Consider the following 47454-nt stretch of genomic DNA (forward strand, 5'->3'; position numbering starts at 1 on the left):
TTTAAGTCACGGATTCAGGAATAAGTTGAAAACTGGCATATAAATTGAGTAAGTAATTAGGCGATATTGCAGATATTACGGATTATCTCGTATTGTTAAATGCCGCTAAATCCCTAAGTTTATTTGGGCTTACAAACCCTACATAAACTATTGAGGTATTACTCGGTTTTAAATAGTGACTTAACCTAACCATTTCCCAGGGGGAATATTATGAAAACTACTGTAGCGCTGATTGCCAGCGCCTTATTAATTGCCAGCAGCAGCGTATTTGCCGAAGAACATGCTGCCGAATCGTTAAAACATGCCGAGCATGCGGTCACACACGGTAAAGCCGGTCATGCACCACAACTGGTGGAGCACGCGGAAAAAGCCTTGGCTCACGTCGATAAAGCGGAAAGCGCAGCTAGCGGTGATGCTAAAGCGCACATTAGCGCAGGCAAAAAATCGCTGGAAGAAACCATAGCGCATGGCAAACAAAACCACGCTGAAGTAGCGACCAAACATGCCGAAGAAGCCGTGGGCCACTTCAAGGCAGGTAATATTTAAAAAAACCCTAACGCAATACAAAACAGACAGAACGCATTTAATCGGCCATTCTGGTATTTATCCGGACCGGCCGATTATAGATATTGAATATGTCAAAAATATTAATTACATTTTTTTGAAGAAAAGGGATTATTTAAAATGGCAAAAATTACCAATTTGCGGGTTGGCGAATCTTTAGTCGGCGAAGGCAATGAAATTGCCCATATCGATTTAATCATTGGTCCGCGCGGCTCCGCGGCGGAAACTGCTTTTGCAAACGCGCTAACCAATAACAAAGACGGCTTTTCGACCTTATTGGCTGTGGTCGCACCCAATTTACTGGTTAAACCCGCCACGATCTTGTTCAACAAAGTCACCATCAAAGGTTCGAAACAAGCCGTGCAAATTTTTGGACCGGCACAACGCGCGGTAGCCATTGCGGTAGCCGAATCGGTTGAAGAAGGCATTATTCCCGCCGACGAAGCCGACGATTTGTTTATTTCTGTGGGTGTATTCATTCACTGGCTGGCCGAAGACGACGCCAAAATCGAAGAATACAACTACAAAGCCACTAAGGAAGCAATTGCCCGCGCTGTCGCCGGTTTTCCAAGTGCTCAAGAAGTGATTGCCGCGAAGAAGGACGCCAAACATCCTTTCGCAACCAATAACGTGTAAGGCTTGTAGCGATTCCAATCAGAGCCGTTTTGTGCGCGCAACACCAACCAATTTCCGCTTGAAACCAGCCTTGGCGGGTTTCTTCGATATGGCGCGACCCGCTAACTACGCGGCAAAACACTGATAACAAGGATCAGGCTATGCATAGCCAAGCCGCCACCGAACTGTAAAATGCATGACTGCCGCTAATTCAGCAAATATGGGGTGCATGTGCTTAATGTCTATCGCCTAATCCTTGGCATCACCCTAGTTTTGGGGATGTCATACACACAAGCTAGCCCCGGTCCGGAAGCTGCCACGGATCAAGTAAGAGCCAGCCTGATCAGCTCTCATTCTGCCGTGCATCCTGGCGATGAGATATTGATCGGCGTGCACCAGCAGATTATTCCGCATTGGCACACTTACTGGAAAAATCCTGGCGACTCGGGCCTACCAACCAAGATTCAATACCAACTGCCACCGGGCTGGTCGGTGGGCGAGATCCAATGGCCTACGCCTAGCAAAATTATACTGGGGCCGGTAGTCAATTATGGCTATCACGATGCGGTCACCCTACTCTCGTCGCTGCGGGTAGCCGAGGATGCAGAAGTTGGCAGAGATTGGCCAATATCAGCAAAGGCGAAATGGTTGGTTTGCGAGGAGGCCTGCATTCCCCAGGAGGTGGAATTAGCAATACAGTTGCCGGTAGTCGCCAAGGGAGTAGCGGTCGGCCCTGCCCATCCTTTGATCACAGCCGCCCAAAATTCCTGGCCTGTTGTATTACCCTGGCAAGCCAGCTTGCTTGAGGGTCCGGCCGGCACGCTCCGGTTACACCTAAGTGGCGAGCAGCTGCCTGCACCGGACCAGCAAGCGCTAGCGTTCTATCCCGACCAATGGGGACCGATTTCCCATGCTGGCGAGCAAATAACAACCTTAGTCGACCATGGCCTCGACATCAGTTTGCAAGTAGGTGACCAGCCATTAACCCCAGGACAAACGCTGAACGGCGTGCTGACGGTAGGGAGCGGCGACGCTTTACGCGCTTATCAGATCAGCGCGGTGTGGCCTGGCTCTGCAAATGCCATCCAGGCAGAGCCCGATCCGGCTTTGGCCGGTCAAAGTTTGCCGACCGCGCTATTACTCGCTTTGGCTGGCGGTCTGATATTGAATCTGATGCCCTGCGTATTTCCCGTGTTGTCGTTAAAAGCCCTGGCATTGATAGAACAAGCTGCCCACGACCCCAGCAAAACTCGCAGACACGGCTGGGCCTACCTGGCTGGTATCCTGGTCAGTTTCACCGCATTGGCAGCTGTATTGGTCGCGCTCAAAACCGGGGGAGCCAGCATCGGCTGGGGATTTCAATTTCAGTCGCCATCGTTCGTATTGATACTGGCCTATTTGATATTTGCGGTCGGGTTAAGCTTGTCGGGCGTGTTCGATATCGGCGCCGGCATCACCGGCTTTGGCAACCAATTGGCAACTCGATCCGGCTATTCCGGGAGCTTTTTCACCGGTGTATTGGCTGCGATCGTGGCAACCCCCTGCACCGCACCCTTCATGGGCGCAGCGCTCGGCTTTGCGATAACCCAACCACCGGCGACGATGATCGCCGTGTTCCTGAGTTTAGGCACGGGACTGGCCCTACCCTACTGGCTGCTTTGCCAGTGGCCGATTTTACAACGCTGGTTGCCTAAACCCGGTGCATGGATGGACACCTTGAAACAAGGACTAGCCTTTCCAATGTATGCCACCGCTGCTTGGCTGATTTGGGTACTGGCGCGTCAAACTGGCCCGGCGGCCGTTGCGGGTGCCTTGGGTGGCTGTGTTTTGATTGCCCTCGCCGTCTGGTTGTTTCGGATTAGCCGCAACGCCACCCAAATTAAACGCCTTATTCTCAATACCGGCGCCAGCCTCATTTTGCTACTGGCTTTTGTCGCGGGCGAACTAGGCATCGAGGCCCCGATAAACACGGCCTATCCAACTGATGCCAAAAATCAAAACTGGCAAGCTTACAGTGCTGAAAAATTGGCCCAATTACGTAGTGAAGGCAAACCGGTATTCGTCAATTTCACCGCCGACTGGTGCATCACCTGCTTGGTCAACGAACGTGTTGCATTGAGTAGCGAAGCGGTTCGCGGCGCGTTTCGCGATACCGAGGTTACCTACCTAAAAGGCGACTGGACCAACCGCGATGCGGATATCGCCAAGGTATTGAGCCAATTTGGTCGCAGCGGCGTGCCCTTGTACTTGTATTTCGGACCGGGAGCGCAGGAGGCGACGGTATTACCGCAAATCCTGACCCCCGATCTCGTTATCGGCGCCATTCAAGGCGCTCGTCTTTAACCATCAGCAATGGAGTATTTATGATTTCTCAGCGTTTGTTCGGATTGATGACCCTTAGTTTCATGCTATTACTGCCGGCCCCTGCAAAAGCAGAACCGGTGGTAGGCCAGCAGGCACCGACGTTTTCTGCGGCGGCGGCCGAGGGCGGCACCTTGAATTTGGCGGCTCTGCGCGGCAAAACCGTGATTCTGGAATGGACCAATGCCGACTGCCCTTTTGTGCAAAAACATTACCAATCCGGCAATATTCCCAATTTGCAAAAACAGGCCCAGAGCCAAAACATCGTCTGGTTGCAAGTCATTTCTTCCGCTCCCGGCAAACAGGGCTTTGTCGACGCGGCAACCGCAAAAAAGCTCAATCAAGAGCGTAACGCCACACCAGCCAACACCCTGTTCGATCCGGATGGATCCGTAGGCAAATTGTACGGTGCCACTAACACGCCGCAATTGTTCATCATCGATTCCAAAGGGGTTTTGCTTTACAAGGGTGGTATAGACAGCATTGCCTCTGCAGACCAGGCCGACATCGCGACGGCTGAAAATTATATTGCTTCAGCACTAAAAGAACTGGCGGCGGGTAAAGCCATCAGCAAAGCGGTGACCAAGCCTTACGGGTGTACCGTTAAATATGCCGGGTGATACCTGTATTGGATGAAATTACCTTTCATGCGATGGGCAGAGACGCAAATCTTGTCTGTCTGCCCTGGTCACCACCGTATGAGCCGATTACTGCTCGCTACGCTAATTCTGCTATCGGCTTGCGCTCCCAAAGAGTATTTCCGTACCGATATCGGTGCAACACCTTGTCTATCCAATGCCGGAACGGATTGTAGCGCGGCAAATTTAGTCTTCAACCAGCAAGATGACTACACCTTGGGCTTCGTGGAATTTGACGACGATGGCCGCTTCTACGATCAACGCCAGGCCGACGCATTGCTGAATAGCTTACAAGGCAGCCAGCAGCCGCAATATGTGGTGCTTTATACCCACGGCTGGCACCATAATGCTAAGGACAGCGATAATAACGTCCGCCGTTTCAAGGAAAGTTTACGCGACATCAAACTGCGCAACCCGGACTACCGAGTCGTGGGCGTATATCTGGGCTGGCGCGGAGAAACCGTGGAAACGCCCTGGCTGCGAGCCTTGACCTTTTGGGGCCGGCGCTCGGTCAGCGAACGCCTGGGCCAAAAGCAATTTCTTGATTTCTTATTGAATGTCGAGGCTGTCGTCAAACACGATGCCGATCCGAATAACCGCTTGCTGACCATAGGCCATAGTTTGGGAGCATCCGTGATGTTAAACGCACTGCAACCGGTCTGGCTGCAACGTTTGCAGCAGGGACGTGGCGATCAAGCCCGTTTTGGCGATCTGGTGTTGCTGGTTAATCCGGCGGTTGAAGCCCGACGCTTTGCCGATCTGCGCGCAGCGGTTCGTCGAGTCGCTGCAACGAATCAGCTTGAGCATACCAAGCCGATAGTGGTGGTTGCCGGTTCGGAAGCCGACAACATCACCAAAAACATGTTTACCTACAGCAGGGCCGTGCCGGCCTGGTTCGAGTCGGTCTTTAACCCGGCAGAGCAGGTGGACATGCAGGGCGCAACGCAGTGGGATTTGGCCGCGACCGCCGTCGGACATTTTCGCAGTTTTATCACTCATCGTTTGGAAGCGACAGCTGCTACATCGACAAATCAGGCGTGTACAGTCGATACCGCTAGCGGCGTGCATGCGTCGCTCAATACATTAATGCTGACTGGACCGGAAGGGATTATGGCCAGCGCCGCGGTTTGGCGCGTAGCTGACGGCTTGCAATTGCGTCCAGTCGCCGAGGTGCCGATGGACGATCCATTATGGGTGGTGCAGACCGATAAATACGTGCTGCCCAATCACGGTTTCATGGCGCAAAAGCCGTTCTGGTGTTTTATCGACCGGGCATTGGGTTTGACGGGTTCAGAACAAACGTATGCACGGCAGTGAACCTTTAAGTTAGTGTAATAACCGGTTTATTTAGGCCTGACATCGCCCGGATACCAAAACTGGCTGTGACATTGCTCGCAAGCTTGTTCGACTTCGCCGCCGGCTTTTTCCAGTTCCTCGACGTTTTTCGCGGCTATCGCCACCAGTAAACCTTGCGCAGCGCTTTGCAGGCTTTGCGTGCGTTGTACAAATTCCTGACGATGCTCGGTAATCAAGGTTTTGATCGCAGCTGCCGACAGTTCCGCGCCGCCGCTGGAGGTGACAGCATTAGCGGCCGCGATAGGCCGGTCTTCGATCAGCAATAGATTCGCGGCTTCGGCCACGGCCAGGGCGTGTTGCCGCAGCAGTCGCCAGTCTTCGTCGGTGTGCGGCTGACGTTCCTCGGTGCCGCTAGCCGTGCTGACCGAGGATACCGAGTTCCAGACGAAATCTATGTTCGGGTCAATGATCGAGGTCATGATCTCTTGCAGCGTCGCGACCGGTTTGAAAGGAACTGGTGGGGCAGCAGGTTCGGTAGTAGCCGGATTGCAAGCCATCAACAGACTGGCGGACGCCAAGCTGCCGGCGAGAAGTTTTAAACGTAAATCAGATGGTTTGAACATAGGCAATCCCGTTGCGAATTGACGAAGACGCAGGTTTTATAGTGGGACGTCTTCAAACGAAAATGGATGAATCGGCGTTAAGCAAAAAAGCCGATAAAACGCCCGGCAAAGGCCACGCCCAGCCATAGGCTCAATGCCAGGCCGCCGGTGGCTTTTGCCAGCCAGATTTTGTTGGAGTCGCGGGCCGCAACCCAGCGGTAGAGGGTGAAATACACCAGCAAAGCCAAACCCAACAGGATAAATTTGGCCCAAAAGAAATCGTTGGAGTAGTAACTGGTGGCTGCCGGGATGAAGATCAGCAAGCCCGATACCGCTAACAGGATCAGGCCGGTCCAGAATAATTTGCGAGTGCTGCGTTGAATTTCCGTGAGCGGCACGGAACGTAAACCCAGGCCGAGTAAATTCAGACTGGTCAACAGCACCGATGCCAGCAGCAAGATCATGCCGGCGATATGGCCCAGTTCCAATACCGCGCAGAACAAATGGTCCAGGCTACCTATGAAGCGGCCAAACGCGCTGGATTGCAAAGCTTTGAAGAGTTCGAAGACAGACATAAGGCTTATTGGTAACTCAAGTAAGGGATCAAACGCCCGGCGATGACCACCAGGCTCCACAAAGTCAACGAAGTGACGCCGGCAAAGCGCACTGCTGACGGTAGCGTGGCTGCATTGCCCCAATGCCCGACGTCGCGGCCCCATTTCAATTCAAACCACAAGGCATTGATGCCGGCCAAGGCGATAAAGCCCAGCTTGTAGAAAAACACCGGCAACGTGATAATTTTTGCGGCGGTGGCTACGAACAGCAAAATTCCGGTCACGAAGATGATTAAAAACCCGACCAGCAACCATGGTCTGAGCGGATGCAAGACTTGCCCAACCGGCACCTGTGGCAGAAATAGCCCGAGCAGGCGCAGATCAACAAAAAACAGCAAACCCAAGGCAACTGCCAGACCGATCAAATGCAGGCCTTCGATCAGCGGAAACATGTACACCGACTCGCGCAGCCCTGTGCCGAACTCGGAGTCGTTAAGAAGTTGGGCAAATTCGACTAATGACATGATGACCCTATTTTTTCGGTTCTTCAGCGGCGACGAGTCCGAAGCCGCCATTGTTCTCGGCGCAGATGCGTTCGTATTGATCCAGGATAGGCTCTTTAAGCATCACCTTGCCGGTGTAATTGGCCGGTTCGACCTCGAAGTGCCAGCCGTTGGGCTGATCCTTTGCGGTCCATTTGCGGGCCGGCACCGTCACGGTAAACGGCCGGGTATAGACGGTCGGGTCGGTCAATACCGCTTCGTAGGTATAGCGGTCGCCATCGTTACTAAAAATGTACCGTTCCTGGATATGGCCGTTTTCGCTGATAAACTCGCCGGAGCGCCCGAACAATGCTTTGCCGTTTTGATTGGTAACGTCCACCACCAGCGTATTGCCTTCCCAATGGCCGCGCGAATCGCCGTTCCACAGTTTAATGTTGCCCGGCAAATGCGGCTTGCCGTCCAGGTGAATGATGCGGGTGCCGGAGTTGAATTGAAACAACACATACCCCGGATATTGGCTGATTTCGTAACCATGCCAAAACAAGGATTTCGGAATGCCGCCCGGTGCGCAGCGCGCCAGGGGTTCGATGTATTCCGGTTTGATTGGGTCGTGGAAATGCGCCTGAAAATCCTTGACCTTTTCCAGCGCCCAAGGTTGAAAGGGCACCTGACCGTCGGCCGGGTCGCTGACCCGGCTGGGCGCGCGCTCCTCGCGCGGACCTTTTGCCACCCGATTGGGATTGGGGTCGTTAAGGATGCCGCCTTGCGGATCGGTAAAATTATTATGGTTGGCGATGGTGTTGGACCAATGGCCTTGCACGTCCGGTTGGCCGTCGGCGGTTTTCGGGCCGGTCCATTTGCCGGAGACGATTTTCGGGAAACTTCTTTCCTGTTCGATGCCGGGGCCGCCCAGTTTTAGCGGTTTGGTAGCCGGTTGAGCCGGTTTTGCAGCTGGTGCTTCCGGTTTTTTTGTCTCGTCCGCAGCGAATATGCTAGGCGCGGCGATAAGCATTACGCTGATGGCCAGCCCGGAAACTAGCGCCGAGCGACTTGCATTAATTTGTGTCATAACGTCCTCGTCTGGTATCCGGCTTTAAGGTTTATTCGGTTTGGGCGGATAGGCGTCGTCGTAGTCCAGCGTGAAGCGGTAGTCCTCGATCAACTGAAAATCCTTCTCCCGGTGCCGGTGCAAAATCACCGATAGATTCCAGGGCTTGCTGAATACCTTGGGGTCTTCCACGGTGGCTTTATATTCGACGGTGTTGGGGTCGATAAACGCCCATTTTTCGACGACACGCAGCGCGTCGCTGTGATAATTGCCGGCCCGGTCGAACCAGGTTTTGTCGTTGAAATGCTTGACGTCGACCACCAGCGTATCGCCTTCCCAATGGCCGCGTGAATCGCCCAGCCACCAGTCGTACGGGTCTTTCGGATGATCGGTTTCGTTGGTGTGTATGGTCCGTACCGAATGACCGAATTGGTGGACCAAGGTCAGGTCTTGTTTGCGCTGGAAGATTTGAAAGGGTTCCGGGTAATAAATGCCGCGCGGCACACCCAGCGTGTAGCCTTTAAGTGCAGGGTCCAGCGTGTCGCGCGCCGCGAAGTTTTTCTTTTTTTGCTCCAGTGCGGCAGGCAAATAAGGCAGGTAATGGCCTTCGACGATGCCGGCGCCGGGCGGGGCGTCCTTGCGGTTGCTGTGCGGCTCCAGGTCGTAATCGGCGGCACTGGTGGTTTGCCAAATGCCGGAAAAGTCGGGTTTGCCGTTGGCAAGCCGGGGAATTTTAGGGTTGGCCGCACCGGCGTCGCCGGTTGCCAAAAACAGCAAAATCAAGCCACTGGCCAGCATCAGTACGATTTGCAGCGATGACGGACCGCTATTGGGTGAACTCATTGAGGACATACTCCGTTATATTTCGTTAATTCCGATTTGTTTATTGCGCTTGGCCGTTACCTTGCGCTTGCGCGTCCGGTGCATCCTGAGCGCCGCCGGTTTTAACGCTACGGCCGTCGGACAGCACGGTGGTGACTGCATAGCCGAAATCCTTGCCGTTCTTGGCGCGATAACCCTGGATGGTGACTTCGCTACCGACCGGCAGGCTGGCTTTGGTGATGCCTTTTTGTTTCAGACTGAAGGGCGCGCCGAATTCGAATCCCCAATTCTCGGCGCTGCCGTCGGTTTGCTTGACGTCCAGATACAGCCAGCTATGCGGATTGACCAGTTCCAGCTTGGTGACCACGCCTTTTAACTCTATGGGTTGTTCGGCGTCGAACTCGGCGGAAAAGGCGTGGTGGGCGTGGACTGGCGGCGCTGTCAGGGAGAGTAGGCCGCCAACAAATATCACGCTTACCAGTTTGCCTTTCGTGTTCATTCGATATGTCCTCCGCTAATTCGCTAAAAAATCAAGCGTGGAAAATGGTTTGCTTAACTTTCCACGTCGCCTCCGCCTAAACAGCAAAAATCAGGCCCACAATCCATAACAACACGCGAATCAGGAATATTTGTTTGGCTAAATCACTGTTTTTGTTTTAATTGTTTTACGAGTGACGATCAGGTTACGATCAAAAACAGGAGGATGTTTTGTCGGTGAGGGCAACTGCTTTGCTGTTGACGCAGCAGCGGAACAACATCCTTTGAACAATTGTCCATCGGTATTCCCAAGCCGCGCATACGCACCGAAAATATATCTGGCGGCACCGCCGAAAGCTTTGGCTTCGCCCCGCCGGGCTACAGGGACATCCACAAATTGCTCGGCCGTACGCCGCAATCGCCGGTGCGCACCGCTGCATGCCTCGTCGGCACCTCCGCGGGAATTGGATGTACCGGCGCACCACTCGGCGGCAACCACGAGGGTGTTTTGCGTGCCGCCCTGACACTCGGCAACCGGCCCGATCCTGTTTTAATCACCCACCAGTTTGACTGGTCGTTGCCGCCAACGCCGGCCGGCATGAATTCGACGGGAAACTAGCGGATAAGCGACGTAGGTTAGTACTTGTATAATTGAGTACCGATGATCTGATCGGTTTGCGTATTACCGAAATAAAGGCGCATATTCCAATCAACAATTTATTCTCTGGCTGACCACCCATGCGGAAAACCCGAACCGTATTTCTATCAATCTGTTTTTTGACACTTGTTTTATGCGGGCTGATCTACTCGGCGCTGCGTGCGTCATTACCGACGGAAAGCGGCGAACTGAAATTACCCGGCCTGGCTACGACTGCTACCGTGCAGAGCGATACCCTGGGTGTTCCTTCCATTGTCGCCAGTAACCGGGAGGATGCTTTTCGGACCCTGGGTTATTTACATGCCCGCGACCGCTTATTTCAAATGGAATTGATGCGTCGCAAGAGCGCTGGCCGTTTGGCGGAATTGTTTGGTGCCTCAGCGCTTAAGCTGGATCGTAAGCAACGTACTTATCAACTTTCCAGAACCGCCAGTACCATAGTCCAGGATCTGCCCGCTGCTCAACGCCTGACCTTGCAAGCCTATGTCGAAGGCGTCAATGCGTATATCCAACAAGCGCGGATATTACCGCCGGAGTTTCTGGTGTTGCGGCATAGCCCGGAACCCTGGCGAGCCGAAGACAGCATCTTGGTGGCTTTGGGGATGTTTCAAACCTTGAACGGCCAGGAACAGGACGAGCGCATGGTCAGCGTGATGGAACAAGCACTGCCAGCGGATTTGCTAAGATTCTTAACGCCCGACACCGATAGTTACGCCACTGTGTTGGTCGGAGGCCCGAGTTCCCGGCGTTTCAGCCAGAGCATTCCTGTGCAGGCCATCGCGGCTTTGCCGGATGTAGACGCGCATCTGGCCCAGAATCACGTCGATGCCGACAATGTCGTTGCCGGCTCTAACAACTGGGTGGTCGCCGGCAGCAAAACAGCGGACGGTCGCGCCATCGTGGCGAACGATATGCATCTGGGTTTGGGTGTACCCAATATTTGGTATCGCGCAGACTTGAAGTATGGAGATAAACATATTTACGGCGTGACGCTGCCCGGCCTGCCGGCTGTCGTGGTCGGCGGCAATAACGACGTGGCCTGGGGATTTACCAACGTCACCGCCGATCTAGTGGATTTGGTGCGCCTGGAGCTGGATGCCGCCAATCCGATGCGTTACCGGACGCCGCAAGGTTGGCGCGAATTTGCTCAACACATCGAGACGATAAAGGTTAAGGATGCCGCCGCTGAGGACATTACTTTACAAGACACCGTTTGGGGACCGGTTTCCGATCAGCTCTTGCTGGGCCAGCCGGTGGCGGTCAAGTGGGTGGCGCTGGAACGGCATGCGGTAGACCTGGGTTTGCTGGAGATGGATAACGCCCAAAGCACCCCTCAAGCGATGACCATCATGAACAATGCCGGCGGACCGGCGCAGAATGTGGTGTTTGCCGATACGCAAGGCCATATCGGCTGGACGTACATGGGGCGTTTTCCAAAGCGATTGGGTTTTGACGGTTTAGCCAGCCGCTCCTGGGCCGATGGTAATTTGGCATGGCAGGGTTATATTCCGCCGGACGAGTTACCGCGCTTGATGGACCCTGCCCAGGGTTTTATCGCCACGGCCAACAACAGAACCTTGGGCAACGACTACCCGCATGTGATTGCCCACAATTGGGCACTGGGCTACCGGGCATTTCGCATCGCGGAATTATTGCACGACCGCCAGGGCTTAACCGAGCAGGATTTACTCACTATTCAACTGGATAGCCGCGGCGGCGCCTTGGATTATTTCCAGCAGCTGGCATTGGCGGAACTCCGCGACTTGCATAACAAAGAGTCTGACTTACAAGAGGTGGAACGGGCGTTGCAGGCCTGGGATGGCCATATGCGGGTAAGCAGCATCGGCGCCGCGTTTTTGCAAGAATTTAGAAAACGCTTGGCGGAAGAAGTGTTTGCCAAGGTAGTGGCCGCATGCCGCGTGCATGATCCTGATTTCCGGTACGCCTGGCGAGAAATGGAAACGCCCTTGCGGCAGCTGCTGACCGAGCGGCCGACAGGCTTGCTGAGCAGTCGTTATCATGACGACTGGCGGCTGATGATTGTCGATATTCTCCGCCAAACCCATGAGGCATTGCACCGGCAATATCCGGAAACCGAGTTGGCGAAGCTCACCTGGGGGCAAACGCATGGCGTGAACTTGCAGCATCCTTTCAGCCGCGTCGCACCTTTATTGGGCAATGTGCTAGATATGCCGGCTTTCGCGAGCGATGGTTGCGCCAGCGTCTGCGTCAGAGTAATGGATAATGGCCACGGTGCCAGCGAGAGACTGGTGCTATCGCCGGCCCACCCAGAGGATGCTATTTTCCATATGCCCGGCGGCCAGTCCGGACATGTGTTGTCGCCGCATTATCGGGACCAACAACAATCCTGGCAGGATGGACTAGCCACGCCCTTGCAAGCAAATGCCAAACCCGAGATCCTGTCTTTTGTGCCCTAACGAGAGCCTCTAAAAATTCTCCCTACTGCTGGTGATTTAGGGAAAGAACTGATTTTTATTGATTCCAGGGGTAAAGCCTTACGCATAATAAGAAGTCAGCCCCAGCAGGCTCAAACCAAAAAATTTCGACCTCAGCGCAACAAAGCCGAGACTTTGAGCAAAACCAACAACCAGGATTTATCGGGAAAACGCCGCGATAAATCGCTCCCGTAATTTATCCATGCCAAGCACAGGCGCATCGCTGGCCGGTAGCATGCCGTCCGTCCATTGCCAATCCTTTATGGTGTCCATCACCTTGGTGTCACGACTGATCAGATGTACCAATACATCGTGGCTATCCGATTCGCCGGTCACGAACGGCGCCGGTTGGTGATCGCCCAACATCAGAATCACCAGGTTATCGTCGCCAAAAGTAATAGCGTAGGAGACGATATTAGCCAACGCGTATTCGATGGATTTTCGATATTGCTCGCGGATGCGCTCGGTGTTTTGCCAGACGACTTCCGGGGTGTCCCCGACTCGGGCTTGATTGAAAATGCTGCCATCGCCCACCTGATCCCAATCCACCTGCGCCGGCAAAGGAGTCCACGGCGCGTGCGACGAGATCAAGGCCAACTCGGCCATCAACGGTTGCCGAGCACCGGGCTTGCGCTCCAAGACTTGCAGGGCCGATAGTGTGTATTGGTCCGGCATGGTGATCCAGTTGAAGGTTTGGCCTTTGTAGCCCAAATCCTTGGCGGCATAGATGCGGTCGTAGCCGAAGTATTCGCCTTGCGGCCAGGCCATCGTATGTGCCGGCTGTACCGCTACCGTGCGCCAGCCGGCCCGGTGGAACAGTCGATTTAGGGAGGGGCGTTGACTCATCACCAAACGGTCGTAGCGGGTCTGGCTATTGATCCATAGACCGGACATCAACGTGCCATGCGCCAGCCAGCTGATGCCGCCGTAAGTCGGTGAAGTTAAGTAAGCGCTGCGCGCCGACAACCCGTTTGCGGCGAGATCGGCGCTGCTTTGTTGCAGCAACGGGCGGATGTGGGCAGCGTAATCGGCTTTGTCGAGCACGGTCCGGCCATACGATTCGATGAACACCACCAGCACATCCTTGCCTTTCAATTTTTCGAACAATGCGCTGTCCGGCACTGCGGCATAAGGATCGCTATCCACTACATTGTTGAAACTATCCAAATCGGCCACGCTGCTACGGATGCCGGCAACGTGCTGGGTCATTAGGTCGTAAAACGGTTTGCCGGCCTGTGGCCAGCCCGCGCAGGCGAAAATGCCCCAGCCCAAAAGTCCGGCGACTAAACCCGTGCAACTAATTTTCGACCAACGTTGCAACAGCGTTTGTACCCGGCGCAGCAAGGTGTTGGTCAACAAAAAAATACTCAGTAACAAGGCGATGAGCAAACCAGCGACGACGATGGCGCCAATGTGGCCAATGGCGCCTTGCAGCAGATTCAGGCCGTCCGCCGGAAAGCGGGAATCAAGTACCGGATTGAACGGTCGGTCGAAAACCTGGTACGCCGCGACGTCGGCCAATTTAGTGATGATCCCGGTTCCGAGCAGGCCGACGGCAACCCAGCGAATCAATACGGCTCCCCTGCCCCGGACCAATAAAGCCAGACCGAGCAATAGCGCTTCCAACGGTAAGGAAGCAAAAGCCGCCACTGTTATCAAGCTTAGGCGATTGGGAATAAGCAAAGCCGCCAATACATAAATCACCGCGAAACCATTCAAGCCCCTTTTGAAGTGAGCAGTCCGGTGAGTATTGAAAATCCTGTTATCGCCTAGCATCTACACTCCCGTAGCGAGGCGGTTAAATCCGGGTGGCAAACGCTTTGCCGATAAAGAGCATATATGTTTATTGGGAAGCGCATGTAGGTGAGAAATCGCGATTATTGTTTTAGATGGAAAATACTTGAAAGCAAAAACAACGCCAAACTGGCATGGCTTCTGCTGGAGCTTGTTGATTGATCTGACTCAGTAATTGAAAAACATGCAAGCAACCGAAAACGTCGTCTTAAATTTACTGCAACACGAAGTGCGCGTCATTGCCGCATTGGGTGTGGGCGTGCTGCTGATCGGCTTTGGTTTTTTCTGCCTAGCCGAGAGCTGGATACTCGCCGGCCAATGGATGATTCTGGCGAGTCTGATTTGGGCTTATGTCTGCCGCTGCGTGTGGCGGCGCTTACCCTTGAATCGCGCCAGCGCCAAAGCACCTCTCTACTGTAGCCTCGGCTGGGGTAACCGTTTAACCATCGTGCGCGGCGGCTGCATAGCCCTGACCGGCGGCTTTTTGTTTATGCAGCAAACGCTTGCATCTTATATGTGGTTGCCGGCGCTGTGTTATACGCTGGCGGCTATCCTCGACCGCTTGGACGGTTTCGCGGCTCGCCGCAGCGGACAGGTAAGCCTGTTGGGCAATGAATTGGACATTCGCTTCGATGCGCTGGGACTGGTAATCGCGCCGCTATTGGCGATTGGTTTGGGAAAATTGCATATCTCTTATCTGCTGTTGAGCATGGCTTACTATGTATACCGATGGGGCTTACACCGCCGCAGTTTGCGGGGTTTGCCGCTACACGCCTTGCCGGAAAACCCGCTACGTCGCACCTTGGCGGGCTTTCAAATGGCTTTCGTCGCGGTAGCGCTTTGGCCGCTGCTTGATCCTGAATTGACTGTTATCGCCGGCATTGCCTTCATGTTGCCGGTGTTGTTCGGATTTGCAGCAGACTGGTGGGTGGTCTGCGGTGCGTTAACGCCGCAGGCTTATGAGCGTTTGGCGGATTGGAGCGATCAGTTTTTTCAGCCAGGCTTGCGGGTCTTGTTTGCCTTGCTGCTGTTTTTGCTCATGCAGGATGCAATCGATGTGGCGGACAATATAGTGACATTTGGCTTGCCGCTGGTCGCGGGTCTTGTATTGCTTGGCCTGGCCGGACGTTTGGGGGCGCTGATCGTACTAGCATGGTTGGGCTTGCATTATCCGACCGCTAGCCATCCAGTGGTGTCTTACCTATTAATCTTTACAGCCAGCTGGATTGTGCTGCTGGGCACCGGCTGCTATAGCCTGTGGCCATGGGGCGACGAATGGATTCAACGCTATGACGGGGCCTGATGACCTGGCTTAAAGCGCTTCCGTTTTTGTTGTGGCTGCCGGCATTGCTGCTAGTTGGAGCGGTGTTTAGTCAATTGCCGCTCGCCACTATCACCCTGACCATTGGCACACTTTCTTTCAACCAATGGCTGGCCTGGATAGGGCTGAATCTCGTCATTATTTTGCTCGCTGCCAAGCGTTGGTGGGTGTTGAGTAACTTGCTGAAATTACCGGTCGGCGTTGGTCAGTTATTGATGATTCGTCAAGCCGGCCAAGCAGTCAATTTCATCACGCCCGGCCCGCAGTTCGGTGGCGAGCCTTTGCAAATTTTCTGGTTGTACAAGCGTTGCCATTTGCCGCTGCACGGGGCGCTGTTGGCATTGGGTCTGAATAGGTTTTACGAGCTATGGATCAACTTCACCATCCTGGTCCTGGCTGTGCTGCTGTTGCTGTTGCTGGCTTCGCCGGCCGGCGCTGTCGCCAACTGGCAGGAAATCCTGCTGAGTCTGACTACTATCTTGCTGACCTTGTCCCTATTTGGCTGGTTTATTTTAAAGCGGCCGGAACGGGTATTGGCTTGGCTCAAACGCCTGGCGCGGCGCTGGCAGCATCATCCGCGCTTGCAACACATCGAAACGCATTGGCAGCGCTTGGGTAGCGACTTAAAGGATGCGGTAACGGCAGGTAAGCCCGCTTTATTCAAAACCTTTATATTCTCTCTGTGCGGCTGGGCCGGTTTGCTATTGGAGTTATGGCTGCTGCTCGGCGTGTTCGATTTTGCCCTAGATATGTCCGCGTTTCTGGTTGTTTTGGTGGCGATGCGCCTGTCTTTTTTGTTACCGCTGCCGGGCGGCGTCGGATCGTTGGAAGCAGCGCTGTTTTGGGCGTTTCAATATTTGAGTTGGCCTGCCGAGGCGGCTGTTGGTTTGATTGCTTTGATGCGTCTGCGCGATGCGATTATGCTCATCGGCGGCTTGGGTTGTTTGCGCGTGTTACAGGCAAGTCGGTAGCGTAAGTGCCTCCCTAAAGGCAGGGTATCAGCAAACACTGCCTGTATTGCAACAGCCGGCGGGCATTATTTCTGTTCAGAAACGGAATTTCTTCGTGATTTAAAACTACCCATCCAATTTAATTTGACCGTCATTCCCGCGAAAGCGGGAATCCATAGCCCACCTAGACTCCCGCCTGCGCGGGAGCGACGACATCTAAAAGCCAAGTTAGTAAATACGGCACGATTAGTGCTGTTTTCGGAGCGGGAACCTTGCTCAAGGAATCCGTTTTGATAACCCATAACCAGAGAGAAAATGCATGAAAAAAACTAGCTTTGTTGCCGGCCTGCTCGTTCTGAGCGCCAACACTGCCTTCGCTCAACAAGCCCCCAGCGACGCTCCCAAACCGCCGCTAGGCTTCTTTGTTACCAGTGTCGGCTCCGGTAAAGGCGCGGATCTTGGCGGGCTGGCGGGTGCCGATGCCCATTGCCAAAAACTGGCGACTGAAGCCGGTGCCGGCAACCGCACCTGGCGCGCGTATTTGAGCACCCAAGCAACGGCTGATCAACCCGCCGTCAACGCCCGCGACCGAATCGGCAACGGCCCCTGGGCCAATGCCAACGGCGCCATAGTCGCGAATGACGTTGCCCATCTGCACGGTGATACCGTGGAGCTAGGCCAGTTGGGTAACAACGTGCATCGCACCACCAACCTGACCGAAAAAGGCGCGCAGATCAACGGCGTCGGCGCCACCCCTAACCAGCACGACCTGATCACCGGCTCCAAGCCTGACGGCCGTGCTTACACCGATGCCGCAGACCACACCTGTAAAAACTATACCAGCAGCGGCGAAGGCAGCGTTCGCGTCGGCCATTCCGACCGCACCAACCGTGGCGCCACCGGCGGCAACGTCTCCTGGAACTCCACCCACGACAGCAAGGGCTGCAGCCAGGAAAACCTGGTCAGCACCGGCGGTGCGGGTTATTTTTATTGCTTTGCGGCGGATTAAGTTGGTTTGAGAGGGTGGGCACTCATAGCATGTATCCATCCGCCATATAAGTTGCCATTAAAAAATGTAGGATGGGCTGACGAAAGGAAGCCCATCGTTCGCGATTGATGCGCTTCACCACGTTCAGCAAATCCTATGGCGTTGGTGGCCCCTTATTTTCCGCCGTGAGGGAAAGTTATTTCAAATGTAATGGGCGTTTGGTTAAATTCAGGCGATGTCGATAACACTTCGACACTCAGTTTATAACGACCTATCTCAAGAGGAAAAACTAAAAGTTGTTTTTCAAGATGATTAGCACCAAAAGAACTCAAACCAATTTCGTGAGTGCTGATTTCTTTCTGTATCAATGGTTTTATTGAATTGTTATCGATTCGAGAAATATTAAGTTTGATTGCAAGCGGGGCGGGTTGTAGTTTTTTATCAGGAAGCCATTTTCCAGCATAAAGCCGCATTGCATTCCCAACTGGAATGCTAGATTTTTCCGGAGAATCTTGCCAAATGCCTGAGCCTCCAGATAATCCCCAGGCACGTTTTCGAGTTATTTGATCATTTTCTTCAAATAAATAATTTAGATTTAAAGCTAGTAATCGGTGCGAATTGTCAATAATTTGAAATTCAGTTTCGATTTTATTTCCTACCTTTTGTACATCAAAAGGGAAATCTATCGGCGGTACAGGAGGCCAAATGTTTTTGTCTTTGCCCTTAGGGAACCTCTGATTAAAACACGACCAGCGATATAATTCAGCACCAACCCCGTTTCGAGATAACGCGCATGGATCAGTATCAACAACTCAGTTTTGCCGATGTCGAATATGCCAACAAAGGCAAAGTCACGCGGCGTGAAAAGTTTCTCGATCAACTCGAAGACTTATTGCCGTGGTCCGTCATGCTGGCGGTGATTGAACCGCATTATGCCTTGGGCCAAGGGCGCGGTCGCAGGCCGTTTCCCTTGAGTGCGATGCTGCATGTTCATGTGGCACAAATTGTCTACAACTACTCTGATCCGGGCATGGAAGACGCACTGTATGAAATTGAATCGCTGCGGCGTTTTTGCCGTATCCGCCTGGAAGCGGTACCGGATGAAAGCACGATTTTGCAGTTCCGGCATTTGCTGGAAGCCCACGGGCTAACCGAGCAGATTTTCAATGCCATCAACCAAACGCTGGCGGATCGCGGGCTGTTTCTAAAAGCCGGCACCATCGTCGATGCCAGTCTGATTGCCGCCCCGACTTCGACCAAAAACCAAAGCCAGTCACGCGACCCCGAAATGCATGCCAGCAAAAAGGGCAATCAATGGTTTTTTGGCAGTAAGTTTCATATCGGCGTTGACCACGAAACCGGCTTGGTGCATACGCTCAAGGTTACCTCAGGCAACGTGAGCGACGTCGCCGAAGCCGCCCACTTGCTGCACGGCGAGGAGCAGTTCGTACACGGCGATGCCGGTTATCAAGGCTTGGAAAAGCGCCCGGAGATGCCCGCCGACAATCCACCGACCTGCGTGATTGCGATGCGTCCTGGCAAACTGACCAAGCTGACGAAAGACGACAGCGAAGAGGCTCAGTTACTGCGCGCGGTAGCCAGAGAACTGGCCAGCCGCCGCGCGAAGGTCGAACATGTGTTTCGGGATATTAAGATCCGCTTTGGCTACGCCAAGAACCGCTATCGGGGCTTAGCCAAAAACACCGCCCGTTTAACCTTTCTGACCGCGATTGCCAATGTCATTCGCGGGGATGCGTATGAACGTCGCAGCCTCATTGCGTCTGAAATTTGAAAATAAGCCCTGAAAAAGGGCTATGGCGGCGCAAAACGGGCTGTTTTGATGAAAAAACGGTCGATGATTGAATTTTAAACCGGTCTTTGGAGCGACTGGCTTTTAAAACGGCTGTTTTTCAGAGGTTCCTTAGAACATGAAGCGTTTGCTACGAGGCCGACAATTAGAATAATCATAAACACAAAATTAATTCTTTGGTAAAGAGCAGGAGCTTTATAAATACATTTTGTAGTGTGTTTCATGTTGTTTTCTCCAGTATTGTTCACTGCCCTGCCGGCCAGACCTTAGGATGGGTAGAGCAACGCGAAACCCATCAAATAAACTCATAACCACCGTTATCCCAAGTTTAAATCATTTTCCAATCCCGCCACTCCGCCCCAATTAGCGGGAATAATCCCTCGCTTAACATATTGATGAAACGATGAATAAGGCCAATCCGCAGCGGTTGTGACATGCCCATGTTTTACCGGATTGAAATGAATGTAATCCACATGTCTGGCAAAGTCATTCTCGTCTTTTATTCGGTGCTCCCAAAATCGTCTTTGCCAGATTCCTCGCTCACTTTTTCGAATACGGCTGTTAGATATTTTCTCGGCGATTTCGATATGCCTGGAAAATTCGGATTTAATTTGTCGCCAACGCAAACTGAAATCATCGTCACCCTCAGGTAGGGTCCATATGGTATGGAGATGTTCTGGTAATATAACAATTGCTTCCATTGTAAATGGATGCTTTTGCTTAACCGTACGAAAGGATTCTCGCAAAATCTCAATATGATCCGTCAGTAGTGTTTGGCTTCTATCCGCCAGATTTACCGTAAAAAAGTAAGTGCCTCCTTGGAATCGATGGCGACGGTATTCGGTCATTTTTTTATTTTTAAGTTGGTGATGGGTTTCGCTTTGCTCTACCCATCCTACAAAGCCCATTGAGTTTAGCCCAAGCTTAGTCCTGTGAGTCATCCCGCTAAATTGTTTTCCATACACCCGAGCAACAGTTTCAGTATCTCCAGCAACAATTTTTTTCTAATCCGGCGCAATAAAGTCAGGCTTGGCAAGGCTTAAAAACATGGCATAAATAATGGTAGGAGTTTTCTTATATCAAGATTTTACAAAGAAAAGACTATGTTTCGTACCGAACGATTTTTGTCCGTGGTTAATCCTGGTACCGGGCTGTCCGCCTGGTATTTTTTGACACGGGAAGGCCGCAAAGGGCCGTTTTCCTCTAAAACCAATGCCCAGGTGGCACTGCACCATTATATCGATAGCTGTGCCCGACAGGGACTTGCCAGCCGACGCACGCGGTTGTTGGCCAACGGCTGATCGTTTATCGGCTTTGCCGGGTGTTGAATTGGCTGGATAAGAAAGCACGGATGTCGGCGCAAGTCTTATCCCATCTGGGCTGGGCGGCGTAGGCTTGCAAGGCGTTGGCGCCCAGTCGAGCCAGCAGCGGCCGATCATGATGCAGGGTCTGTAACAAATCGCCCAAGTCGGTATGCTGCTCGGGTTTAATCAAATAGCCGTTCTCCCCCTCACGAATAATCTCCCAGGCGGCACCGGCGGTGGTGCCGATTACCGGCAAGCCAAATTGCTGAGCTTCCACATACACAATCCCGTAACTTTCGTAAGCGGACGGCATTACCAATAGATGATGTTGCCGGTACAAATCTGCTAACGCTTCACCTTGCACGGAGCCGAGCAAGGACACGCTTTGCGTCAATCCGGCATCGCGAATCAGGGTTTTAATTTGCGCGACATAGCCGGGTTCCATATCCAGCCGTCCTGCTACGCTGAGCCGATAGTCTTGTGCCGGCAGTTGGCCAAGGGCGTGAAGCAACACATGCAAGCCCTTGCGGCGGATGACGTTGCCTACCAGCAATATTTTTAGCGGTCCCGGCTCCAGAGCGCCGTTTAAGATACCTGCGCGATCGATGTTTACCTCGGCAAAGTTGTCGCCGGCCGGCACCGCAATACAGTGCGGCGGTAATTCACCGGCCAGTAGCTGATTGATTTGGCTTAGTGTGGTCTGGCTGTTGGCGATGATGCCGTCCACCGTTTGCAAATATCGGCGTTCGATAAACCGATATAGCCAGGCGCTGTGCCAAGGCGCTTGGTCGATGCTGGCCAACAGATGCACCAGAGCAATTGACGGGATTTCGAGTTGTTTGCTGATACGCCGATTCAAATAAAACACCGCCGGATGAACCATGGCATCCTGAATCAAGATATCCAGCTTGGCAGCGGCGATGTTTTCCAATAAGTCACCGGTAATATTCTCGGCCAGCTGCCGCCAATAATTGCGAGGCGGCAGGCTGATGAAACTGACCTGGTCACCCTGGCTTCGCAGGTAGGACACCAGCTTGCGGTTATACAGATAGCCACCGCTGACGCTGTCCATGTCGCCAACGATCAGCAAGCCGATACGCATGGTGTTTACCGGTTAGAACGCCAAGCGATAAGCTGCCCAGCAGGTCGCGTTTTCCCAGAGTTTCACCCGCAACCTACCGGTTCCGGGTGGATTAATAGCGGCGGCGATTTTTTCGCAGATAATGCGGCTGAAGTGCTCGATGCTGGGGTTTAAGCCGGCAAACTCCGGTTTGTCGTTGAGCATTTGATCGCGGAAGTCGGCGATGACTGCATCCAACGCGGCTTCGATCGCGACAATGTCCACTAGGTAACCGTGCTGATCTAGTTGCTCGCCGTCGATACGCACTTCCGCGTTGTAATGGTGGGCGTGCGGCTGGTTTTCACTGCCCCAGTCGCCGCCGATCAAATAATGGTTGGCGATAAAGTCCCGGCTGACGGCTACGCTGTACATTTTGGGTTTCCTAATAGTGTTGGTTGCTAACCCCTCTTTGAAAAAGAGGGGTAGGGGGAGATTTTTTAATAAATAAAAATGGCTTGTAAGACTTGTTCCGGGGCTTGATCCAGCAGCTGATAAATGTCCGCGGCTTGATCAATCGGGATACGGTGGCTTATCAGTGCTTGCGGCTTCACTCGCCGAATCATCTGCCAAGCCTGCTGGAAACGTCGGGCTTTATCCCAGCGCCCGGATAATTCCGGCGCAATACTGCTGACCTGACTGCTGATGAATTTGATGCGATGGCGATGGGCCACACCGCCTAATTGCACTGGCGCGGACTTGCTGCCGTACCAACTGCCGATCACGATGCGGCCGGAATAGCTGCACAAGTCGATAGCGAGATTCAAAGCTTCCGGCGCACCGCTGACTTCGTAGATCAGATCCGCACCGGAGTTCGGCGTTGCCGATAGTTCCACGGGCAATTTTAAGGCGTCTTTCAAATCGGCTATTTGCCTGTCAGACTTGGAATCGAACGCTTGATGCACCCCCAACCTCTCGGCGTAATTGCGGCGTTTGCCGATTTCATCCAAAGCCAGCAACTGCGCCAAGGGAAAACGGGCCAGCACGCTGGATAGCAATAAACCCACAATGCCCTGCCCCAACACCGCGACTTTTTCCCCTAGAGCCGGTCTGCCATCCAGTACCAGATTAACGGCAGTTTCCATGTTCGCGAGAAATACCGCCGCTTCCGGTTCAATATCATCGGGCAAAGCAAGCAGTTGATCCGCTATAGCGATAAAGTGACTGGCATGCGGTTGAAATGAAAACACGCGCTTATTCAACCAAGCGGCATCGACACCAGCGCCGACTTGTTCGACGCTGCCGACACAGGCATAACCATATTGCAAGGGATAAGCGGCTTGCTGCTGCAATGTTGTCAATGAAGCGTCCAGCGTGATATCTGTCGGCAACTGCCCCCGATAAACCAGCATCTCGGTGCCGGCGCTGATCGCCGAGCAAAGACTCTTTACCAGCATTTTCCCGGGTTCCAGCGGCGGCAAGCGCTGCTCGCGGATTTCGACGTGACCAGGATGGGTAAACCAAAGCTGACGAGCTTTCACGCTAAGGCCGGCTCCCGATAATGCAGATTGCCCCACATGATCAAATCCTGTCCCAACATCTGCGAATGCAGCGGGCGAATTTGCGGGAGCTGGCTTTTGCAATCCAATTCCAAATTGCCGACGCCTTTGTATCCGCCCACTAAAGTGGGGGCAATAGTCAACACCAATACATCGGCCAGTTGCGCTTTTAAAAAGGCGGTGATGACCTGGCTGCCGCCTTCCACCATCAGCGTCCGGATGCCTTTTTCCCAAAGCCGTTGCAACGCTGCCGACAAATCGACTCGTCCGTCGTCGTCACCGTCTAAGGTGATGAACTCGGCATTGCCATCAAAGTCGCCATCGGGTTTTAAACGCGTTAACAACCAACATTCTTTGTCGGTGCGTTGGCAGAGGCGGGCCGTGGGCGGCATGCGTAACCAGCTATCCAAGACGATGGGTTGCGGGTTTTTGCCCGGGCATTCTCGCACCGTCAATTGCGGATCGTCGGTCAACACCGTGCCGATACCGACTAAAATGCCGTCGTGCAGGCTGCGTAGTTGATGAGTCAGGCGTCGCGATTCGTTACCACTCAAACCCAGAGTTTCGCCGGCGCGGGTGGTGATGCTGCCGTCCCAGCTTTGCGCGTAACTCAGCGTGACAAACGGCCGTCTGGCTGAGCCGAAGAACGCAGTTTGGGCGGTCAGCCAACGCTCAATCTGCTGGTTCACAATCATGCGCGGTTCTAACGCTTACCCTGGCAGCGGCAGGTTTGACTTTTAATAAGTGGTCCATGCGCCGGACTTTGGTCAGCAGATAGCCTTCGTTATCCGCATTAACCGTGGCTTCCAACGGAAAACGGGCGTTGACCCAGATACCTTCGCTTTCCAAAGCTTGAATCTTTAACGGGTTGTTGGTCATCAGCCGTATCGATTTGACGCCCAGCTCTTCCAGGATGCGGGCCGCCAAGGAATAATCCCTCTCATCGGCGCCGTGGCCCAACAATAAGTTGGCATCGACGGTGTCATAACCCTGGTCTTGCAGGTTGTAGGCGCGCATTTTTTGCAACAGGCCGATGCCGCGTCCTTCCTGACGTAGATAAACTAAAACGCCGGCACCTTGGCTGGCGATCAATTGCAGGGAACGGTCCAGTTGTTCACCGCAGTCGCAACGTCTGGAACCCAACACATCGCCGGTAAAACATTCGGAGTGGATACGCACCAATACATTTTCTGCGTCGCTGACGTTGCCCATCACAAAAGCCAGATGTTCTTTGTTATCCAGGGTATTGCTGTAGTAGCAGAGTTGAAAATCGCCATACGCCGTGGGAATGCGAGTGCTGACGAGTCGGGAAACGGTAGGTTTGGACATGGTGTTTACTAAGTGCTTAATCCCTTTCATGAATCAATTTATGTGCCAGCTCTCAAGTGGTTGTTTGGCATACGAATTAGCGAATTTCAAGCAACAATACTGCTGCCTGACGCGCAGCAACTGTTGACCTCGTGTTGATTTATCAGCTATCGGGAAGCACACGCCGCGCACTTCTAAGCATTGAAAGCCGAAATTCAGGAAAAACTAGCTGTTCAAGGCCGAAACTTGCTCAGGCGCTTAACCGCTTCATGCAACGTGGCGTCATCCTTCGCGAAGCAAAACCGAATCAAACCTTCACCGGCGGCGCTTTGATAGAACGAACTACCCGGAATGCTGGCAACACCGGTCTGCTCCAATATCGCCAATGCAGCGGCCTTGGCCGTGGGATAACCGAAGTGGGCGATGTCGGCCAATACATAGTAAGCACCTTGCGGTACCAGTGGCGTCAAACCGGCCTCGTGAAGGCCTGCACAAATGATGTCGCGCTTGCGTTGATACTGAACACGTAGCTGCTGAAAATATTCCGGCGGCGCCTGCAAACCTGCCGCTGCCCCGTATTGCAAGGGCGACGGCGCACACACGTAAAGTAAATCGTTAACCAGGTTTATCGCCTGCGCCAATGCCGGCTCGGCCACCGCATAGCCCAGGCGCCATCCGGTAATACTAAAGGTTTTGGAAAAACCCATGATACTGACGGTACGCTTAGCTAGGTTGCCGACGCTGGCCGGAGAGATATGCGGCACGTTGTCATAGGTAATGTATTCGTAGATTTCATCAGAAATGACCAGCAGATTATGCTGTTCGGCTACTCGTTCGATGATTGCCAACTCGGCGGCACTGAACAGCTTGCCACTGGGATTGCTAGGCGTGCAGACCACGATCGCCCGGGTACTGGGTTTTAAGGCGGCACGCAACTCGGCTTCGTCGAGATGGAAATTTGGTGGCGTCAGGGTTAAAAACTGCGGCTCCAGACCGTTGAGCAAAATCGTATTCAGATGATAGCCGTAGTAAGGCTCCATCAGTAAAATGCCATCGCCCGGATTTAATAATGCCGTCAATGTGGCTGCAAACGCGCCGGTAGTACCGCCGCTAATCACGATCTGACTATCCGCATCGACTTCCAAACCATTGTCGCGTTTCAGTTTGGCGGCAATCGCCTGCCGTAATGGCGGCACGCCCTCGGAAGGCGTATAGGTATTGAGGCCGTCTTGAATGGCCTTGATCGCACCGTAACGCACCAGAGCCGGAGCAGGCAAATCGCCCAGCCCTTGCCCCAGGTTAATCCCGCCAACGCGTTCGCATTCGCGGGTCATTAAACGGATGTCGGATGGCTGTAAGTTGGCAATCCGGTTAGCAGCGGGAAAAGTCATCGGCAAATTCTGCAAAAGTCAGTTAAAAAAGAAGCGCCTTATCGGCGCTTGAAGGGAGGAGCGCCCTGATTACTTTAAAACCGCCGCGACCAGCCGAATTGCAAGGAAAACTGGCTCATCGACAGATCGATTGATTGACCAGGGCTCAATGGACTCGGCCCGGTGATGGTTTTCTGCGGCGAATACATAAAGGCAAAACTGAGTTCGTCCTGTTTGCTAAGCGCGTGACTTAAGCCGCCGGTCAAGTGCCATTCCTGCACACCGGGCGCCAGAATATTGAACAGCACCTCGGAACCTTCAATGGGTTGCTGCCCGTAGCTCAAGCCCCCGCGCCAAATCCAATCCTGACTTTGCTGCCACTGCACACCGGCTTTATAAATCGTCATATCGTTCCAGCCAAAACCACGGCCATCGGCATGCCCCAGCAGATTGCCCTGAAAGGTATTGCCGACCGATTTGATCTCGCTATAGCGAATATGTTCGACATCAAAGTTGGCTGTCAGGGCTTTATTGACATCCCAAGACAAACCTACGTTGAAGCTGTCCGGAATATCGAAACCACCGCCCTGGGCAAACAAGCCCGAATAGCGTTCAAACTTGGACATATAAATGCGGCTTTTGTACGACGCACCCAGCCGCAGCCCTGGCACCAACTCAGCCAAACCGCCTACCCGAAAGCCGGCGCCGAAGGAATAATCGCGCCCTTGGTCCGATAAATGATCCGGCTCACTGGAGAAACCAAATTGACCGAAGGTACTCAGACCTCTGGCCTTGAACGTCTGCGCGGCGAAAATCGGCGAAATCCCCACCACATAGCGACCCCTGGCAAACGAATGCGCGTAGGTGCCGACGATAAAGGCCTGCGCCATGTCGATGCCGGTGCGGCCAGCGCCGAAAGTACCGTTAGCGCCCGTAAACAAACCATTGCCGTTGACCAGCGGTTTGTAATCGGTGTTCATACCGCCATTGCCGTACATCGCTAAGCCCAGAGTTTGCTCGGCGTCTAATTTATAGCTCCAACCTAAGGTCGGTACGGGAAAATACTCGCTGTCACTTTCCACCGATCCGGTGGCCAGCATGCCGCCGCCGTTGACGCGGTACTCGCGATGCGGGCTAAACAATTCAAACTCCAAATCCAGACGATCAACGACATAAGCCAGACCGGCGGGATTAATCGCCGAGACAATCGCATCCTGCGCAAAAGCGGTACTAGCCCCCGCCAACGCTTTACTTCTGGCACCATAGCTGTGGGCAAAATAGCCGTTGGTGGCATTCGCCGTGGGCACACAGACGGCAATCGCGGTAACTGAACCCAGCAACGCTAGTGATGTTTTTGAAAACGCCATACAAGGTTTCCCCTAGTGAAGAGCTTGAGGAAATTCTATCCAGAGCCAGACTCTCTTTAAAAACGATATATTTCGATGTCTATTTCAGATATTGGCATAAAGACATCAGGCACCACATATACTCCGGCGCACTCCAAATCTGTTTTTTTTGATCCGCCCCGTCCGGCTACGCCCCCTGATTCTGCATAAACACCTGAACAGCAAACGTTGCTAGCTGAGCAGCAAATCGCCCTTCGCATCAACTGCCCACTCTCCCGCATTTTGGGGCTTACAGATAAGCGGCACAGGTCTTGCTGAACACCCACCAATCGGAATAGAGCAAACCACTAATCACGGAAGCATTTGCCAACAGGCACACATAGGTGGAAGGCAACTATTTGAACCGTACCGAACCACGCTTCAGCACAACTTATTTCAAACAGACAGGAGTTAACATGCACAAATTGCTATACCCAACGGCTGGCTTAATCGCGCTTATTTTCACGGGTTGTAGTTCGCTGCATCAAGACAGCATCAAATTAGCGAGCGATACCGCCGGCGTCGCGAACCTCAAATCCATCGAATTTACCGGCGTAGGTCGCTGGTACCAATTTGGACAAGCGCCCAATCCCGACTTGCCTTGGCCGCCTTTCGCGGTGAAAAACTACACTGCGGACATCAATTACGAAACCGCCAGCGCTCGCGTGCAAATTAGCCGGTTACAAGAGATCGAGCCGGGAAGGAATCGACCACAACCCACCGAGCAAAAAGTTGACCAATACGTCAGCGGCGCGTTTGCCTGGAACGTTGCGCAAGCAGCCGCTGGTGCGACTAATCCAACGCCCAATATCACCCCGCAACCGACAGCGACTGAAGAACGGGCCGCAGAAATCTGGGCCACTCCGCAAGGCTTTTTAAGAGCGGCACAAACCCATCAGGCCAAAATCGAAGACAAAGGCGACGACAGCGAAGTCTCGTTCACGTTGGACGGCAAATATCGCTATGTGGGGACGCTGAATGCCAAGCACCAACTGACCAACGTCAAGACCTGGATCGACAACCCGGTACTTGGCGATACCTTGGTGGAAACCCAATACAGTGACTATAAGGCATTTGACGGCGGCCTGTTTCCCAGCCACATCGTGCGCCTGCAAGGCGGTTATCCGGTATTGGATCTGAACGTAAACACGGTAAAAGCCAACCCGGCAGTTGACATTTCGCTACCTGCCGAAGCAGCCAAGAAACCGAACATCATCGTTGCGGCCAACAAACTCGCCGAGGGCGTGTATTATTTGACCGGCGGTACCCACCATAGCGTGGCCATCGAGCAGCTTAACCAGATCGTCCTGGTCGAAGCGCCGCAAAACGAAGAACGCTCCCTCGCTCTGATCGAGAAACTCAAGGAAACCATCCCCAACAAGCCGATCAAAACTGTAATCAACACCCACGCGCACTTTGATCACAGCGGCGGCTTGCGCACCTTTGTCGATGCCGGCGCCACTATCGTCACCCATCAACCTAACCAGGCCTATTACGAAAAAGTCTGGTCTGTTCCCCACAGCATTAACCCCGACAATCTGGAGAAGTCCAAAAAAACCGCAAACTTCATTAGCTTTGACGGTAAGCAGGTCATTTCTGACGGCAAACGCAACATCGAAATTCATGCTTTGGCCGGGAATAGTCACAACGACGCATTTGTAGCCGTGTATCTGCCAAAGGAAAAGATATTGATCGAGGCCGATGCCTATACCCCACAAACAGCCAATGCGCCGGCGCCGAGTTCTGTGAACCCTTATTCGCTAAATCTGTATGAAAATATTCAGAGGCTTAAATTAGATGTTGGGCAGATAGCCGCATTGCACGGTCCGCGTGTGGTGACCTTAGTAGATTTGCGCAACGCCATCGGCATAACCAAAGCCTCGCGATAAGCACGCAAAGAATTGAGGCAATGGCTCAAGGCCGGCGCCTCAATCTCGGCAAAGCAGTTCTAATTTCGGCATATTAATTTCAAATAATATCGTTTTATTTAACAGGTAAAGTTCGATAACCTTTTTGTCTATAGCAATACCCATAACCTTGGACGTTTGATTCAGAAAACTTTCCGTCGCAACTCATGTGGTTCTCTACCCTAGAGTTTACTGGATCAGATCATATGCCGGGTCGGTAGGAAACATAAAGCACCGACCACAGTTCAATCTGTTGAAACACAGTCGCTGAATAATTTCTTAATACATTAATGGAAACTTACCTATGCCTTTACAGCAATTAGTCGAATACTTTAACGATAGGCTGGAACAGGAACATAAAAATGGCTTGCGCCCCTTTATTCTGGAAAATGGCGCGGTGCGTGGGGTATTCGGCCCGATTCTCATCGGTAGCCGACTATCGCCTATCCGCGAAACACTGCGCAGTGCCAATGTTATTGGCCAGATCGCCCAATTGAGCGTAACAAGCAACTCATCGCAAACCATACAAAGCAGTGGGCTGGAAAATATTCTGAGCTTACCCACGGAAGAACCGGCACAGGCGGAGTCGATCATCAACTTCGACCGCCTGTCCCGAGCTGTACATATGCTCAATTACCTACCGCAAGCCCATCTCGACGAATTGCTGTTTCTGGAAGTCGACCCTCGCCATATTCTTGGGGTAAAAGAAGATCATGGCGCGTATTTTGAGGAGGTTATCGTCGCTTGCGGCCTGAAAACTGCCAATGTAGCGATTTCACTGACCGCAAATAACGCATATACCGGTTTTTACCAATCGTTATTAAAGGGCTTGCACAATTATCAGCGCCGTGGCTACCGAGTAGCGCTGAAGTTTGATTACCACACGCTGGAAAAATCAGCGTTCGAGCTGATTACCAAGGCAGCACCCGACTTCATCGGCTTGTCAGCCCTGAATTTGGATCGCGTTCGTGACAATAAACTGCTGGAAAAGCTTCAACACTTCAACAGTCTATCCAGATCGCTAAATGGTCGTAGCATCATGCTGAATATTGACGATAAAAAAACGGCGGTTCTGGCTCGAAAAACCGGCTTTGACTTGGTACAGGGGCATTATTTCGAACAAGCGCTCGATATCAGTGTGGCGAGTTGACTACTCGACAGCCGGAAAAGAGAGGGCTGTATTTTTACGCCCCACAATCAAGATCATTTTCAAATCCGAATAAATGTTTGAACCGACATGCATAGCGGGTGGTATGGATTCCCGTCACTAGATTCCTTGGTAACCACAGCCCACAGCCCGCTGCCCCGCCATCAACACCCCACAGCCAATCACTGCTGAATTCCAAACAATGCCACACAAGAAGCGTCGCTAACTCTTTTAAAAACAATACCCTAAAACATGGCATGTAGCGTGCTTTGTTAAACGTGTATTTGAATTTCCAATTTCAATTTTTACATGTCAACTTTCCAGCAGAGCGCATGACTGACCTTAAAACCAAGTCGGAGAAAACTCGCGCCCGGCTGTTGACCGCCGCCAGCCGCATTTTTGCCGAGAAAGGCTATCAGGACGCGACCATCGCCGAGATTTGCGAGCAAGCCCAGGCCAATATCGCCGCGGTAAACTATCATTTCGGCGATAAGCAAACCCTGTATCTGGAAGCTTGGCGGCATGCGTTCAATCATGAGCTAGGCCAGCATCCGCCCGACGGCGGCGTATCGCGGCAAGCTTCCGCCGAGCAACGTCTGGCCGGACGCATCAAATCGATGATCCGCCGGGTAGCCGACGACGACTCCTATTCGTTTGCAATCATTCATAAGGAAATGGCGCAACCGACCCGCTTGCTGGCCGACATTCTGGAAAAGGAAATCAATCCGCAGCGTCAGCAAATGTTCGGTTTGCTGCGCGAATGCCTGGGCCAGGATGCCAGCGAACAACAATTGCAATATTGCCACGCCAGTATCATGGGTCAGTGCTTTCAATTGCTGCGTCTGAAACAAATGCAACAAGCCCGGCCGCAGCGCGCCCTACCCAGCGACATGAGCGACATCGGCGCTTTCGCCGAGCATGTGGTGGACTTTTCGCTGGCCGGCATCCGCGCCATCCGTTCGCAAACTTTACCTAAGCGTATCCAAGCATGAACCAAGACATTCCCGATTTCCCCTCGTCGAGCAAGCGCCGGCCCTGGTTGTGGACCGGCACAATATTAGTGGCGAGTCTGGCCGGCGCCGGCGTCTATTTTCAGCATAGCGAAGCCGCCCCGGACACTAAAGCCGAGCGCGGCGGCGGCAAGGGCCGGCGCTTTTTCGAGCAGCAAGACGCTCCGGCCGTCGTCGCCACCCAATCCGCCGGCAGCGGTGATTTTCCGATTTATCTGAACGCGCTCGGCACCGTCACCGCACTGCGCACCGTCACCGTGAAACCGCGCGTCGACGGTGAACTGGTAAAAGTGGCTTTCAGCGAAGGGCAAATGGTCAAGGCCGGCGATTTGCTCGCCGAAATCGATCCGCGGCCCTTCCAGGTACAATTGCAACAAGCCCAAGGCCAGTTAACCAGGGATCAAGCCTTGTTGAAAAACGCCGAACTGGATCATGCCCGTTATGAAACCCTGCTGGCTCAGGATTCCATCGCCGCCCAGCAAACCGTCACCCAGGCGTCGCAAGTCAAACAATACCAAGGCAACGTGGAAATGGATCAGGCCTTGGTCGATAGCGCCAAGTTGCAACTCGGTTATGCCAAACTGACCGCGCCAATTTCCGGCCGCGCCGGCCTGCGGCAGATCGACCAGGGCAATATCGTTCGCGCCAACGACGCCAACGGTTTGGTCGTCATCACCCAATTACAGCCGATCAGCGTGGTGTTCACTTTGCCGGAAGACAAGTTGCCGGAGGTGGTGAAGCGTTATCGCGACGGCCAGGCCATTAAAATAGAGGCCTATGATAGAGGCGGCAAGCTGAAGCTGGCCGAAGGCCAACTCACCGCGCTGGACAATCAAATCGACCCGACCACCGGCACCATCAAACTGAAGGCGCAATTCGACAATCACGAGCAAACTCTGTTTGCCAATCAATTCGTTAACGTGCGCATGCATCTGGATACCTTGCACGGCGTCACGCAGATACCCAGCGCCGCCTTGCAGCACGATACTCAGGGCGCGTTTGTATACGTGGTCGATGCCGAGAACATCGCCCATTTGCGCCGCGTCGAACCCGGTCCCAGCGAAGGCGAAAAAGTGGCGGTAGAGCATAATCTAGCAGCCGGCGAACAATTAATCCTCACCGGCATAGACCGGGTCAAGGACGGTGCCGTGGTAGATGTAGCCGAGAAAGACGGTCAAGCGATCGCCGCCAAACCGGAATTGCAACCCAAGCCGGACGACGAATCCGGCAAACGCCGGCGGCGCGGTTAAGTCATGAGTCTTAGCGATCCGGGCAAGGCCGGTTTCAATCCTTCGCGGCTGTTTATCCTGCGCCCGGTAGCCACCTCCTTGTTGATGGTGGCTTTGTTATTGGTGGGCATATTGGCTTATCGGCTGTTACCGGTCTCGGCACTGCCGCAGGTCGATTATCCGACCATCCAGGTCACCACGTTGTATCCCGGTGCCAGCCCGGAAGTGATGACCTCCATCGTCACCGCGCCGCTGGAGCGCCAGTTCGGGCAGATGCCCGGCTTAACGCAAATGAGCTCCACCAGTTCCGGCGGCGCGTCCGTGATTACTTTGCAGTTTAACTTGCACTTGGATCTGGACGTTGCCGAGCAAACCGTGCAGGCCGCGATCAACGCCGCCGCCAACTTCCTGCCCGACGATTTGCCGCAAGCGCCGATTTACAGCAAGGTCAATCCGGCCGATACGCCGATCATGACGCTGGCGGTCAGTGCCAAATCGCTGCCTTTATTTAAGGTAGAAGATTTGGTCGATACCCGGCTGGCGCAAAAAATCGCCCAATTACCCGGCGTCGGCATGGTCAGCATCAGCGGCGGCCAACGCCCGGCGGTGCGCATTCAAGCCAACCACAAAGCGCTGGCCGCCTACGGCATCAGTCTGGAAGACGTGCGCACAGCAATTGCCGCCGCCAACGTCAACCAACCGAAGGGTTCGATCAATGGCCCAAGCCGCGCCGCGACCATCGACAGCAACGATCAATTGCGTTCGCCGGCCGAATACCGCGAGCTGGTGGTCGCTTACAAAAACGCCGCGCCGGTCAAACTGGCCGATGTTGCCGAGGTGATCGACGGCGCCGAGAACGTGCGCCTGGCCGCCTGGGCCAACGACAACGCGGCGGTCATCGTCAACATCCAGCGTCAACCCGGCGCGAATGTGATCGAGGTGGTGGATAGCATTCAGGAATTGCTGCCCAAACTGCAAGCCTCGCTGCCGCCCGGCATAGACGTCACGCCATTAACCGACCGCACCGTAACCATTCGCGCCTCGGTGCATGACGTGCAATTCGAACTGCTGCTGGCGGTGGCGCTGGTGGTGATGGTGATATTCCTGTTCCTGCGCAATATCCCGGCCACCATCATCCCCGGCGTCGCGGTGCCGCTGTCTTTAGTGGGCACCTTTGCGGCGATGTATCTGGCCGATTTCAGCATCAATAATTTAACCCTGATGGCGTTGACCATCGCCACCGGCTTCGTGGTGGACGATGCCATCGTCGTCATCGAAAACATCTCACGCTATATTGAGCGCGGCGAAACGCCGTTGCAGGCGGCATTAAAAGGCTCGGCGCAGATCGGCTTTACCATTATCTCGCTGACTTTTTCACTGGTCGCGGTATTGATCCCATTGTTGTTCATGTCCGACGTAGTAGGCCGGCTGTTTCGAGAATTTGCGATTACGTTGGCGGTGGCGATCTTGATTTCGGCGGTGGTGTCATTGACCCTGACGCCGATGATGTGCGCCAAACTGCTGCGCCCCGGTACCGGCAACCATAGCGAAGACGAAATCGGCGACGACTGGTTCGGCCGTTTGATCAAGGCCTATGGCCGCAGCTTGAGTTGGGTGATGCAACGGCAAACGGCGACCTTGCTGGTGTTTTTCCTCACCGTGGCATTGACCGCGGCGATGTATGTGTGGATACCGAAAGGCTTTTTCCCCAGCCAGGACACCGGCATCATTCAGGGCTTTTCCGAAGCGCCGCAAAACGTCTCGTTTCCAGCCATGGCCGAGCAACAGCAAAAACTGGCCACGCTGATATTGGAAGATCCGGCCGTGGACAGCCTGTCCTCGTTCATCGGCGTCGATGGTGTCAACGCCACGCCCAACAGCGGCCGGTTTTTGATCAACTTAAAGCCGCACGATCAACGCCCATCGGCCAACGCGATTATCGCCCGTTTGAAAACCCGTCTGGCCGAATCGCCCGGCAGCGTGTTGTATCTGCAACCGGTGCAGGACTTGACGATGGAAAACCGGGTCAGCCGCACCCAATACCAATTTACCCTGGAAGGCGCCGACATCGACGATTTGAACCGTTGGACCGGCAAGCTGGTAGACGCCTTGCAAGGTCGGTCGGAGTTTGCCGACGTGGTCAGCGACGTGCAGGATCAGGGCCGTCAGATGTTTGTGAAAATCGACCGCGCTACCGCCAGCCGCCTGGGCGTCAGCACTGCGGCGGTCGATAACGCCTTGTACAGCGCCTACGGCCAACGTCTGGTATCCACCATCTTCACCCAGGCCAATCAGTACCGGGTGGTATTGGAAGTCGATCCCGCCGAGCAAACCGGTCCGCAAGCCTTGAACGAATTGCGCATACCCTCCACCAACGGCACCCAAGTACCCTTATCGGCCATCGCCGAATTGTCGGAACGGCCGACTACGCTGGCGATCAGCCATCTGGACCAGTTCCCGGTGACGACCGTCTCGTTCAATCTGGCGCCCGGTTATGCGTTGGGCGATGCGGTGGCCGCCGTCGATGCCGCCAAAACCGAGATCGAACTGCCGCTAGCCATCCGCAGCGAATACCAGGGCGCCGCGCAAGCCTTCAAGGCCTCGCTGGGCAATACGCTGTGGCTGATCCTGGCGGCGATTGTTACCGTGTATATCGTGCTGGGCGTGCTCTATGAAAGCTATATCCACCCGATCACGATCTTGTCCACCCTGCCCTCGGCCGGCGTCGGCGCTTTATTGGCTTTGCAAATCTCCGGTGGCGACCTGGGCATCATCGGCATCATCGGCATTATTTTGTTGATCGGCATCGTCAAGAAGAACGCGATCATGATGATAGACTTTGCGCTGGAAGCCGAACGCAAGCAACATCTGCCACCCGAGCAAGCCATTTTCCAGGCTTGCCTGTTGCGCTTTCGACCGATCTTGATGACCACCTTGGCCGCGCTATTGGGTGCATTGCCGTTGATGTTGGGTAATGGCGTCGGCTCCGAATTGCGCCATCCACTGGGTATTACGATGGTCGGCGGCTTGCTACTCAGCCAATTGTTGACGCTGTACACCACGCCGGTGATTTATCTGGCCATGGACAGGCTGGCGCGCCGGGTTAACGCCGGCCTGGGGCTGAATCAAGTGGAACAAGCGGCAGAGGACCCAAGCCAGCCATGAACCTGTCCGAATTATTCATCCGCCGCCCGGTCGCCACCACCTTATTGACCATCGCGATTGCTTTATGCGGGGTGCTGGCGTTTTTAAATCTGCCTATCTCCTCGCTTCCGCAAGTGGACTTTCCCACCGTATCGGTGCAGGCGCAAATACCCGGCGCCAGCGCGGAAACCATGGCCGCCACCGTGGCCACGCCGCTGGAACGGGCACTGGGCCGGATCGCCGGCGTCACGGAGATGACCTCCAACAGTTCGCAAGGCTCGACGCAGATAACGCTGCAATTTGATCTAAACCGCGACATAGACGGCGCTTGCCGCGACGTGCAAGCTGCAATCAACGCCGCCGCCGGCATGCTGCCCAGCAATATGCCCAACCGGCCCAGCTACCGGCGCGACAATCCGTCGGACTCGCCGATCCTGATTCTGGCGCTGACCTCGGACAGTTTTACGCGCGGCCAGATGTACGATTCGGCTTCGACGATTTTGCTGCAAAAAATTTCGCAAATCCCCGGCATCGGCCAAGTGCAGATCGGCGGCGCTGCCTTGCCGGCCGTGCGCGTTGAACTGAACCCCAACGCGCTGAGCAAATACGGCATTGGCTTGGAAGATGTGCGCAACACCATCGCCCAAACCAACGTCACCCGGCCCAAGGGCGTATTGGAAAGCGCCAATACCCGCTGGCAGATTCAAGCCAACGACCAGGCCCGCAAAGCCGAGGAATATCTGCCGCTGATCGTCGCGTATCGCAACGGCGCGCCGGTGACGATTGCCGACTTGGGCGAAGCGGTTGATTCCGTGGAAGATTTGCGCAATACCGGCTCCAAAAACGGCAAGCCTTCGGTGTTGCTGATCATCCGCAAGCAACCGTTGGCCAACGTCATTCAGACTGTCGATCAAGTGCTGGCTGTGATGCCGGCTTTACGGGCCGCTTTGCCCAGCAATATCGAGCTCTCGGTGGTCGTGGACAGATCCTTGTCGATCCGCGCGTCTATCATAGAGGTCGAACACGGCCTGTTCGTCGCTGTGGTATTGGTCATTCTGGTGGTACTGGTGTTTCTGCGCAATCCGCGCTCGGCGGCGGTACCCATCGTCGCGGTGCCGGCCTCCCTGCTGGGGTCTTGCGCGGTGATTTATTTGTGCGGCTTCAGTATCAACAACCTGACTTTAATGGCTTTGACCATCGCCACCGGTTTTGTGGTGGACGATGCGATTGTGGTGGTGGAAAACACCAACCGGCATATCGAAGAAGGCCTCGCGCCATTCCGAGCGGCGCTGTTGGCCGCCAAGGAGGTGGGGTTTACCGTGTTGGCGATGAGTGTGTCGCTGGTCGCGGTGTTCCTGCCGATTTTGTTGATGGGCGGCGTGCCTGGTCGCTTGTTTCGGGAATTTGCGGTGACTTTGTCGGCGGCGGTACTGGTTTCGCTGGTGATCTCGTTGACCACCACCCCCATGCTGTGCGCGCGCTGGCTGGGTAAGGAATCCAAGGAACATGGCGCCGTCTATCACGGCATCGGCGCGGCTTTCGATTGGATACAAAATATTTACCAGGTCAGCCTGAGCTGGGCCTTGCGCCATGGCCGCATTATGCTGAGCTTGTTGCTGGCGACCATCGCTTTAAACATTTACTTATACGGCGCTATCGACAAAGGCTTTTTCCCAACCCAGGACGGTGGCCGCTTGCTGGGCGAGATTCAAACCGATCAAAACACCTCGTTCCAAACCCTGCAAAAGCAATTCGCGCAAATCTCCGAGATTTTGCAAAAAGACCCGGCGGTTGCCAATGTCGCCGGTTTTGCCGGCAGTTCGCAAAGTAGTAACAGCGCGCGGATTTTCGTTACCTTGATTCCGCACGAACAACGCGACGGCGTGGAAGTGGTGATGGAACGCTTGCGCAAGGCGGCGGGCCGGGTGCCCGGCGCCAGTTTGCATATGTTTCCGGCCCAGGAACTGCGAATAGGCGGACGCATGTCCTTCGGCATGCTGGATTACACTTTACAGGCCGACGATCTGGATCTATTGCGAGAATGGACGCCCAAGGTACAAGCCGTGCTGGCCCGGCTGCCGGAATTGAGCGACGTCAGCACTAGCCAGCAGGACAAGGGCGAACAAATCGGTCTGACCGTCAACCGCGACCTGGCCGCCCGTTACGGCGTCAGCCAGGCCTTGATCGACAACAGCCTGAACAGCGCCTTCGGGCAGCGCCAGGTGTCGGTGATTTATAACCCGCTGAATCAGTATCGAGTAGTGATGGAACTGGCGCCGCAGTACTGGCAATCGCCGGATAGTCTGAAACAACTCTATATCAGCGCACCGGGCAGGGCCGGCACCGACGGCACGCCGGCACAGCCCAAGCAAGTGCCGCTGTCGGCGCTGGCCGACTTCACACCGAGCAATGCGCCGCTATCGGTGCATCACCAAGGCCAGTTTGCCGTGACCGAATTATCGTTTAATTTAAAACCCGGCATATCGATGTCCACGGCCGATGCCGCTATCAACCAGGCTTTGCGCGACATCGGCTTGCCGGCCGCCATCACCGGCAGCTTTCAAGGTTCCGGCAAGGCGTTTCAGGAAGCCTTGCGCAGTCAACCCTGGCTGGTTTTGGCCGCGTTGATCAGTATTTACATCGTGCTGGGCGTGTTGTACGAAAGCCTGATACATCCATTGACGATTCTGTCCACCCTGCCTTCGGCCGGCGTCGGCGCCTTGCTGGCTTTGATGGCTTGCGACAAGGAGTTCAGCATCATTGCGCTGATCGGGGTGATTTTGCTGATCGGCATCGTCAAGAAAAATGCGATCATGATGATAGACTTTGCGCTGCTGGCCGAGCGCGAGCGCGGTCTGGATTCGCGGGAAGCGATCTTTCAGGCCTGCATGCTGCGCTTCAGACCGATCCTGATGACCACGCTGGCCGCGTTGTTTGGCGCCTTGCCGCTGGCTCTGGGCAGCGGTTATGGCGCGGAATTGCGCCAGCCTTTGGGGATTTCCATCGTCGGTGGACTTATTTTCAGCCAGCTTTTGACTTTGTACACTACACCGGTCGTTTATTTGTACCTCGACCGGTTCCGGCTGTGGATGCACGGCCGTTTTTCCAACCGCGCCGCCAGTCTCGCGCCACATTCCATCTAAACCGATTGTCATGCGTTTAAGAATAAACCCACCTTTGCTTGCTTCCTTACTGACTTTGCCGTTGGCTGCCTGCACGGTAGGCCCGGATTATGTCCGTCCGCAAGCCAATGTATCCGAGGAATTTAAAGAAGTGCAAGGCTGGAAACAGGCCCAACCGCGCGATACCGGCTTGCCCGGCAAATGGTGGGAGATTTTTAACGATCCCAAACTGAACGAACTGGAAGAACAGGTGGCTGGCGCCAACCAGTCCATCATCCAGGCCGAAGCCCAATACCGGCAAGCTCAGCATCTGGTGCAATCGGTGCAATCGTCCTTGCTGCCGGTGGCGACATTGACCGGCACCTTCAACCGCTTCCGCGCCGCCACCGGCCAGAACGTCGCGGTGGGCGGGGTGCGTAACCTGTTCAGTCAGGCGGTCGGCGTGGCTTGGGAACCGGATTTATGGGGTAGCGTACGCCGCCAGGTGGAAACCAATACCAGCAATGCGCAGGCCAGCGCCGCGACCTTGCATGCCTTGATTCTGTCCAGCCAGTCGGCGTTGGCGGACAGTTACTTTCAAATGAAAACGCTGGACGCCCAGAGAGCCTTGTTAGACGAAACGGTAAAGGCGTTTGCGAAAACCCTGGAGATTACCAAAAACCGCTATGCGGTGGGTGTGGTAGCCAAGGCCGATGTGGTGCAAGCGGAGACGCAACTGGAAACCGTGCGCGCTCAATCTATCGATCTGGGCGTGCAGCGCGCCAAGCTGGAACATGCCATCGCGGTGCTAATAGGCAAAACGCCGGCGGATTTGGCAATAGCCGCATCACCATTGAATGCACAACCGCCGGGCATTCCAGTCAGCTTACCTTCCGAATTGCTGGAGCGCCGCCCGGACATCGCCGCCGCCGAACGCAAAATCGCCGCCGCCAATGCACAGATCGGCGTCGCTAAAGCCGCTTACTACCCTACTTTGAATCTGGCCTCAACCAACGGCTTTCAGTCGTCGACCGCCGACAGCTTGTTCACGATGGCCCGCCGCTATTGGTCTTTAGGACCGGCCGGCTTGGCCTTGACCTTGTTCGACGGCGGCGCCAAGAATGCGCAGTATAAACAAGCGATAGACGCCTACGACGCCAGCGTCGCCGCGTATCGGCAAACCGTATTGACCGGTTTTCAAGAGGTGGAAGATAACTTGGCCGCGCTACGCATCCTGGATGAAGAAACCCAAGTGCAGGACAAAGCAGTCGCCGCCGCGAAGCAGGCCTTGGCCCTGACCAACAATCAATATCAGGCGGGCACGGTCAGCTATATCAACGTGATAACCGCGCAAACCGCCGCGCTATCCAATCAACAAACCGCCGTACAATTGCTGGGGCAACGCTTGTCCGCATCGGTGTTGCTGGTCAAAGCCCTGGGCGGCGGCTGGAACGAAACCTTGGTGCCGACCGAAGATCAAGCCGACGGCGATAGGAAATGGATGGATTATTTGATTTTGCCGGTGGTGGAGTAAGGATTTAAGCCCGTCTGGAAATCCGGCCAAAACCGACCACTAAGGGTGCTGGCGAAATTTTACATTCCTAAGTTTAGCGAATGGCGGCTTTTCGGCAAGCAACCTTACGCCCTCTTTGGCTAGACCCGGCCAAAAAGGGACGATCAAGAACTTCAGTATAATGTCAGGTGTAACCTCAAGAGCCGCCAGTCAAAGCCAGGATATGGCATTGTTAGGTTTCTTTCGTGGTCAAGTCTCGACCGCAATACCTGCAAACTATTGCATCTTGTTTGATCATTTCAGCGCAGAACTGCACTTTTTCATGCCTTCCGATAGTTGCTGCTTTTCAATATATTGTTGATCAGCTTTCATTATTAATGAATGCGGTAGGGCAACAATAAAGATAAGTGCACCGTAAATCCACCAAAAGACAAAAGATTTTCCTTTGCCTTGTGCAATAAAGGCCGGAATTAACCCAATAAGGATAGCTAAAATTATTGCGTCCATAGCCGTTACCTACTGTAGGTTTGTCCGTTTGTAGAGATTAGGTATAGCGACTCACTGTAAGGGAGCCTCATAAGTATTTTTGATTTTTCCAGAACCCCTGCGAGGGTAAGGCCACGACACAATAAGCTAACCCCACCTTGAATTCGCTCACAAAGGGCGTCTGGGCTGTCAATAAAGTTGGTTTTATTTAGCCGGAGTATTACTACTGTTTTTCCTTCCGGCAAAGCACCAATTGGCGGAACAACGAAGAGTGTTAATTGCGTATAGCTTATGAAACATAATATTGCGACAACTATGAGAGTTAAAATCGGTCCTTTCTTTTTCATGATGCTTCCATTTTCTGCTTAATAATTTTGCATTTTGTCGTAGCCATCTTTTTCATTTTGCATACATACTGCTTGCAACTGAAAATCATCGAAAGTATTGGCGCAACGCATTTTTGCTTTATGTGCTACGGAACTCGGAAGACCAAAGTTACCCTGCATTTTGTTATATCCATCCCTTTCGTTATCCATGCATACAGCCTGCAATTGATAATCGTCAAATGTCTTAGCGCACCTTTGGGCGGCAGCTCCTTTTTCAGTTGGCCATGAATTCTGCCAGTCTCCAGCACGTACTACGCTGACGAATGTAACCAAAAAAACACCTACCAAGATACTGAGTTTTTGTTTATGCATTGTGCTCTCCTTTATAATAGTTTTTCTCGCATCTAACAGAAATCTTAATTCCTTAAGTTCGATCATAATTATTATCTATTTCTTCAATCGTCCAACAACTTCAATACAGCAGCTAAAATGCCTATCAACATGAAAGCTGACTCTTCCTTTTGATTCTGCATAAAATATTTATCTAAATAAGTGTGATGGGCAAAATAATTACGCGCTAATACGCAGCATAAAAAAGCCTGAATCAAATAGGTGTCTTTTTTACTCCGGCTATTATATGTGATGTCCATAATTCTTCTAATTGGATTTGGCTTGTTTGCTGTATCATGCAGCTTGGTATATGTTTTTAATTCATTTTTAAGGCACTCTATCGACTTATCGGAAAGAATATTTTTGGAAAGTTTAATAATGTACCCGTCTAGTTTTTGATCCCCGTCTGGTATTTCTGACAAAACACCACTTTTCTCCAAAGCATACCGAAGACATGTCTCTGCACGAATTGCTAGTAATGAAAAATAATCGAGTGGTCGCAATATCCTAAAATCAAGACTACCCTTTTGTTGCGGCTTGTACATTAAATGCTCATGAAATTGACGAAACGCATTAAGTAATGCTATCAAATGGATAATTCGTTTGTTGTAAGCTAGTAACTAATTGGTCAAGCTTTTCATCTTTTGGAAGAATGCCTTCATAAAAATACTTATATTTAGGTACAGTTGATAAAAAATATTGCCTATCCTCAAAATATTCAAAAGGCAAAACTTTGTGTAACGGTGGCCATACTTCCCGGTTTTGAGAAAACTGCCAAATTTTAAAATAGTGGCTAAAACTTTTTCCATTAAGTGTACAAAGCCATTCCATTGCAAAGAAAATATCTTTTTGAAAGTAGGGCCAAGCTTGAAGCGCCCATTCTTCGCAATCATAGTTTTTCTTTAGCCAACTGGAAGCCAACTTTTCCAATAACTGTTCTTTGATGACATTTTCCAATATTTCCGCATCAATTTCTAAATATTCGGCTAATGCTTCCGCCCCTTGTTTGTGTAACGGACATGGCCTATATGTTTTACAGGGCAATGCATCACGAAACGCACGATAATGAGAAATCCAAGTCATTGGCTTGGCAAGTCCACCCCATCTATACGGTTGGATGAGTGCGTCACTTGGTCTTATCTTACAGTTGGCAATACGTTTAACATCCTCTGCAACATTTGGCGTATTGAGGATAGGAAAATCACCCATACTTGCTGTTCGCATAACGTCAATCAATGCGTAAGCCTGCCAATGGAAAAAATAATAAACATTAGGTGTTACCGAACTATCAGTTTTGTTCAGCAAATTATTGTAATCACTAACAGGACGGCAAAAAGGATGTAAAAACCAATGAATATCCTCAGTGTTTACTATCTGCCACGACTCTCCAAAACCTAACAACCTATCATACAGATCATTGTTTTTTGAATGGTCCACTGCATTAAAAATGGTTTCAGGTGTTGGTTCTTCAAAATATTCAGTAGGAAAGGTAACGCGATATTGGGGAACAAGCCAGCCCCACTCAAGCAATTTTGGCAATGAATAGTGGCTTATTAAATCTTTAAGCCCAAGCTCTTCAAGCCAGGATACAAATGAGCCTTTTTGATTTGGCTGAATACTCAGCAAAGTATCGTGGAGCATAGTTTAACGTTTTTATGAAGTGATTTTAGTGCGTAATAAGGAAAGAGCAGCCATTTAACAACAAATCTCACCGGGGTGAGCTAATAGGGATTCTGTGCAACGCAATTTTAGACTGGGCGAAAAATCCGCGACCTACCAACCTTAAAATGATGAGCTATTCCTTTGTAAAATCTAGATCAAGGTCATGTTTAATTGAGAGAATGTATATTTCTAATGATCGGTATATTTAAAACGCCATCGGCTATCTTTGAAAATACTTTCTCTCTTAATTCATCGATTGAAACAAACTGTGAGCCACTGCATCTGTTACGCATATCGTCGTTTGCTAAAAAATCAGCCGAAGATACACCTCAAAAAGCATTTTGTATTCTGAAGTTCTTGCATTTTCTATATTCACCTCCTTGTTTTCCACGAACCACATCATCGTAAATTATATTGCCATTCTGGCTCGCGGTTATCACATAACCATAGTCAATTTCCGACCCACCTGTTAATATATCGTAAATAAAAGATGAATGGTCAGGCATTGAAAGTAATCCGTGAGCAAGATCCACTTCATGTCGTTGATATATTATGCTTTCGGTTTTTTCTGGCAAAGTTTTTTCATCATTGCGGACTTGATCAATCGTTAAGTTAATTGTTTTATCACTCGCAGTAGAAACCCATTCAATACCACGAATTTTAGTCTTCAATATTTTTAATATGTCGTCTCTTAATAATCTGTTACCATTTTTAAAGTCAAAATAGATTTGCAAGCTTACCTGTTCTTTACGGGCTAAAGCAAAATCTGGATAGACAGTACTAATAATATTGATTTCATCGCTACGAATGTTCATGGTTGGGAGTAATGATTGAATTCTTCTCCATTCTTCCGATTCAATACCTAACTTCTTTATATAGTTGACTAACGCATTTATCTGTGTTGATCTCACTCCTTGGCCAGATTGCAACTTTTTAATCGATCTGTCAGCCATTAGCCTTTGATGAACTCCTGAATTAAGTTCGGGAAATTCGCTAATATTCTCGGTTAAGTGGAGCGGCAGTGTGCCGTTTATATTTCCATTGTATACTGCATTGGCCAAGTCTTTATATAACTCGTCAGCGACATTTATTTCAATTAAATTATTAGATCTTGCAATCAGCAATGCGTCCAAGACGCCTATTTTATTGCTGTTTGTGACTTGATAAACGTTGGTAATTTTATTTATTCTTTCTCTTAGGCACTCCGTGTAATTTTCTTTTAAATGGCGGTTCGATGAGAAAATTGCACTGGTCTTTATTGGTCCAGTAGGCAGGATTATTGCATTATCTATTTTTTCGCAAAAATCTTTCGCATTGCCATTTTCCGCGCTTATTATTGCGTTATCCAGATAAAATTTAGCCTGCTCATCAGGTGTTTTTGGGAATGAGGAGCAGCCATTTGTTACGATTGAACAAAAGATCAACAATATAATGATTTTCATTTTTAGCGGTCTGTATGGTGTAAGTGTTTAACCTGGTTTAGGGTCGTAGGCTGGGTAGAGCAAGGCGAAACCCAGCAGATACTTTGAAATAACCGAGTTTCTTTGCATTCAAACTGTTATTTGGATTACAAGACTTTTCAGTTTCGAAGCTGGGTTTCATTATCATTCAACCCAGCCTACCTTTACAAACCCAACGTCGGCTTATAATCAATTTACCGCCATTTGAAAAGCCAAAGCGATTGGTCGCGGTAGGAATACCAGTTACCCAGTACCCCCCGCGCAGATCCCAGCGTGCGCTACTAACGCACTGGGCTCCTCCCTTGAGTACGAACGTCAAAGCGGTAACAAGGATGGGGATGTAATAATCTAACCCTGGGGAAGAAGCGCGAGGTAATGCGCATGAACCGATCCCAAGTCATAAAATCCTTCTGGCTGCGTCTTCTAATACGGCGCAGCCAAAGGCGGCGCACTTCGTTGAAGAATAGCCAGATACTGGAATCATTGCCTGAAACGGAAAAATAGTTCAAATGTCCTTGCAGAACTTTTTGAATCCACTCGCCAGTTTTCGGCAGCGGGTCATGCCAACGTTTCCGCAGCTCACTTTTGATCGCGTGCAACGTTGCCCGCATGCGCTTCTTGATGGTTTGTCGCCCGATCACAAAGGCTCCGTTTTTCTTGGACTGCGTACAGAAGTGCGTGAAGCCCAGAAAGTCGAAAGTCTCCGGCTTTCCCTCGCCCAGCCGCTTCCTGTCGCTTATCGCATGCCGTCCGAAGCGGATCAGCTGTGTTTTGTCCGGGTGTAACGTCAAACCAAACGCTTGCAAACGTTCTCGCATGTCCTGCAAGAAGCGTTTCGCCTCCAGCTCGTATTCAAAACCGAGCACAGTATCATCCGCATAACGGATAATCATCATGTCACCCTGGGCCTTTTGTCGCCGCCATTGATGACTCCATAGATCGAAAACATAGTGCAGGTAAATATTAGCCAAGATCGGCGAAACTACTGCCCCTTGCGGAGCACCCTGAACACTAGCCTCCCTATGGGAGCCTTTCATGACGCCGATTGTTAACCATTTGGCGATGAGACGCAGCAAACGTTTATCCCCGATTCGGTGTTGAAGAAATCGCATCAGCCAGTCATGGCTCATGGCATCAAAGAACTTCTGGATATCCGCGTCCAACACCCAGCTCACCTGCTTTCTATAAATCCCGGCACTCAGAGCATCCAGCGCATCATGTTGGCTGCGCCCCGGTCGAAATCCATACGAAAACCCCATGAAACTCTCTTCATAGATGGCTTCCAGCACATAAACCACGGCCTGTTGGACAATTTTGTCTTCCAGGCACAAGATACTCAGTGGCCGTTCTGTGCCATCCGCTTTCGGGATCATCGTCCGTCGTGCAGGGCTGGCCCGATAGCTGCCTTGGTGTGTCCGGGCATGTAATGCCGTTAACTTCTCACGAAGATTGTCACCATAGGTGCGCCACGTCACGCCATCGAGTCCGGGCGCCGAGTTTCGCTTTAACGCAAAATAACTCTGCTCCAAGAGTTCAAGGGTAATGTGATGCAATAAGGCGGTGAACTGTACATCCTGCTTTTGTCGCGCCGCTTGGCGCACACCCGCCAATCCATTCGACGCAGCTCCCCGGCTCTGAGTCCGGACTGCGGCTGCCTGACCGATGTTCCTCTTGGGCAAAGCCCTTCCCTCCACAGCCTCCGCCAAGGACAAGTCCTCTTTGTTCGGTTGCTTCATCGGTACTACGGCTTTGTCCGACTTCTCATCTGCGTACATATTTATCGTTCAGTTTCTACCTTAATAAACCGGCTCGATATGCCTATCGAGCACAGATGAGACCTCCCAGGTTCCGTACAAAGGACTTCTCCACATGCTTGGGGTCTACGACTGCGCGAGGTTTGGATACATGCTGGCCAAATCGCATGATCCAATATTGCCTTCTCTTCAGCAGAACGGGATCGGCACCTCGAAGTTCGACCCATTTCGCAGCTCAATACCCAGCCTGTGGCCTCCCCTGTGAACGCTTCACGTTTACCCTCACGAGTACCCGCGCATCACTCGGGGCCGAGACGGTGGGCTAGACCTTATCTCGTAGAGGACTTTCACCTCCTATCCTTTGCCAGCTTGTCCTGGCGCACTCGCTTATGGGTCGGTTTGACTAAGTGACGAATGGCCGCTTTCAGTTTTCGGAATTCATTGACAGCTTTCCGGCGATGAATCTGAAGCGGGGACGGTCGCCAGGTGCCCCTAAGCCTCCTTTGATAAAAGTTGTTCGATAGTCTGGTTAGAAGCAAATAATGGGCGTATGGTTAATCTTTATATCGCTCCAAATAGGGGGTGTAGTAAAAGCCCCTCACTTTTCGCGGCGTGATGGAGCTAAGAGTGCAAATGTCTGATTTATATGTCCCATCCTAAACTTTTTCCAGTGAGAGAAGGAGCGGATTTACCTTTTACGAAAGCCTCCTCTGGGTTGATGGAAAAGCAGGGAAGTTATTTTTTAATCATATCCATAGCGATCTGTTGTATTCGGTCCACCACATTTGGCTTTCCGACTTGACCAACCAGGCCTGCGCGGCGCAGTTTTTCGAAGACATTCGGTCTTGCGCCACACAGGATTAATCGGGTTTTGTGCCGTTTGCA

41 protein-coding genes are annotated in these 47454 nt (G+C 52.6%); 19 read left to right on the forward strand and 22 right to left on the reverse strand.

Annotation, left to right across the window (positions count from 1 at the left end):
- Window positions 1-210: 210 nt before the first annotated feature.
- From smbP to A1332_RS18850, 5 genes are all read left to right on the forward strand, one after another.
- Window positions 211-546 carry a small metal-binding protein SmbP gene (smbP, locus tag A1332_RS18830; RefSeq protein WP_064009967.1) on the forward strand — a complete coding sequence of 112 codons (336 nt, stop codon included), beginning with the start codon at window positions 211-213 and terminating at the stop codon, window positions 544-546.
- A gap of 138 nt (window positions 547-684) precedes the next feature.
- Window positions 685-1200 carry a formaldehyde-activating enzyme gene (gene fae / locus A1332_RS18835; protein WP_026600881.1) on the forward strand — a complete coding sequence of 172 codons (516 nt, stop codon included), beginning with the start codon at window positions 685-687 and terminating at the stop codon, window positions 1198-1200.
- A gap of 258 nt (window positions 1201-1458) precedes the next feature.
- A complete protein-coding gene (locus A1332_RS18840; RefSeq protein ID WP_064009968.1) occupies window positions 1459-3522 on the forward strand; it encodes a protein-disulfide reductase DsbD family protein in 2064 nt (687 codons plus the stop codon).
- 20 nt (window positions 3523-3542) lie between these two features.
- A complete protein-coding gene (locus A1332_RS18845) occupies window positions 3543-4160 on the forward strand; it encodes a redoxin domain-containing protein (RefSeq protein ID WP_064009969.1) in 618 nt (205 codons plus the stop codon).
- A 78-nt stretch (window positions 4161-4238) separates the two neighbouring features.
- A complete protein-coding gene (locus A1332_RS18850) occupies window positions 4239-5495 on the forward strand; it encodes a hypothetical protein (RefSeq protein ID WP_064009970.1) in 1257 nt (418 codons plus the stop codon).
- A 26-nt stretch (window positions 5496-5521) separates the two neighbouring features.
- Here the strand turns inward: A1332_RS18850 and A1332_RS18855 are convergent, their stop codons facing one another.
- The 6 genes from A1332_RS18855 to A1332_RS18880 all read right to left on the reverse strand — a co-directional run bounded on the left by A1332_RS18855 (window position 5522) and on the right by A1332_RS18880 (window position 9502).
- A complete protein-coding gene (locus tag A1332_RS18855) occupies window positions 5522-6097 on the reverse strand; it encodes a cytochrome c (RefSeq protein ID WP_064009971.1) in 576 nt (191 codons plus the stop codon).
- Between the two features lie 77 nt (window positions 6098-6174).
- Window positions 6175-6651: a DUF6644 family protein gene (locus tag A1332_RS18860; protein WP_064009972.1), complete on the reverse strand. Its 477-nt coding sequence runs from the start codon at window positions 6649-6651 to the stop codon at window positions 6175-6177.
- A 5-nt stretch (window positions 6652-6656) separates the two neighbouring features.
- The gene (locus tag A1332_RS18865; protein WP_064009973.1) at window positions 6657-7154 is read right to left on the reverse strand and encodes a DUF6644 family protein; all 498 of its coding nucleotides are present in this window, start codon (window positions 7152-7154) and stop codon (window positions 6657-6659) included.
- 7 nt (window positions 7155-7161) lie between these two features.
- Window positions 7162-8202: a hypothetical protein gene (locus A1332_RS18870; protein WP_064009974.1), complete on the reverse strand. Its 1041-nt coding sequence runs from the start codon at window positions 8200-8202 to the stop codon at window positions 7162-7164.
- 24 nt (window positions 8203-8226) lie between these two features.
- Window positions 8227-9024 (reverse strand): hypothetical protein, encoded by a 798-nt coding sequence (locus tag A1332_RS18875; RefSeq protein ID WP_157204053.1) that lies wholly within the window; start codon window positions 9022-9024, stop codon window positions 8227-8229.
- Between the two features lie 40 nt (window positions 9025-9064).
- Entirely contained in the window at window positions 9065-9502 is a 438-nt protein-coding gene (locus A1332_RS18880; protein ID WP_064009975.1) for a DUF6152 family protein, read from the reverse strand.
- 270 nt (window positions 9503-9772) lie between these two features.
- On the opposite strand from A1332_RS18880, the gene A1332_RS25750 reads away from it, so the two are divergent.
- Together A1332_RS25750 and A1332_RS18890 are read left to right on the forward strand one after the other, a co-directional pair.
- On the forward strand, window positions 9773-10099 hold the full coding sequence (locus A1332_RS25750) for a hypothetical protein (protein WP_064009976.1): 327 nt from the start codon (window positions 9773-9775) through the stop codon (window positions 10097-10099).
- Window positions 10100-10257: 158 nt separating this feature from the next.
- Complete coding sequence (locus tag A1332_RS18890) at window positions 10258-12576, forward strand: penicillin acylase family protein (protein ID WP_231890359.1); 2319 nt, start codon at window positions 10258-10260, stop codon at window positions 12574-12576.
- 177 nt (window positions 12577-12753) lie between these two features.
- Here the strand turns inward: A1332_RS18890 and A1332_RS18895 are convergent, their stop codons facing one another.
- Complete coding sequence (locus tag A1332_RS18895) at window positions 12754-14370, reverse strand: sulfatase-like hydrolase/transferase (protein ID WP_064009978.1); 1617 nt, start codon at window positions 14368-14370, stop codon at window positions 12754-12756.
- A 202-nt stretch (window positions 14371-14572) separates the two neighbouring features.
- On the opposite strand from A1332_RS18895, the gene A1332_RS18900 reads away from it, so the two are divergent.
- From A1332_RS18900 to A1332_RS18910, 3 genes are all read left to right on the forward strand, one after another.
- Complete coding sequence (locus tag A1332_RS18900) at window positions 14573-15691, forward strand: CDP-alcohol phosphatidyltransferase family protein (RefSeq protein WP_064009979.1); 1119 nt, start codon at window positions 14573-14575, stop codon at window positions 15689-15691.
- Window positions 15691-16680 (forward strand): lysylphosphatidylglycerol synthase transmembrane domain-containing protein, encoded by a 990-nt coding sequence (locus A1332_RS18905; protein ID WP_064009980.1) that lies wholly within the window; start codon window positions 15691-15693, stop codon window positions 16678-16680. The genes A1332_RS18900 and A1332_RS18905 overlap by 1 nt, the downstream gene beginning before the upstream one ends.
- 298 nt (window positions 16681-16978) lie before the next feature.
- Complete coding sequence (locus A1332_RS18910) at window positions 16979-17668, forward strand: hypothetical protein (protein ID WP_064009981.1); 690 nt, start codon at window positions 16979-16981, stop codon at window positions 17666-17668.
- 152 nt (window positions 17669-17820) lie between these two features.
- Here the strand turns inward: A1332_RS18910 and A1332_RS25755 are convergent, their stop codons facing one another.
- The gene (locus tag A1332_RS25755; RefSeq protein WP_197491514.1) at window positions 17821-18354 is read right to left on the reverse strand and encodes a DUF5625 family protein; all 534 of its coding nucleotides are present in this window, start codon (window positions 18352-18354) and stop codon (window positions 17821-17823) included.
- Between the two features lie 86 nt (window positions 18355-18440).
- Between A1332_RS25755 and A1332_RS18920 the strand changes: the two genes are divergently transcribed.
- Complete coding sequence (locus tag A1332_RS18920) at window positions 18441-19439, forward strand: IS5 family transposase (RefSeq protein WP_064009983.1); 999 nt, start codon at window positions 18441-18443, stop codon at window positions 19437-19439.
- A gap of 335 nt (window positions 19440-19774) precedes the next feature.
- Here A1332_RS18920 and A1332_RS18925 read toward each other — a convergent pair whose 3' ends face one another.
- Window positions 19775-20305: an REP-associated tyrosine transposase gene (locus A1332_RS18925; protein WP_064010005.1), complete on the reverse strand. Its 531-nt coding sequence runs from the start codon at window positions 20303-20305 to the stop codon at window positions 19775-19777.
- 255 nt (window positions 20306-20560) lie between these two features.
- On the opposite strand from A1332_RS18925, the gene A1332_RS18930 reads away from it, so the two are divergent.
- The gene (locus A1332_RS18930; protein ID WP_064009984.1) at window positions 20561-20758 is read left to right on the forward strand and encodes a DUF6316 family protein; all 198 of its coding nucleotides are present in this window, start codon (window positions 20561-20563) and stop codon (window positions 20756-20758) included.
- 4 nt (window positions 20759-20762) lie between these two features.
- On the opposite strand, the gene A1332_RS18935 is transcribed toward A1332_RS18930, so the two are convergent.
- The 7 genes from A1332_RS18935 to A1332_RS18965 all read right to left on the reverse strand — a co-directional run bounded on the left by A1332_RS18935 (window position 20763) and on the right by A1332_RS18965 (window position 27422).
- Window positions 20763-21863, reverse strand: coding sequence for a glycosyltransferase family 4 protein (locus A1332_RS18935; protein WP_064009985.1), 1101 nt, complete (start codon window positions 21861-21863; stop codon window positions 20763-20765).
- Between the two features lie 12 nt (window positions 21864-21875).
- Window positions 21876-22253: a 6-pyruvoyl trahydropterin synthase family protein gene (locus A1332_RS18940; protein ID WP_064009986.1), complete on the reverse strand. Its 378-nt coding sequence runs from the start codon at window positions 22251-22253 to the stop codon at window positions 21876-21878.
- A gap of 65 nt (window positions 22254-22318) precedes the next feature.
- Window positions 22319-23395, reverse strand: coding sequence for a zinc-dependent alcohol dehydrogenase (locus tag A1332_RS18945; protein ID WP_231890360.1), 1077 nt, complete (start codon window positions 23393-23395; stop codon window positions 22319-22321).
- A complete protein-coding gene (locus tag A1332_RS18950; RefSeq protein ID WP_064009988.1) occupies window positions 23356-24072 on the reverse strand; it encodes a RibD family protein in 717 nt (238 codons plus the stop codon). Before A1332_RS18950 ends, A1332_RS18945 begins: the two co-directional genes overlap by 40 nt.
- Complete coding sequence (ribA, locus tag A1332_RS18955; protein ID WP_082879781.1) at window positions 24050-24706, reverse strand: GTP cyclohydrolase II; 657 nt, start codon at window positions 24704-24706, stop codon at window positions 24050-24052. Before ribA ends, A1332_RS18950 begins: the two co-directional genes overlap by 23 nt.
- Window positions 24707-24918: 212 nt before the next feature.
- Window positions 24919-26076 (reverse strand): pyridoxal phosphate-dependent aminotransferase, encoded by a 1158-nt coding sequence (locus tag A1332_RS18960; protein ID WP_064009990.1) that lies wholly within the window; start codon window positions 26074-26076, stop codon window positions 24919-24921.
- Between the two features lie 74 nt (window positions 26077-26150).
- Complete coding sequence (locus A1332_RS18965) at window positions 26151-27422, reverse strand: OmpP1/FadL family transporter (protein WP_064009991.1); 1272 nt, start codon at window positions 27420-27422, stop codon at window positions 26151-26153.
- A gap of 434 nt (window positions 27423-27856) precedes the next feature.
- On the opposite strand from A1332_RS18965, the gene A1332_RS18970 reads away from it, so the two are divergent.
- From A1332_RS18970 to A1332_RS19000, 7 genes are all read left to right on the forward strand, one after another.
- Window positions 27857-29329, forward strand: a complete 1473-nt coding sequence (locus A1332_RS18970; RefSeq protein WP_064010006.1) for an MBL fold metallo-hydrolase — start codon at window positions 27857-27859, stop codon at window positions 29327-29329.
- 322 nt (window positions 29330-29651) lie between these two features.
- Window positions 29652-30497: an EAL domain-containing protein gene (locus A1332_RS18975; RefSeq protein WP_064009992.1), complete on the forward strand. Its 846-nt coding sequence runs from the start codon at window positions 29652-29654 to the stop codon at window positions 30495-30497.
- A gap of 329 nt (window positions 30498-30826) precedes the next feature.
- The gene (locus A1332_RS18980; RefSeq protein ID WP_064009993.1) at window positions 30827-31486 is read left to right on the forward strand and encodes a CerR family C-terminal domain-containing protein; all 660 of its coding nucleotides are present in this window, start codon (window positions 30827-30829) and stop codon (window positions 31484-31486) included.
- Window positions 31483-32754: an MdtA/MuxA family multidrug efflux RND transporter periplasmic adaptor subunit gene (locus A1332_RS18985; protein ID WP_064009994.1), complete on the forward strand. Its 1272-nt coding sequence runs from the start codon at window positions 31483-31485 to the stop codon at window positions 32752-32754. The genes A1332_RS18980 and A1332_RS18985 overlap by 4 nt, the downstream gene beginning before the upstream one ends.
- Before the next feature lie 3 nt (window positions 32755-32757).
- A complete protein-coding gene (locus A1332_RS18990; RefSeq protein WP_064009995.1) occupies window positions 32758-35898 on the forward strand; it encodes an MdtB/MuxB family multidrug efflux RND transporter permease subunit in 3141 nt (1046 codons plus the stop codon).
- Window positions 35895-39020: an efflux RND transporter permease subunit gene (locus tag A1332_RS18995; RefSeq protein ID WP_064009996.1), complete on the forward strand. Its 3126-nt coding sequence runs from the start codon at window positions 35895-35897 to the stop codon at window positions 39018-39020. Before A1332_RS18990 ends, A1332_RS18995 begins: the two co-directional genes overlap by 4 nt.
- Window positions 39021-39030: 10 nt before the next feature.
- Entirely contained in the window at window positions 39031-40512 is a 1482-nt protein-coding gene (locus A1332_RS19000) for an efflux transporter outer membrane subunit (protein ID WP_064009997.1), read from the forward strand.
- A gap of 273 nt (window positions 40513-40785) precedes the next feature.
- Here A1332_RS19000 and A1332_RS19005 read toward each other — a convergent pair whose 3' ends face one another.
- The 6 genes from A1332_RS19005 to ltrA all read right to left on the reverse strand — a co-directional run bounded on the left by A1332_RS19005 (window position 40786) and on the right by ltrA (window position 46590).
- A complete protein-coding gene (locus A1332_RS19005; RefSeq protein WP_197491512.1) occupies window positions 40786-40998 on the reverse strand; it encodes a hypothetical protein in 213 nt (70 codons plus the stop codon).
- A gap of 344 nt (window positions 40999-41342) precedes the next feature.
- A complete protein-coding gene (locus tag A1332_RS19015; RefSeq protein ID WP_157204055.1) occupies window positions 41343-41675 on the reverse strand; it encodes a hypothetical protein in 333 nt (110 codons plus the stop codon).
- Between the two features lie 83 nt (window positions 41676-41758).
- On the reverse strand, window positions 41759-42238 hold the full coding sequence (locus tag A1332_RS19020; protein WP_064010000.1) for a hypothetical protein: 480 nt from the start codon (window positions 42236-42238) through the stop codon (window positions 41759-41761).
- A 28-nt stretch (window positions 42239-42266) separates the two neighbouring features.
- Complete coding sequence (locus A1332_RS19025) at window positions 42267-43334, reverse strand: hypothetical protein (protein WP_064010001.1); 1068 nt, start codon at window positions 43332-43334, stop codon at window positions 42267-42269.
- Window positions 43335-43684: 350 nt separating this feature from the next.
- Window positions 43685-44797: a hypothetical protein gene (locus A1332_RS19030; protein WP_064010002.1), complete on the reverse strand. Its 1113-nt coding sequence runs from the start codon at window positions 44795-44797 to the stop codon at window positions 43685-43687.
- Window positions 44798-45096: 299 nt separating this feature from the next.
- The gene (gene ltrA / locus A1332_RS19035; RefSeq protein WP_064010003.1) at window positions 45097-46590 is read right to left on the reverse strand and encodes a group II intron reverse transcriptase/maturase; all 1494 of its coding nucleotides are present in this window, start codon (window positions 46588-46590) and stop codon (window positions 45097-45099) included.
- Between the last annotated feature and the right edge of the window lie 864 nt (window positions 46591-47454).

Source organism: Methylomonas methanica (genome assembly GCF_001644035.1).
GTDB lineage: Bacteria > Pseudomonadota > Gammaproteobacteria > Methylococcales > Methylomonadaceae > Methylomonas > Methylomonas methanica_A.

Coding starts and splice junctions, on each gene's coding strand:
- smbP (WP_064009967.1), top strand. CDS start 211: ATGAAAACTACTGTAGCGCTGATTGCCAGCGCCTTATTAATTGCCAGC.
- fae (WP_026600881.1), top strand. CDS start 685: ATGGCAAAAATTACCAATTTGCGGGTTGGCGAATCTTTAGTCGGCGAA.
- A1332_RS18840 (WP_064009968.1), top strand. CDS start 1,459: ATGTCATACACACAAGCTAGCCCCGGTCCGGAAGCTGCCACGGATCAA.
- A1332_RS18845 (WP_064009969.1), top strand. CDS start 3,543: ATGATTTCTCAGCGTTTGTTCGGATTGATGACCCTTAGTTTCATGCTA.
- A1332_RS18850 (WP_064009970.1), top strand. CDS start 4,239: ATGAGCCGATTACTGCTCGCTACGCTAATTCTGCTATCGGCTTGCGCT.
- A1332_RS18855 (WP_064009971.1), bottom strand. CDS start 6,097: ATGTTCAAACCATCTGATTTACGTTTAAAACTTCTCGCCGGCAGCTTG.
- A1332_RS18860 (WP_064009972.1), bottom strand. CDS start 6,651: ATGTCTGTCTTCGAACTCTTCAAAGCTTTGCAATCCAGCGCGTTTGGC.
- A1332_RS18865 (WP_064009973.1), bottom strand. CDS start 7,154: ATGTCATTAGTCGAATTTGCCCAACTTCTTAACGACTCCGAGTTCGGC.
- A1332_RS18870 (WP_064009974.1), bottom strand. CDS start 8,202: ATGACACAAATTAATGCAAGTCGCTCGGCGCTAGTTTCCGGGCTGGCC.
- A1332_RS18875 (WP_157204053.1), bottom strand. CDS start 9,024: ATGAGTTCACCCAATAGCGGTCCGTCATCGCTGCAAATCGTACTGATG.
- A1332_RS18880 (WP_064009975.1), bottom strand. CDS start 9,502: ATGAACACGAAAGGCAAACTGGTAAGCGTGATATTTGTTGGCGGCCTA.
- A1332_RS18895 (WP_064009978.1), bottom strand. CDS start 14,370: ATGCTAGGCGATAACAGGATTTTCAATACTCACCGGACTGCTCACTTC.
- A1332_RS18900 (WP_064009979.1), top strand. CDS start 14,573: ATGCAAGCAACCGAAAACGTCGTCTTAAATTTACTGCAACACGAAGTG.
- A1332_RS18905 (WP_064009980.1), top strand. CDS start 15,691: ATGACCTGGCTTAAAGCGCTTCCGTTTTTGTTGTGGCTGCCGGCATTG.
- A1332_RS18910 (WP_064009981.1), top strand. CDS start 16,979: ATGAAAAAAACTAGCTTTGTTGCCGGCCTGCTCGTTCTGAGCGCCAAC.
- A1332_RS18920 (WP_064009983.1), top strand. CDS start 18,441: ATGGATCAGTATCAACAACTCAGTTTTGCCGATGTCGAATATGCCAAC.
- A1332_RS18925 (WP_064010005.1), bottom strand. CDS start 20,305: ATGACCGAATACCGTCGCCATCGATTCCAAGGAGGCACTTACTTTTTT.
- A1332_RS18930 (WP_064009984.1), top strand. CDS start 20,561: ATGTTTCGTACCGAACGATTTTTGTCCGTGGTTAATCCTGGTACCGGG.
- A1332_RS18935 (WP_064009985.1), bottom strand. CDS start 21,863: ATGCGTATCGGCTTGCTGATCGTTGGCGACATGGACAGCGTCAGCGGT.
- A1332_RS18940 (WP_064009986.1), bottom strand. CDS start 22,253: ATGTACAGCGTAGCCGTCAGCCGGGACTTTATCGCCAACCATTATTTG.
- A1332_RS18950 (WP_064009988.1), bottom strand. CDS start 24,072: ATGATTGTGAACCAGCAGATTGAGCGTTGGCTGACCGCCCAAACTGCG.
- ribA (WP_082879781.1), bottom strand. CDS start 24,706: ATGTCCAAACCTACCGTTTCCCGACTCGTCAGCACTCGCATTCCCACG.
- A1332_RS18960 (WP_064009990.1), bottom strand. CDS start 26,076: ATGACTTTTCCCGCTGCTAACCGGATTGCCAACTTACAGCCATCCGAC.
- A1332_RS18965 (WP_064009991.1), bottom strand. CDS start 27,422: ATGGCGTTTTCAAAAACATCACTAGCGTTGCTGGGTTCAGTTACCGCG.
- A1332_RS18970 (WP_064010006.1), top strand. CDS start 27,857: ATGCACAAATTGCTATACCCAACGGCTGGCTTAATCGCGCTTATTTTC.
- A1332_RS18975 (WP_064009992.1), top strand. CDS start 29,652: ATGCCTTTACAGCAATTAGTCGAATACTTTAACGATAGGCTGGAACAG.
- A1332_RS18980 (WP_064009993.1), top strand. CDS start 30,827: ATGACTGACCTTAAAACCAAGTCGGAGAAAACTCGCGCCCGGCTGTTG.
- A1332_RS18985 (WP_064009994.1), top strand. CDS start 31,483: ATGAACCAAGACATTCCCGATTTCCCCTCGTCGAGCAAGCGCCGGCCC.
- A1332_RS18990 (WP_064009995.1), top strand. CDS start 32,758: ATGAGTCTTAGCGATCCGGGCAAGGCCGGTTTCAATCCTTCGCGGCTG.
- A1332_RS18995 (WP_064009996.1), top strand. CDS start 35,895: ATGAACCTGTCCGAATTATTCATCCGCCGCCCGGTCGCCACCACCTTA.
- A1332_RS19000 (WP_064009997.1), top strand. CDS start 39,031: ATGCGTTTAAGAATAAACCCACCTTTGCTTGCTTCCTTACTGACTTTG.
- A1332_RS19005 (WP_197491512.1), bottom strand. CDS start 40,998: ATGGACGCAATAATTTTAGCTATCCTTATTGGGTTAATTCCGGCCTTT.
- A1332_RS19015 (WP_157204055.1), bottom strand. CDS start 41,675: ATGCATAAACAAAAACTCAGTATCTTGGTAGGTGTTTTTTTGGTTACA.
- A1332_RS19020 (WP_064010000.1), bottom strand. CDS start 42,238: ATGTACAAGCCGCAACAAAAGGGTAGTCTTGATTTTAGGATATTGCGA.
- A1332_RS19025 (WP_064010001.1), bottom strand. CDS start 43,334: ATGCTCCACGATACTTTGCTGAGTATTCAGCCAAATCAAAAAGGCTCA.
- A1332_RS19030 (WP_064010002.1), bottom strand. CDS start 44,797: ATGAAAATCATTATATTGTTGATCTTTTGTTCAATCGTAACAAATGGC.
- ltrA (WP_064010003.1), bottom strand. CDS start 46,590: ATGTACGCAGATGAGAAGTCGGACAAAGCCGTAGTACCGATGAAGCAA.